This window comes from Streptomyces sp. NPDC048185 (assembly GCF_043202495.1).
Classification (GTDB): Bacteria; Actinomycetota; Actinomycetes; order Streptomycetales; family Streptomycetaceae; genus Streptomyces.
On record NZ_JBIDAN010000018.1, the window covers coordinates 1 to 55425 of the forward strand.

Below are 55425 nucleotides of genomic sequence, written 5' to 3' on the forward strand. Positions count from 1 at the left end.
GGGGGGGGGGGCGGGGTGGGGGGGGGGGGGGGGGGCGCCCCGGGGGGGGGGGGCCCGGGGCCCCCCCCCCCGGCCCCCCCCCGGGGGCGGGCCCCCCCCCGGGGGGGGGCCGCACCGCTCCGGCAGCACGCTCTATACGGGCCGCTGCAGCACCGTCAGGCTCCGGTCCACCAACGTCAGCCGGTCCCCGGCCTGCACCTTCGTCCCCGTCCTGGCCGGTACGCCCTCGGTGCGGGCGGTGTCGACCACCACCTCCCACTGCCGGCCGTGGTCGACGGGGACCACGAAGTCCAGCGTTTTCGGCGAGGCGTTGAACATCAGCAGGAACGAGTCGTCGGCGATGCGCTCCCCGCGCGCGCCCGGCTCGGAGATCGCGTTGCCGTTCAGGAACACCGTCAGGGCCGACGCCTGCGCCGAGTTCCAGTCCCGCTGGGTCATCTCCGTGCCCTCCGGGGTGAACCAGGCGATGTCCGAGAGGTCGTCGTGGGTGCCCTCCACGGGACGGCCGTGGAAGAAGCGCCGCCTGCGGAAGACCGGGTGGTCCCTGCGGAGCCACACCATCGCGCGGGTGAAGTCCAGCAGCCCGGTGTCCGCGTCCTCGCCCTCGGGCCAGGACACCCACGCCAGCTCGTTGTCCTGGCAGTAGGCGTTGTTGTTGCCCCGCTGGGTGCGGGCGAACTCGTCGCCGTGGCTGATCATCGGCACGCCCTGGGACAGCAGTAGCGTGGCGATGAAGTTCCGCATCTGCCGGGCCCGCAGTTCCCGCACCGCCGGGTCGTCGGTGTCGCCCTCGGCGCCGCAGTTCCAGGAGCGGTTGTGGCTCTCGCCGTCCCGGTTGTCCTCGCCGTTGGCCTCGTTGTGCTTGTCGTTGTAGGAGACCAGGTCGTGCAGGGTGAAGCCGTCGTGGCAGGTGACGAAGTTGATGGAGGCCAGCGGTCGGCGTCCGTCGTCCTGGTAGAGGTCGGAGGAACCGGTCAGCCGGGACGCGAACTCGGCCAGGGTGCGCTGCTCGCCGCGCCACAGGTCCCGCACCGTGTCCCGGTACTTGCCGTTCCACTCGGTCCACAGCGGCGGGAAGTTGCCCACCTGGTAGCCGCCCTCGCCCACGTCCCACGGCTCGGCGATCAGCTTCACCTGCGAGACCACCGGGTCCTGCTGAACCAGGTCGAAGAAGGACGACAGCCGGTCCACCTCGTGGAACTGCCGCGCCAGGGTGGCCGCGAGGTCGAAGCGGAACCCGTCGACGTGCATCTCGGTGACCCAGTACCGCAGCGAGTCCATGATCATCTGCAGGACGTGCGGGGACCGCATGAGCAGCGAGTTCCCGGTGCCCGTGGTGTCCATGTAGTACCGGGGATCGTCGGTCAGCCGGTAGTAGGAAGGGTTGTCGATGCCCTTGAAGGACAGTGTCGGACCCAGGTGGTTGCCCTCGGCCGTGTGGTTGTAGACCACGTCGAGGATGACCTCGATGCCGGCCTCGTGCAGCGCCTTCACCGCCGACTTGAACTCCAGCACCTGCTGGCCGCGGTCGCCCCAGGAGGCGTACGCGTTGTGCGGGGCGAAGAAGCCGATCGTGTTGTAGCCCCAGTAGTTGTTCAGGCCCATGTCGACCAGACGGTGGTCGTTCACGAACTGGTGCACCGGCATCAGCTCGAGGGCGGTCACCCCGAGCTCGGTCAGGTGCTCGATGACCGCCGGGTGCGCGAGGGCCGCGTAGGTGCCGCGCAGCTCCTCGGGGAGCCCCGGGTGGCGCATGGTGAGGCCCTTCACGTGGGCCTCGTAGATCACCGTGTGGTGGTACTCCGTCCGGGGACGGCGGTCGTCGCCCCAGTCGAAGTACGGGTTGACCACGACCGACGACATCGTGTGCGGCGCCGAGTCGAGGTCGTTGCGCCTGTCGGGCGCGTCGAAGTGGTAGCCGTACACCTCCTCGCCCCACTGGACCGACCCGCTGATCGCACGCGCGTACGGGTCGAGGAGCAGTTTCGCGGAGTTGCAGCGCAGCCCGCGCTCGGGCGCGTAGGGGCCGTGGACGCGGTAGCCGTACCGCTGCCCCGGCATCACGCCCGGCACGTACGCGTGCCGTACGAACGCGTCGCTCTCCCGAAGTTCCACCGCCGTCTCCGAGCCGTCGTCGTGCAGCAGACACAGCTCTACTCGGTCCGCGGCCTCCGTGAAGACCGCGAAGTTGGTGCCGGCGCCGTCGTACGTGGCACCGAGTGGATATGCCTCTCCAGGCCAGACCTGCATGGACACGACTCTTTCAGGTGTGCGGCGCCGGTGCGGACGCCTTGGCTCCGAGTCTCCCCGAAAGTGAGGCGACCACCTAGCACTCACGTGCCTCTTACCCACCGTGCGCCGATCCGTTCCCGGTGACTTCCCGGCAGTCCTGTTCGCGCCGTACGACGTCACCGCTATGAATCCGCTCACCCGCCCCGGGGCCGGGTCCCGGAACGGGCCGGTGTATCAGGGACGTTGGGAAAACCGGCGTGCCGATCCGGCTGCACCGCGCACCGCTCGCGGAGTACCCTTCCTTGATCGTTGGACGGGGTCTGACCGGGAGTGCTCCCAGGGAGCGGAAGGCGGTGCGCGGGTGGGCTCGGGAGGGCTGGAGCTGCCCCCTGGTGACGAGGGTCACGAGGGGAGCTCCACGGACGTCCCGCCCGGTGCGGTGTCCCTGGCGCGGCCGATGAACGCGGGTGCGATCGGTCCGGAACTGGACTGGGACGCCGACGCCTGGCACGAGGTGCGCACGCGCGCGCAGCGGGCCGGCCGGGCCTACATCTGGCTGAACCTCGTCGAGCAGCGGCTGCGCGCGGTCGTCGCCGCCGTCCTGCGGCCGGTCTACGAACCGGTCCACGGCGACGACTGGGTGGTCGCCGCCGCCGGACCCGCCGGGCAGGAGTGGGTGCAGCGCGCCGTCGCCGTCCGCGAGGTCAGCCGCCGCAAGGGCTACCTCCTCGACCCGGCCGACGACAACGTGCTGAGCTTCCTCACACTGCCGCAGCTCAGGGAGCTGATGGTCCAGCACTGGCCGTGCTTCGAGCCCTACGTCGACGAGCGCCGGGACGTGGAACTGGCCCTGGACGAGCTGGAGGTCACCCGCAACGTCGTCTCCCGCAACCGTGCGCTGTCCGAGGCCGTCCTGAATCAGGCCGAACGGGCCTCGGCGCGGCTGCTGGAGGTCCTCGGCGCGGGCAGCGACCTGCCGTCCGCGCGCCGGCTCCCGGTCGACGCGGTGGAGGACCTGGTCGGTGACCGGTACGCCGACGTGGTCGCCGTGCACCCGGACCGGGTCCGGCTGCTGCGCCAGTTCCCGGCGGAGGACATCTTCGGCCGGGCCCGCCGCGTGGACGCCCTCGGCATCGGCCTCAACCTGCTCGTGCAGAACTTCTCCGGCCGCCGGCTGCTGCGGCTGGCCGAGTCCGGCGGCCGGGTGCGGCTGCTGTTCCTCAATCCGGCCTCCAGCGCGATCAAACGGCGCGAGCGCGAACTGGGCATCAAGCGGGGTGAGCTGAGCCGTGCCGTCGAGACGAACATCCTGCACATGCGCCGGGTGCGTTCCCGGCTGCGGGACCCGGGGGCCTTCGAGATCCAGGTCTTCGACGAGACGCCCCGCTTCACCGCCTACCTCGTGGACGGGGACGGCGCCGACGGCATCGCGGTCGTGCAGTCCTACCTGCGCCGGACGCGGGGGATGGAGGCGCCGGTGCTCGTCCTGCGCAACGGGCGCAACGGCGGCAAGGTCGTGAAGTCGGACCAGGTCGAGGAAGCCGGACTCTTCCCCACGTACCGGGAGGAGTTCGAGCTGATGTGGGCGGATTCGCGCCCCGTGTCCTGAGCGCCGGCGCGGGCGTCGGCCCCGGGCAAGCGGAACGCGATCCTCTGATTGTCAGTGGCCCGTGCGAAGGTGGGGACCACTGGGGGAACGCACCACCGAGGAGGGGGACCGCCCATGGGCTGGCACCGCGAGCTGCTGATCGGCTTCGACCTGGAGACGACGGGCACCGATCCGCGCGAGGCGCGCATCGTCACCGGCGCCGTGATCGAGGTCAGGGGCGGTGAGCCGCTCGGCCGCCGGGAGTGGCTGGCCGACCCCGGCGTGGAGATCCCGGCGGACGCGGTCGCGGTGCACGGCATCAGCAATGACCGCGCGGCCGCCGACGGCCGCCCCGCCGACCAGGTCGCCGACGCCATCGCCTCGGTCCTCGCCGACCACTGGAAGGCGGGCGTCCCCGTCGTCGCGTACAACGCGGCCTTCGACCTCACCCTGCTCAGCGCCGAACTGCGGCGCCACGGCCTGCCGTCCCTGCGGGAGCGCCTGGGCGGCCTGGACCCCGCGCCCGTCATAGACCCGTACACCATCGACCGCTCCGTGGACCGCTACCGGCGCGGCAAGCGCAACCTGGAGGCGGTCTGCCGGGAGTACGGTGTCCCGCTCGACGCCGCCCACGACGCCTCGGCCGACGCCCTCGCCGCCGCCCGGCTGGCCTCCGCGATAGCCGGCCGCCACCCCAAGGTCGCCGCACTCGGCCCGGCGGAGCTGCACCACCGCCAGATCGAGTGGTACGCCGAGTGGGCGGCGGACTTCCAGAGCTTCCTGCGCCGCAAGGGCGACGCCACGGCCGTCGTCGACGGGAGGTGGCCGGTCCGCGAGCCGGCCGGCGAGCGGGTCTGACCCGGCCGGTCCGCCACGGCCGGGCCGCACCGGGCCCGCCGTCAGAAGGGGTACCAGCGCACCGTCGGGTCCTCGTCCCGCAGCGACGCCACCCGGCGTTCGAACTCGGCCAGCGCCTTCGGGTTGCTCGGCGCGTGCTGGGCCACCCAGGCACAGCTGGCCGTCTCGCGGGCCCCGCGCAGCACCGCGCAGCCGTCCCACTCGCGCACGTCCCAGCCGTAGGTCGCCGTGAAGGCGTCGTAGGCCTCGGCGGCCAGTCCGTACCGGTCCCGGCTGAGCGCCATCACCACCAGGTCGTGCTCGCGCAGGTCGGCGGAGACGGTCTCCAGGTCGACCAGGACCGGCCCGTCGGGACCGACGTGCACATTGCGGGGCAGCGCGTCGCCGTGGATCGGGCCGGGCGGCAGCTGGGGCGTGAGCGCGGCGGCGGCCGCCGCGAAGCCGTCGCGGCGCTCGCGCAGATACGCCGCGTCCGCCGGATCGATCACGTCGCCGGCGAGCCGCAGCCAGCGTTCCACACCGCCCAGCAGCTCACGCGGCGGCAGCTCGAAGGAGGGTGAGGGCAGCGCGTGGACGAGCCGCAGCAGTCCGGCCACGTCCCGCGGTTCGGTGGGCCGTACCGCGTCGGGCAGCCGGTGCCACACGGTCACGGGGTGGCCGTCGACGCTCAGCGCCTCCGGCCTGGCCGCCCGCACCGCGGGCACACCAGCCTCCTCCAGCCACACCGCGACGGCCAGTTCCCGGCTCGCCCGCCCGAGGAGTCCGGCGTCGCGGCCCACCTTCACCGCCAGGTCGCCGGCGGCGAAGACGGCGTTCTCCCCGAGGGCGAGCAGCCGCGCCTCCCCCGCCGGGCCGGGCAGCACCTCCGCCGCGGCCAGCACCTCCCGCGCTCGTGCCTCGTCCATCGTCCGCCCTCCGTGTCCGTCCTGGTCCCTCGTCACCGGCCCCGCCCGGGCAGGTCCGATGCGCCTGAGCCGGGTGCGGTCGCCGGGGACGGCCCGGCTCCGCGCCGGTGCCGGCACACGTCAGCCGTGTGCGTCCACCGTCGCGATCCCGCCATCCGTCGGCCAGTGTCGCATTCGCACAGGTGGGAGCGTGTGCGCGGTCCCTTGACGGGGCACAGCGCCTTCACGACCATGACCAGGCCCGTCCGAGCCGCGCGAAGGGGCTGACCACGTGACATCGGTGACCGAGGTGAGGAGACCGGCGCGCCGCGCGCCCGGCACGGACCGGCCACGGCCCGACCCCGGGCACGGCGCCTGGTTCCTGGTGCTCCCCGCGCTGATCCCCATCCTGGTGCTCAGCGTCGGACCGCTGCTCCACGGCGTCCTGCTGGCGTTCACCGACGCCCAGTCGGGCCGGACCGAGTCCACCCGGTGGATCGGCACCCTCAACTTCCAGGACCTGCTGCACGACACGCTGTTCTGGGAGTCGTTCCGCATCGGGCTGGTGTGGGCGGTCGGCGTGACCGTGCCGCAGTTCCTGCTCGCGCTCGGCCTCGCCCTGCTGCTCAACCAGAACCTGCGGCTGCGCTGGCTGGCCCGGGCCATGGCCATCATCCCCTGGGCGATGCCCGAGGTCGTCGTCGGCATCATGTGGCGGCTCGTCTACAACCCGGACGCCGGCATCCTCAACGAGACCCTGCGCGACCTCGGTCTCGGTGACGGCCGCGACTGGCTCAGCGGCCTCGGCACGGCGCTGCCCGCCGTGGTCGTCGTCGGCGTCTGGGCCGGGATGCCGCAGACCACGGTCGCCCTGCTGGCCGGCCTGCAGAACACCCCGCGCGAGCTGCACGAGGCGGCCGCGGTCGACGGCGCCGGTGCCTGGCGCCGCTTCCGCACGGTCACCTGGCCCGCCCTGAAGCCGGTCGCCCTCGCCATCACCGCGCTCAACCTCATCTGGAACTTCAACTCCTTCGCCCTCGTCTACGTGCTGACCAACGGCGGCCCCGGCGGCCGGACCAGGCTGCCGATGCTCTTCGCCTACGAGGAGGCCTTCCACTACGGTCAGTTCGGCTACGCGGCGGCGATGGGCTGCGTCATGGTCGCCGTGATCTCGGTCCTGCTGGCCGTCTTCCTCGTCGGCCGGCTCAGGGGAGGTGACGACGCGTGAGGACCTCGACCGGAGCCCGCGTGGGCCAGTACGCCGCGCTGCTCGCCTACCTCGTCTTCCTGGCCTTCCCGTTCCTCTGGCTGATCTCCGTCGCGTTCAAGTCCCCGCGCGAGCTGGGCAGTCTGCACCCGACCTGGATCCCCGAGAACCCCACCCTCGACAACTTCCGGCAGGCCTTCGACGAGCAGCCGCTGCTGCACGCCGCGCTCAACTCCCTGCTCGCCGCGCTCGGCGCCGCCGTGATCGCGGTGCTCGTCGCGACCCCCACGGCGTACGTCATGGCCCGGTACCGCGGCCGGCTCGCCAGGGCGGCCACCGGGTGGGTCGTGGTCAGCCAGGCCTTCCCCTTCGTCCTGCTGATCATCCCGCTCTTCCTGGTCCTGAAGAACCTCCGGCTGATCGACTCCGTGCCCGGGCTGGTGATGGTGTACGTCGTGTGGTCGCTGCCGTTCGCGCTGTGGATGCTCGCCGGATACGTCCGGGCCGTGCCGGCCGAGCTGGAGGAGGCCGCGGCGGTCGACGGAGCCGGGCGGCTGCGCACCCTCGTCTCGGTGACGGCGCCGCTGCTCGCACCGGGGATCGTGGCGACCGGGCTGTTCGCGTTCATCACCGCGTGGAACGAGTTCTTCTTCGCGCTGGTGCTGCTGAAGACACCGGAGAAACAGACCCTGCCGGTCGTGCTCACCCACTTCCTCGGCGCCGAGGGCGTCGCGGACCTCGGCCCGCTGGCGGCGGCGGCCTTCCTCGCGACGCTGCCCTCGCTGGTCGTCTTCGCGATCGTCCAGCGGCGGATCACGGGCGGCATGCTCGCCGGGGCGGTGAAGAGCTGATGCGCACCAGGACCACCACGCTCCTCATCGCGTTCGTCCTGCTGCTCACGGCCTGCACGGGCGCGGGCGGCGACGCCGACGACGGCCGGATCACCCTGCGCTTCCAGTCCCTGGCCTGGCAGGAGGAGTCCGTGCGGGCCAACAAGGAACTGGTCGAGGAGTGGAACGCGGCCCACCCGGACGTGCGGGTCCAGTACGTCCAGGGCAGCTGGGACAGCGTCCACGACCAGCTCCTCACCTCCTTCGAGGGCGGCGAGGCCCCGGACATCATCCACGACGCCTCCGACGACCTCGCGGACTTCGCCTACGGCGGCTACCTCGCCGACCTGACCGACCTGCTGCCCCAGCGGCTGAGGAACGACATCCCGCGGCACGCCTGGGACACGGCCACCTTCGGCGACGGCGTCTACGGCGTGCCGTTCCTCCAGGAACCCCGCGTCCTGATGGCCAACACGGCCCTGCTCGAGAAGTCCGGGGTCCGGATCCCGACCCCGGAACACCCCTGGACATGGCCCGAGTTCCGGCAGGTGACCGAGCGGCTGAGCGGTGCCGGCAGGTACGGCGTGGCCTGGCCGCTCAAGGAGCCCGTGTCCGCCACGCTCAACCTGTCGCTGTCCACCGGCGGCCGGCTGTTCCACCGCGACGCGGACGGCAAGGTCACCGTCCGGTTCGGTGAGGCCGACCAGGTGGTGCCGCGCACCATCCGCGACCAGGTCGGCCGTGACCACAGCGCCTCCGCCTCCACCCTGGGCAGCGGCGGCTCCGACACCCTGCCCGGCTTCTTCGCGGGCAGGTACGCGATGGTGCCGCTCGGCTTCTCCTACCGTCAGCAGATCGAGCAGCAGGCCCCCGAGGGCTTCGACTGGCAGGTCCTGCCCGCCCCGGCCGGGGCCGCGGGGCTCGCCCAGGGCGTCAGCCCGCAGACGCTGTCCGTCGCCGAGGACAGCCCGCACAAGAAGGAGGCCGCCGCGTTCGTCGACTTCCTCCTCCAGCCGGACAACATGGTCCGCCTCGCCCTCGGCGACTGGATGCTGCCCACCGGCACCCGGGCCCTGGAGGACCCCGCCCTGCACACCCCCGAGTACGGCTGGGCCACCGGCACCGCACTCGCCGCCCAACTGCGTCCGGCGCCCGCGCAGACCGTCCGCGGCTACGCCGAGTGGAAGGACAAGGTCGCCACCCCGGCGCTCCAGGAGTACTACAGCGGGGCGATCGGCATGGAGGAACTGCGCGAGCGGCTCGAGGAGGACGGCAACCTCGTACTCGCCCGCTACCAGCGCTGACGCCGCGCACCCGGAAACGTCTTGCACGAGACGTATCGTCTCGCATACGGTCGTGGCATGACCAGCCGCGCCCACATCGCCATGTTCTCCATCGCCGCGCACGGCCACGTGAACCCCAGCCTGGAGGTGATCCGCGAGCTCGTCGCCCGGGGGCACCGGGTGACCTACGCGATCCCGCCGCTTTTCGCGGACAAGGTGGCCGGGACGGGCGCCGAACCCAAACTGTGGAACAGCACGCTGCCCGGCCCCGACGCCGACCCGGAGGCGTGGGGGACCACCCTGCTCGACAACGTCGAACCGTTCCTGGACGACGCCGTCCAGGCGCTGCCCCAGCTCGCCGAGGCGTACGAGGGGGACGAGCCGGACCTCGTCCTGCACGACATCGCCTCCTACCCGGCCCGCGTCCTCGGCCACCGCTGGGGCGTGCCCGTCGTCTCCCTCTCCCCGTGCATGGTCGCCTGGGAGGGCTACGAGCAGGAGGTCGCGGAGCCGATGTGGGAGGAGCCGCGCAGGACCGAGCGCGGTCGGGCCTACTACGCCCGCTTCCGGGCCTGGCTGGAGGAGAACGGCATCACCCAGCACCCCGACCCGTTCACCGGCCGGCCGGACCGCTCCCTCGTGCTGATCCCCAAGGCGCTCCAGCCCAACGCCGACCGCGTCGACGAGACGACGTACACCTTCGTCGGCGCCTGTCAGGGCGACCGCAGCACGGAGGGGGAGTGGCGGCGCCCGGACGGTGCCGAGAAGGTCGTCCTCGTCTCCCTCGGGTCCGCCTTCACCAAGCAGCCCGGGTTCTACCGGGAGTGCGTCAGGGCCTTCGCCGGCCTGCCCGGCTGGCACGTGGTGCTCCAGATCGGCAGCCACGTCGACCCCGCCGAGCTGGGCGAGGTGCCGGACAACGTGGAAGTGCGGTCGTGGGTGCCGCAGCCGGCGGTCCTCCGGCAAGCCGACCTGTTCGTCACGCACGCGGGCGCGGGCGGCAGCCAGGAGGGCCTGGCGACCGCCACGCCGATGATCGCCGTACCGCAGGCCGCGGACCAGTTCGGCAACGCGGACATGCTCCAGGCGCTCGGCGTGGCCCGGCACCTGAGCGCCGAGGACGCCACCGCCGAGGCGCTGCGCACCGCCGCCCTCGCCCTGGTCGACGACCCGGAGGTGGCCGCGCGCCTGAAGGAGATCCAGGCGCAGATGGCCCAGGAGGGCGGCACCCGCCGGGCGGCCGACCTGATCGAGGCGGAACTCGCCGCCCGCCGGGCCTGAGGCGCGGGCCGGCCCGCGATCACCCGGCGGCCGCGCGCACCGCCCCCCGAGGCGTCACCGCTGCGTGTCGCCCGCCGGGTTCCAGGGCCAGGCGGCGAGTGTGGTGTGCATCAGCAGGGCGGCGGCCGAGAGCCGGCCCTCGGCGACCCGGTGCAGGGTGAGGGTGCGCCGGCAGGCGGGGTCGTCGATGCCGATCCAGGCGCAGGGCGCGCTGATGTCGGCGCCGCGGGCCATCGCGGGGATGAGGGTGAGGCCGATACCGGCGCTGACCAGGCCGACGAGGGCGGCCGGTTCGTCGCCCTCGCAGACGATCCTCGGGGTCAGGTCGTGACGGGCGAAGAGCCGGTCCAGCAGGCGGCGCTGCCAGTGGCCGGGGCGTGGGATCACGAACGGTGCCGCGCGCAGTTCCTCGACCCCGACCCGGGCGCGGGAGGCCAGTGGGTGACCGGGCGGTGCCGCCAGCCAGACCGGCTCGTCGTGCAGGCGGACGGCGGCCAGCCCGTCGGCCGGGATCGGCTGGGAGGCGACGCACAGGTCCACCTCACGGGCGTGCAGGGCACGGTGCATGTCCGCGGCCGGCATCTGACGGAGTTCGACATCGACGTCGGGATGGGCCTCCTTGAAGGCGGCCAGGGGGCCGGTGACGGTCAGGAAGGTCTCCGACGCCAGCCGTACCGTGCCGACGCCCTCACGGACCGCCTCGGCGACCGCCCGGCGCCCGGCCTCCAGCTCTCCGAGAGAGCGCTCGACGTGGTCCCGGAAGAGCCGCCCCGCTTCGTTGAGCCGCAGACGGCCGGCCCTGTCGAACAGGGGGGCACCGAGCTCGGCCTCCAGTCGCGCGACGGTGCGGCTCAGCGAGGGCTGGGCGACCCGCAGTTCCCCGGCCGCGCGGCTGAGGTGCTCGAGCCGCGCCACGACCAGGAACTGCTCGAGCGCGTGCAGATCCATGCCCTGTCCTCCTCCCATAGCCCCGACGGCATAGCACGATAGCAATATTGATCTTTGACGTGATGCTCCCGGTCACATGACCGTAGGGGTGTGACCATCACGGATGAACGACCATCGACGGACCGCCGCGTCAGCGGCGTTGCCGGCCTGCTGTTCCGCTCGGTGGTGACGGCGCACACCGTCGCCGCCTTCGGACAGCCGGTCTTCGCGGGCGTGTACCTCACCGGGGAGATCGAAGGCCTGGACTGGCACGCGCGCGGCGCCGACGTCGTGTTCTCGCTGGGGCTGCTGCAGTTCGCGGTCGGCGTCGCGGTCCGGGTGCGCACGCGCCGCGCGTGGCCGGCCGTGATCTCCCTGCTGATCGTGGCGGCCGAGACGGGCCAGTACCTGGCGGGGACGTCCGGTCTCCTGTGGGTGCACCTCCCCCTCGGCGTGACGACCATCGCCGCTCTGGCCCTGCTGGCCGCCGCGGTCTGGGTGCGGCCCCTGCCCCGCCGCACCGTGGGCGTCCGGCCCGGCGGCGCGGACGAGTTCCGGGGGGAGGAGAGCGGTGTCTGACCGGAAGCGGGTCCCCCGCCCGGGCGGCCGGGGTGCGGAGTGGCCCCGGCGCCGCGTGCTGGGGATCGGCGGCGCCCTGGGCCTCGTCACGGCGGGCGGTCTGGCACTGTCCGGCGCGACGGCCCACCGTCCCGCGAGCACCGGCAACGAGCTGCGGAGCGCCGTGCCGCTGCCCGAGCCCTACACCGTGCCACTGCCGATCCCGCCCGTCCTCGTGCCGGCCGGCACCTCCGGGGGCACCGACCGGTACGAGATCACCCAGCGCCGGGTCGCCGCGGAGATCCTCCCCGGAGTGCGGACGGAGCTGTGGACCTACGACGGAACCTTCCCCGGCCCCACCATCGAGTCCCGCCGCGGACGGCCGGTCACCGTCAGGCACCGCAACGAACTGCCGGTGCCGACCGTGGTGCACCTGCACGGTGGGCGGACCCCTGCGGCCTCCGAAGGCTACCCCACCGATCTCGTCCTCCCCCGGGACTGGCCCGACCCCCGGGCCCACCGGCACCACACCGGCGCACACGCCATGTCCGACCCCCGCGCGGTGATCACCCGGTCCGTGCGTGAGTACACCTTCCCGCTCGACCAGCGCGCGGCCATGCTCTGGTACCACGACCACCGCATGGACTTCACCGCCCCGGCGATCTGGCGCGGCCTGGCAGGCCTGCACATCGTGCGCGACGACATCGAGGACGCCCTCGACCTGCCGCGCGGCGAGCGTGAGGTGCCCCTGATGATCGCCGACCGGGCGTTCGCCTCCGACGGCTCGCTGGCCTACCCCTCCCTCGACCCCACGCTCCGCGACCGGCCCGGCGTGGACGCGTCCTTCGCCGCCGGCGTACTGGGTGACGTGATCCTCGTCAACGGAGCGCCCTGGCCGGTTCACGAAGTCGACGCCGTACGCCACCGGTTGCGGCTGCTCAACGCCTCCAACGCCCGCCACTACGAGCTGCAGGCCGTCACCGACGACGGGCGCGTCCTGGAGCTGGCGCAGATCGGCGCCGACCAGGGCCTGCTCGAGAGGCCCGTCACCCACACCGTCCTGCCGCTCGCCCCGGCCGAGCGCTACGACGTGGTGATCGACTTCGCGGGACTGCCGGCCGGCAGCCGGGTGCGGCTGGTCAACCGGCTCGGGTCCGGACGCAGCCGTGAGGTGATGGCCTTCCGGGTGGTGCGCCGCGCCCGGGACGACACCCGCGTTCCCGCGAGGCTCGCCGGCGACCTGCCCACCTGGCGGCGGTCCGAGGCCACCGCGGTCCGCGAGTTCGTCTTCCGTGCCGGGCGGACGCAGCACGGCCGCGGCTGGGTCATCGGCGGGAAAGCGTTCGACCCGTCGCGTACGGACGTCCGCACGCGGCTGGGAGCCGTCGAGGTGTGGCGCTTCGTCGCCGACGTCCACCACCCCGTCCACCTCCACCTCGTCGGCTTCCGGGTCCTGTCCCGCGGCGGACGCGGGCTCCTGCCGCACGACGCGGGACTCAAGGACACCCTCTCGCTGCGCCCGGCGGAATCGGCGGAGATCATCACCCGCTTCGACGGCTACCAGGGCCGGTACCTGTTCCACTGCCACAACGCGGAACACGAGGACATGGGGATGATGGCCAACCTCGAGGTGACCTGACTCCCCCTCACCGCCGTCCGTGCCGGTGACGGCGAAGGGCCCGTCGGTTCACCCGGAACCGACGGGCCCTCACCTGCGCACGGGCCGCTCAGACGCCGACCCGCTCGCCCTCGTCGTCCCGGGCCGGCGGCGCGACCGCCTCGGGAGCCTCGTCGTGGGTGAGGTCCGGCAGCCGGTGCAGCCACTTCGGCAGGTACCAGTTCCGCTCACCGAGCAGGGCCATCACGGCCGGCAGCAGCACGCCCCGGATGATCGTCGCGTCGATCAGCACCGCGGCTGCCAGGCCCACGCCCATCTGCTTCATCGACTGCATGGACAGGGTGCCGAAGATGGCGAACACGGCGACCATGATGACCGCGGCGCTGGTGACCACCCCGGCCGTGGTGACCACGCCGTGCTGGACCGCGTCCCTGGTCGTGCGCCCCCGCAGCCGCGCCTCACGGATCCGCGAGACCACGAACACGTGGTAGTCCATCGACAGGCCGAAGAGGATCACGAAGAGGAACAGCGGCAGCCAGGTGACGATGGCGCCGACCCCTTCCGCGCCGACCAGCGAGGCGCCCCAGCCGTGCTGGAAGACGGCGACGAGGATGCCGTACGCCGCGCCCACCGACAGCAGGTTCAGCACGATCGAGGTGATCGCGACCGTCAGGGAGCGGAACGACAGCAGCATCAGCAGGAAGGCGAAGACCACCACGAACGCGAAGACCGGCGCGACCGAGCCGACGAGCTGGTCGTTGAAGTCCTTGTTGCCGGCCACCTGACCGGTGATCGGGGCCTCGACGCCGTCGACCTTGCCGAGCGTCGCGGGCCGCACCTCGTCGCGCAGCTTGTCCAGGCTCTCGCCCGCCTGGTCCTGGTCGGAGCCGCCGACCAGCGGGACGTGGACCAGGGCGACGTTCTGCTCGTCGTGCATGGTGATGTCGACCGGGCCGCGCGAGGCGCCCGAACGGACCGCCTGCTCCCGGAAGTCGGCGAGCGCCGCCCGCACCTCGGGCGCGTTGATGTCGTCGGCCTTGACGACCACCTCGGCCGGATCGGAGCCGCCGGGGAAGGCCTCGTTGACCCGGTTGTACGTCTGCACGATGGGCAGCGAGTCGCCGAACTCCTGGTCCAGGGTGAGGTTCTGCGTCTTCATGCCGACGGCCGGAGCGGCGACGGCCAGCAGCGCGCCGACCGCCACGGCGGCGGAGAGGACCGGCTTGGCGAGCACGCGCCGCAGCACGGCCGTCCAGAACCGGCTGCCCTCCGCGGTGCCCCGGCGCTGACGCCGGCGCAGGAACGGGACGCGCCCCTTCTCCACCCGTTCGCCCAGCAGCGAAAGCAGCGCCGGCAGGACCGTCACCGAGCCGACCATGGCGACCGCGACGACCATCAGCGAGGCCAGGCCCATCGCCTCGAACTCGGCGATGCCGGTGAACAGCATGCCCGCCATCGCCACGCACACCGTGACGCCGGAGACGACGATCGCCCGGCCACTGGTGGCGGCGGCGATCCGCAGCGCGGTCTGCGCGTCCCGGCCCGCGGCACGCTCCTCGCGCTCACGGCGCAGATAGAACAGGCAGTAGTCGACGCCGACGGCCAGACCCACCAGCAGCATCACGGAGTTGGCGGTGTCGCTCATCGGCTGGAAGTGACTGACGAGGCCCATCAGACCCATCGTCGCCATGATCGCGGTGATCGCCAGTGCCACCGGCACCAGCGCGGCCACCAGCGCGCCGAACGCGACGAGGAGGATGCCGAGGGCCACCGGCACCGCGGAGTACTCGGCCTTCTGGAAGTCGTCGCCGAACGCGTCGTCGAACGTCTTCATCATGCTGGCGCCGCCGATCTCCTCGATCCGCAGCGACTCGTGGTCCTTCTGGACGCCCTCGACGGCCTTCAGCACCGGCTCGACCCGCTCGCCCGCGGTGTCCGCCTCACCGCGCATGTCGAACTGCACCAGCGCGCTGCGGCCGTCCTTCGAGATCGTCCTCGCCTCGTACGGGGAGGTTACGCCGGTGACCTCCCCGGTGCCCTCCACCGCCTGGACGACCGCGGTGACGGCGGCGCGGAACTCGGCGTCGGTGGCCGTCAGCTTCCCGTCCTTCGTCTGGATCAGGACGCTCTCACCGGCCGGTTCGTCGATCCCGGCGTCCTCGACGATCCGGGCGGCGGTGTGCGTCTCGCCCCCCATCTGGTCGCTGTCCTTGACGTCGACCCGGCCGGCCGCCGAGCCGAGCCCCATCGCCAGGACGACGAACAGTACCCAGATTCCGACGGCAGCCCATCGGTGCCGGGCGCTCCAGCCGCCGGCCCGGGCGGCGATGCCCCGCACCCGTGTGTCTCCGTTCCCCATGACGGGCTTGCCCCCTCGTCCTCGGTGGAGGCCCCCTGCCGCCACCTTCCGCTTCGAAGGTATGGCCCGGATAAGTCCGTCTCGTCGTGCTGACCGGTGACGTGGAACGGGGGCAGGCTCATCCCCTCGGACGTCCGGCCTCACCGCTGGGGAGGACGGCGGCCCCTTACATCTACCCGGGCCTCTCGGGGGCGGTGATCAGGGTGCGCCCGGCGGCCCGGATTCCGCCACGTTCCCTTCCGAAGGGTTGTTGAACGAGTCACAGGCGCGTGGAGTGGTTGAACCCGGCCCCCGGATCGGCGAGAGTGGCGCGCACGTCCGCCCGGCGGACGCGGCCGTCGCGCCCACCCCCACGGGGCGCGACGGCCGCTCTAGGGTGTGCGCATGACGACGACGTATGCGGCGCTGCTGCGCGGGATCAACGTGGGCGGCGCCAAGAAGGTCCCGATGGCCGAGCTGCGCACGCTCCTGGAGGGCCTCGGTCACGACGCCGTACGCACCCATCTGCAGAGCGGGCAGGCCGTCTTCACGTCCGGCCACGGCGACGAGGAGTCGCTGGCCGCCGAGTTGTCGGAGGCGATCGAGAAGCACTTCGGCTTCCCGGTGGACGTGATCGTGCGCGACCACGCCTATCTGCGGGCCGTCGCCGAGGCCTGCCCCTTCCCCGCCGCCGGCCTGGAGGCCCGACAGCTCCACGTCACCTACTTCTCGGCGCCGGTCGACGAGGAGCGCTTCGCGCCGGTCGACCGGGCCGCCTTCCTGCCCGAGGAGTTCCGGCTAGGCGACCGCGCCCTGTACCTGTACGCGCCGGACGGCCTGGGCCGCTCCAAGCTGGCCGAGGCGCTGTCGAAGCCCCGCGTGAACAAGGGCGTGATCGCCACCAGCCGCAACTGGAACACGGTCGTCAAACTGGTGGAACTGACCGCCCCCGGCCCCTGACTCCGTGTCCGCTGTCCGGCCCGGCCGGCCTCAGGCGCCGACCGCCACCAGCGCCGGCCGCGGCGCGCGCGCCGCGTCGTAGCGCTCCAGCAGCAGCCGCGCCACCTCGGGCGCCGCGCCCAGCACGTCCGCCAGCACGTCCGCCCCGGCAGCGCCCCGCGCGATGCGGTCCGGCAGGAAACCGGGTGCCAGCACGTACGGGGCGACGGCGACGCGTGCGCAGCCGGCCGCGCGCAGTTCACGGACCGCGTCCTCGGTGCGGGGAAGGGATGCGGAGGCGAACGCAGGCCGCACGGCGCACCAACCGGTGTGCCGCCACTCCCGCGCGATTTCTGCGATCACTGCGATCGCCTCCGGGTCGGAGGACCCCGCCGAGGCCAGCACGACCCCGGTCGAGGACTTGTCGGCGGGCGTGAGACCCGCCTCGTACAGGCGCCGCTCCAGCGCCGACAGCAGCAGCGGGGAAGGACCGAGCACCTCGGCCTGCCGGATCCGCAGCCGGGCCGGCGCGTCCGCGAGGACGGCCGGGATGTCGGCCTTGGCGTGGAAGGCGCGGGTCAGCAGCAGCGGCAGCGCCACCACGTCCCGCACCCCCTCCGTCGCCAGGGACTCCAGCACGCCCTGCACGGAGGGCACGTTGAAGTCCAGGAAGCCGGTCTCCACCCGCACGTCCGGGCGCTGCGCCCTCACCCGGCGGACCAGGGCGTGCACGGTCGCGGCGTGCCGCGGATCGCGGCTGCCGTGGGCGACGACCAGAAGGACGGGACGGGCGTGACAGACGGGGCGGACCGGACGGTGCATGGGGTGCCTCAGCTCCTCACCAGCAGACCGCGGCTGCGCAGCACCCACCGCTCCAGCGGGCTGAAGATCAGCAGGTCGATGGCGATGCCGACGATCAGGATCAGCAGGATGGCCTCGAAGACCATCGCCATGTCGCTGGCGTTGCGGCCGTTCTCCAGCAGCTGGCCGAGTCCCACCCCCAGGTCGGGGAAGGACGCGATGATCTCGGCGGCCATGAGCGAGCGCCAGGAGAAGGCCCAGCCCTGCTTCAGCCCCGCCACGTACCCGGGCAGCGCCGCCGGCAGCACGATGTGCCAGGTGCCCTTCAGCCCCGTCGCGCCCAGCGTGCGGCCCGCCCGCAGGAACAGCGGGGACACCTGGTCCACGCCGGACACCAGGCCGTTGGCGATGGACGGCACCGCGCCCAGCAGGATGACGGCGTACATCATCGTGTTGTTCAGGCCCAGCCAGATCACGGCCGGCGGCACCCACGCCACCGACGGCAGCGACTGGAGGCCGGACAGGATCGGGCCGATCGCCGCCCGCACGAACTTCACCCGCGCCACCAGCAGGCCCAGCGGGGTGCCGATCAGCAGCGCGAAGCAGAAGCCGAGCAGACCGCGCGAGACGCTGGTCCAGATGTAGCCGAGCAGCTCGCCCTGGAGCCACGCCTCGCGGACGACGTCCCACACGGCGGACGGGGCGGGCAGCTTGGTCGGGTCGTCGACGACGCCGAACGAGACCAGACCCTGCCAGACCGCCAGCACCAGGAGCACCGCGACCGCGGGCGGCAGGATCTTCTCGACGAAGGTCTGCCGGAACGGCTTGCGGCCCTGCTGCACCGTCTCCAGTGCGTCCAGGCCCGCCTCCAGACCGGCGAGGTCGCCGCCGTCCTTCGCCGGGCTGGTCGTGTCAGTGCTGGCCATGGCGGCGGATCTCCCCACGCAGTTCTTCGGTGATCTCGACGGACAGTTCCGCCACGGCGGTGTCCTCGATGCGGCGCGGGTGCGGGATGCCCACCGTCCACTCGCGGGCCACGCGCCCGGGACGGGAGGACAGCAGCACCACGCGCTCGGCGAGCCGCACGGCCTCCCGCACGTTGTGCGTGACGAACAGGACGGACAGCTTCGTCTCCCGCCAGATCCGGGTCAGCTCGTCGTGGAGCACGTCCCGGGTGATCGCGTCCAGCGCCGCGAACGGCTCGTCCATCAGCAGCAGCTTGCTCTCCTGGGCGAGAGCGCGCGCCATCGCGACGCGCTGGCGCATGCCGCCCGACAGCTCGTGGACCCGCTTGCCGTGCGCGCCCTTCAGCCGGACGAGTTCGAGCAGTTCCTCGGCCTTGTCGCGGCGCTCGTTCTTGGGCACGCCGCGCAGCTTCAGGGCGAGTTCGATGTTCTTGCCCGCGCTCAGCCACGGGAACAGGGCGTGCTCCTGGAACATCAGGGCCGGGCGCCCGTCCGTGGTGATGGCGCCGGCGCTGGGCCGGTCCAGGCCCGCCACCAGGTTCAGCAGTGTGGACTTGCCGCAGCCGGAGGCCCCCAGGAGGGTGACGAACTCGCCGGGCGCGACATCGAGTGTGATGTCGTCCAGCACGAGCTGCTGTCCGGCGGGGCCCGCGAACGACTTCGAGACGTGCTCGATCCGGGCGGCGTGCGTGGCCGCCTCGGTGCCGTCGGCGGCCTTGGCGAGGGTCGTGGCCATGGTCGTCACCTCCTGGGAATGGTCGGATCCGGGCTTACTTGACGCCGAGACCGGCGTCGTCGACCGCGGGCGCGCCCTTGGCCCCGAGGACCTTGTTGAGCGGCGTGAGGTCGTAGATGCCCTGAAGGTCGGGCTTCTTCAGCAGACCGGCCTTCACGGCGTGCTCGGCCTGGGCGTCGAGGGTGGCGGCCAGCGGGTCGTCGGTGACCTCGATCGACTTCCACGCCGGGTCCAGGACCTCGGCCGGCAGGGCCTTGCCCGTGTCCTTCTTCAGCTGCTCGTTGGCCGCGGCCTTCGCCTCGTCCGGGTTGGCCTTGATCCACTCGTTGGTGTCGACCGAGGCCTTCAGGACCGCCTCGACGGCCTTCGGGTGCTCCTTTAGGAACTTCTGCGACACGATGATGTTCGTGATCACGAACTTCTTGCCGGGCCACAGCGTCGACTCGTCGAGCAGCACCTTGCCGCCCGCGGCGACCAGCTTCGACGCGGTCGGCTCGGGTACCCAGGCGCCGTCCAGGGAACCGGCCTTGTAGGCGTCCGGGGTGACCTTGTTGTCGCTGCGGACGACCGTCACGTCGCCCTTGCCGCTCTGCGCGTCGACCTTCCAGCCCTGCTCGGCGATCCAGTTGAGGAACGCCACGTCCTGGGTGTTGCCGAGCTGCGGGGTCGCGATGCGCTTGCCCTTGACGTCCGCCAGCGACTTGATCTTGTCCGGGTCGACGACGAGCTTCACGCCGCCGGAGGCCGAACCGCCGATGATCCGCAGGTTCTTGCCGTTGGACTTCGTGTAGCCGTTGATCGCGGGGGAGGGGCCGATCCAGCCGATGTCGATGGAGCCGGAGTTCAGCGCCTCGATCTCGGAGGGACCCGCGTTGAAGGTCGCGTACTTGGCCTCGGTCGCCCCCAGCTCCTTCTGGAAGAAGCCCTTCTGGTTGCCCACGAGGGCGGTGGCGTGGGTGACGTTGCCGAAATAGCCGATGCGGACGGAGTCGAGACCGTCGATCTTCTCGGCACCCGCGGCGACCTTGGCGGTGTCGTCGTCCTTCGCCTCGGAGCCGTACCCGCAGGCGGCGAGGGTCAGGAGCGGCAGGGCGGCTATGACGGCGAGGGTGCGGCGCAGGGCGGTGTTGGCAGGCACGGGAGGCTTTCCTCTCGTTGGCCCGGCGGTCACGCCTGTCGGATCGTCCGAGGTGTCAGGTCGTGGCCGGGAGGTCGGCAGGTCTTCGGCTGTACGGGTGGGGGGTGTGGGCGCGCATGCGGTGCGCGTACGTCAGCGCGCACATCGCGCCACTCCGCCCTGCCCGCTGCCGAGAGCACCGCTGCCGACGCGGCCGCCCTCCTTCGCGAACGTGGACCAGAAGTCGGGGGAGTTCATGATCAGAAGTCCCAACCGTCCTCGTCGCCGGCGTCGTTGACCGGCTCCGGGGCGGCGAAGGACTCGCCGACCATCCCGGCGGTGAGGGTGGTGCCGTCGCTCGGGTCGATGAGGATGAACGAACCCGTGCGGCGGGAGTCCGCGTAGGAGTCGGCGGGCAGCGGTTCGGCGGTACGGATCTTCACCCGGCCGATGTCGTTGGCGACGAGCTGCCCGGGGTGCGGGTGCAGGGACAGGTCGTCCAGCGTGAGGCGAGCCGGGATGTCCTTGACGATCGCCTTGACGGTGCGGGTCCCGTGCTTGATCAGCACGCGGTGGCCCACGGTCAGCGGCGCGTCGGCGACGTGGCAGACGGTGGCCTCGACGTCCTGGCTGGTGGCCGGGGCGTCCTTGCTGGGCACGATCAGGTCGCCGCGGGAGACGTCGATGTCGTCCTCCAGCAGCAGCGTCACCGACTGCGGCGTCCAGGCCGCGTCGACCGGCTCGCCCAGCAGGTCGATGCCGGCCACCTTCGAGGTGCGGCCCGACGGCAGCACGGTGACCGGGTCGCCGATGCGGAACGTGCCGGCGGCGATCTGGCCCGCGTAACCCCGGTAGTCGGGGTGCTCGGCGGTCTGCGGACGGATCACGTACTGCACGGGCAGCCGGGCGTGGCAGTGCGCCAGGTCGTGGCTGACCGGGACGGTCTCCAGGTGCTCCAGGACGGTCGGGCCGCCGTACCAGTCCATGACCGCCGACGGCTCCACCACGTTGTCGCCCGCGAGCGCCGAGATCGGGATCGCGGTGACCTCGGGGACGCCCAGCTCGGTCGCGTACGCCGTGAACTCCTCGGCGATGGCGGCGAACACGGACTCCCGGTACTCGACCAGGTCCATCTTGTTGACGGCGAGCACGACGTGCGGCACCCGCAGCAGCGCGGCGATGGCGGCGTGCCGGCGGGTCTGCTCGACGACGCCGTTGCGGGCGTCGACCAGGATCACCGTCAGCTCGGCCGTGGAGGCGCCGGTGACCATGTTCCGGGTGTACTGCACGTGCCCGGGGGTGTCGGCCAGGATGAACCGGCGCCGGGGCGTGGCGAAGTAGCGGTAGGCCACGTCGATGGTGATGCCCTGCTCGCGCTCGGCCCGCAGGCCGTCGGTGAGCAGCGCGAGGTCCGGGGCCTCCTGGCCGCGGCTCGCCGAGGCGCGCTCCACGGCCTCCAGCTGGTCCACGAGGACCGACTTGGAGTCGTGCAGCAGGCGCCCGACCAGGGTGGACTTGCCGTCGTCGACGGACCCCGCGGTGGCGAACCGCAGCAGGGTGGTCTCCGACAGCTGCTCGACCGACAGCGGCTCGGTGGGCTCGGTGGTGCTGGTCATGTCTAGAAGTACCCCTCGCGCTTGCGGTCTTCCATCGCGGCCTCGGAGAGCTTGTCGTCGGCACGCGTCGCGCCGCGCTCGGTGAGCCGGGAGGCGGCGATCTCGGCGATCACCTTCTCGATGGTGTCGGCGTCGGAGTCGACCGCGCCGGTGCAGGACATGTCGCCGACGGTGCGGTAGCGGACCCGCCGCTTGACCACCGTCTCGTCGTCCTTCGGGCCGCCCCACTCGCCCGCGGTCAGCCACATGCCGGCGCGCGCGAAGACCTCGCGCTCGTGGGCGTAGTAGATCTCGGGCAGTTCGATGCCCTCGCGGGCGATGTACTGCCACACGTCCAGCTCGGTCCAGTTGGACAGCGGGAAGACGCGGACGTGCTCGCCGGGGGCGTGCCGGCCGTTGTACAGGTTCCACAGCTCGGGGCGCTGGCGGCGCGGGTCCCACTGGGAGAACTCGTCGCGCAGCGAGAACACCCGCTCCTTGGCGCGGGCCTTCTCCTCGTCGCGGCGCCCGCCGCCGAAGACGGCGTCGAACTTCTCCGCCTGGATCTTCTCGGTCAGCGGCAGCGTCTGCAGCGGGTTGCGCGTGCCGTCCGGGCGCTCCTTGAGCACCCCGCGGTCGATGTAGTCCTGCACGGAGGCGACGTGCAGGCGCAGCCCGTGCTTCTCCACCGTGCGGTCGCGGTAGTCCAGGACCTCGGGGAAGTTGTGCCCGGTGTCGACGTGCAGCAGGGAGAACGGCACGGCCGCGGGGGCGAACGCCTTCAGCGCCAGGTGCAGCATGAGGATGGAGTCCTTGCCGCCGGAGAACAGGATCACCGGCCGCTCGAACTCGCCCGCCACCTCGCGGAAGATGTGCACCGCCTCGGACTCGAGGGCGTCGAGGTGGGAGAGGGCGTACGGGCTGCTCGTGGAGCCCTCGCCCTCCTCGACCGTGGCCACGGTCGTCGTCATGCCAGTCCCCTTTCGCTGAGCAGGGCGTACACCGCCGCGGCGGACTCCTGGACGGTCTGGTCCTGCGACTCGATGCGCAGGTCGGGCGTGACGGGTTCCTCGTACGGGTCGTCGACCCCGGTGAGCCCCGTCAGCTCGCCCGCGGCCTGCTTGGCGTACAGGCCCTTCACGTCGCGTACGGAGCACACCTCGACCGGGGTGGCCACGTGCACCTCCACGTACGCCGTGCCGTGCGTCTCGTGACGCTTGCGCACCGCGTCCCGGCTGTCCGCGTACGGCGCGATCACCGGGACCAGCGCGGTGACGCCGTTGCGGGCGAGCAGTTCGGCGACGAAGCCGATGCGCTGCACGTTGGTGTGCCGGTCCTCGCGGCTGAAACCGAGGCCCGCCGAGAGGAACTCGCGGATCTCGTCGCCGTCGAGCACCTCGACGCGGTGGCCCTCCTCGCGCAGTCGGCCGGCCAGCTCGTGCGCGATGGTGGTCTTGCCGGCGCTCGGCAGACCCGTGAGCCAGACGGTGGCTCCGGTCGTCACGTGGTTCTCCTGAATCTCGGTGGTCGTCGTCATGTCAGCCGTGCAGTCCGCACTCGGTCTTGGAACGGCCCGCCCAGCGGCCGGCACGTGCGTCCTCGCCCTCCAGCACACGGCGGGTGCAGGGCGCACAGCCCACGGAGGCATAGCCGTCCATGAGCAGCGGGTTGGTGAGGACCCCGTGCTCGGCGACGTACGTTTGCACATCTTCCTGTGACCACCGTGCGATGGGGGAGATCTTCACCTTCCCGCGCTTCTCGTCCCAGCCGACCACGGGGGTGTTCGCGCGGGTCTCGGACTCGTCGCGGCGCAGGCCGGTCGCCCAGGCCTGGTAGCCCTTGAGGCCCTCCTCCAGCGGCTTCACCTTGCGCAGCGCGCAGCACAGGTCGGGGTCGCGGTCGTGCAGCCTGGGGCCGTACTCGGCGTCCTGCTCGGCGACCGTCTGCCGCGGGGTGAGCGTGATGACGTTCGCGTCCATCACGGCCTCCACCGCGTCCCGGGTGCCGATGGTCTCCGGGAAGTGGTAGCCGGTGTCGAGGAACACCACGTCCACGCCGGGCAGGGCGCGGGAGGCGAGGTGGGCGACGACCGCGTCCTCCATGGAGGAGGTCACGCAGAAGCGGTCGCCGAAGGTCTCCGCGGCCCACCGGAGGATCTCCAGGGCCGAGGCGTCCTCCAGCTCCCGGCCCGCGCGCTCGGCCAGCGCCTTCAGCTCGTCGGTAGTCCGCTCTTCCTGAGTGGCCGTCATATCGCTTCCCCTCCCGTGGAGTTGGGCTGAAGACCCCGGGCGATCAGCCCGAGGAACTTCAACTGGAATGCGCGGTTGCACCCCGCGCATTCCCAGGCGCCGTGACCCTCTTCGCTCGGGCGCAGGTCTTCGTCGCCGCAGTAGGGGCAGTAGAAGGGCGCGGCGCGTTCGCTCACGACAGCGCCTCCTCCGAGGCACGGGCCGCCCAGGTGGCGAAGCGCTCGCCGTCCTCCCGCTCGGCCTGGTAGCGCTTCAGCACGCGCTCCACGTAGTCCGGCAGCTCGGTCGCCGTCACCTTCAGGCCGCGCACCTTGCGGCCGAAGCCGGCCTCCAGGCCGAGCGCCCCGCCGAGGTGCACCTGGTAGCCCTCGACCTGCTCGCCCCGGTCGTTCAGGACCAGCTGGCCCTTGAGGCCGATGTCCGCCGTCTGGATGCGGGCGCAGGCGTTCGGGCAGCCGTTGAGGTTGATGCTGATGGGCTCGTCGAACTCCGGGAGGCGGCGCTCCAGTTCGTCGATGAGCGAGGCGCCGCGCGCCTTGGTCTCGACGATGGCGAGCTTGCAGAACTCGATGCCGGTGCACGCCATGGTGCCCCGCCGGAACGAGGAGGGCCTGGCGCTGAGGTCCAGTGTCTCCAGGGACTCGACCAGGGAGTCGACCTGTCCCTCCTCGACGTCGAGGATGATCATCTTCTGTTCGACGGTGGTGCGCACCCGGCCCGAGCCGTGCGCCTCCGCGAGGTCGGCGACCTTCGTCAGGGTGGTGCCGTCGACGCGGCCGACGCGCGGGGCGAAGCCGACGTAGAAGCGGCCGTCCTTCTGCCGGTGCACGCCGACGTGGTCGCGCCAGCGGCTCGCCGGCTCGGCGGGCGCCGGCCCGTCGGTCAGCTTGCGCTGCAGGTACTCCTCCTCCAGCACCTGGCGGAACTTCTCCGCGCCCCAGTCGGCGACCAGGAACTTCAGGCGGGCGCGGTTGCGCAGGCGCCGGTAGCCGTAGTCGCGGAAGATCGAGATGACGCCCTCGTAGACGTCCGGCACGTCCTCGACCGGCACCCAGGCGCCCAGGCGCACACCGAGCTTCGGGTTGGTGGACAGGCCGCCGCCGACCCACAGGTCGAAGCCCGGCCCGTGCTCGGGGTGGTTCACGCCGACGAACGCGACGTCGTTGATCTCGTGCACGACGTCCTGCACCGGCGAGCCGGAGATCGCGGTCTTGAACTTGCGCGGCAGGTTCGAGTACGCCGGGTTGTTCAGGACCCGGCGCTTCATCTCCTCCAGCGCGGGCGTGCCGTCGATGATCTCGTCCTCGGCGATGCCCGCGACCGGGGAGCCGATCATCACGCGGGGCGTGTCGCCGCAGGCGGTGACGGTGGACAGGCCGACGCCCTCCAGGCGGTTCCAGATCTCGGGCACGTCCTCGATCCGGATCCAGTGGTACTGGACGTTCTGCCGGTCGGTGATGTCGGCCGTGCCGCGCGCGAACTCCTGGGAGATCTCACCGATGACGCGCAGCTGCGCGGTGGTCAGCGCGCCGCCGTCGATGCGGACACGCAGCATGAAGTAGCTGTCGTCGAGCTCCTCCGGCTCCAGGATCGCGGTCTTGCCGCCGTCGATGCCCTGTCGGCGCTGGGTGTACAGACCCCACCAGCGCATGCGTCCACGCAGGTCGCCGGGGTCGATGGAGTCGAACCCCCGCTTGGAGTAGATCGTCTCAATGCGTGTCCGTACGTTGAGACCGTCGTCGTCCTTCTTGGTCTGCTCGTTGCCGTTGAGCGGGGTGAAATGACCCATAGCCCACTGACCCTCGCCACGGTGACGGCTCACCTTGCGGCGGGGAGTCGTGGCGGCAGGCTTCGGCGGGGTGGCGGCCATGGTTGACACGTCCTTCGACAGGCGGAATGCGGCTCTGACCTGCGCGCGCGGCGCATGGGCATACGTGCGCGTCGTTGCGCGGGAGGAGGCGAATGCGAGAAATCCGGGTGGTGCTGGAGGGGCTCTCAGCGCATCTGACAGATGGCGCTGGACATGCGGCCGAGGTCGACGTGCCGCCGACTCACCAAGGCAATTCCAGTTCCGGACATGACGGAAGCGTGGCACGGCGATCTGGACACAGTCCAGCTTCGTCCAAAATGCGGACGCCCCTGTCCCGTAGAGCGAGACAGGGGTGTCGTGGGTCACACAGGCCGAAAACGGACGCTTCGGAGCAGGTCAGGACGGGAAGGCCCCGGGCCAGGGACCCGGAGTCCGCACCTCCGCTTCTTCCTCCACCGTGGTGTCGAAGAGCCGGAAACCGCGGCGCTGGTAATTGTCCATCGCGAACTCGCCGTCCTTGCTGCACGTGTGCAGCCACACCCGCTTGGTCGCGGCCAGCCCCGGCCAGCGGTCCGCCAGGTCCCAGGCGCGGGCGGTCCCGTACGACAGCAGGTGCCCCCCGATGCGCCGGCCGCGGAAGGCCGGGATCAGGCCGAAATACTCGATCTCCACGACGCCGTCGTCCCCGGACGTCAGCTCCACGTACCCGGCGGGTGTGCCCCGGTCGTAGGCCACCCAGGTCTCCACGCCGGGGCGCTCGAGGTGCTCCCGCCACCGCGCGTAGGTCCAGCCCAGCCGGTCCGTCCAGCGGATGTCGCCGCCGACCGAGGCGTACAGGAAGCGGCTGAACTCGGGCGAGGGCACCTCGGAGCGGACGATCCGCACGTCCCCCTCCGGGGTGGCGGCCGGCAGCAGATCGGTCGGCGCGGTCTGCTCCAGGGACCAGGTGGTCACGGCGATGTTGGTCATGCCGGTCAGGGAACCATCCGGTCGCGAGATCTGTCGATCCCGGTTCCGCGCCCGAGCGGCCCTGGCCGGGCCCCCTCCGCCGCGGACCCGCCGGCGTCAGCCGAGCGCCTCGTCCACCGAGGTCAGCGGCACCGCGAAGAGCATGCCGCCCGACTGGGACCAGACCTCACCGGTCCCCGCCCAGTACGACAGGGGGCCCGGCGGCCCGCTCCAGCACTGGCGCGACCCGTCGGCACCGCACTCCGTGGCCCGCGCTCCCTCCGCGTCCTGCCGCCACAGCGTCCCGTGCCCCCGCTGCTCGCCGGCCGGCCGGTCCAGGTACCAGTCGGACCGCGCGGCGCCGGCCGGGCGGTGCGCCAGCACGCCACGGACCTCGGCCGCGCCGGTCTCGTACGCCTCCCGCGCGTCCACGTGCCCGGCGGAGTCGGTGGCCGCCGGCCCGGTGTGCGCCGGGCCCGCGTCGAGCGCGTAGCGCCACAGCCGGGTGGGCCGGTCGGCGCCGGCGGGGACGTACTCGCTCGCCACCAGGCCGGCGGGGACCGTACCCCGGTCCAGGGAGAGCGCGGCGGGCCGCGCGGCGTCCGGCGTGTCGGAGAGGCGGTAGGAGGCGACGGCGGGCATCACGTACCGGTGGCCGTGCGCCGCCCAGCCGCCGGGCACGCGGCCGACCGCGTCGGCGCCGGTGGTGGCGCGCTGGACGCGGTCCACGTCGTACACGTACAGCGCGTTGCGGTCCCCGGCGCCGGCGGTGACCAGCAGCTTGTCCTGATACCAGACCATGCCGGAGACGGGGGAGGCGAGCGCCCGGTAGTCGCGCCCGCCGTCCACCGGGACGGCGAGCAGGGCCGAGGCGTAGCCGGGCCGGCCGGGACCGTCGGCGTTCACGAACGAGACCCGGGCGAGCCCGCCCCCGGCCGTGCCGTCGTCGCGGCTCCAGGCGGACAGGACGACCCGGTGGGAGCCCCAGAGGCCGTCGTCGTCGGCGTCTCCCGAGGTGGTGACCGCCCCCGGCCGCCAGCCCCGCGTGTCCTCGGCGTCCCAGCAGTAGGCGCGCGTGGCCGTGGGGGAGACCGGCAGCGCCTCGCGCTCCCCGGCCGTGCAGTCGGCGGCGTCGCGCAGGGTGTGGTCGGCGGAGCCGAGGACGGCGTCGACGCCCACCGGCTCGCCCATCGCGGCCGAGAGCCGGTCGAGCCAGGGTTCGGGCACCCGGTGCTCCGTCAGCCGCAGCGCGTCGGTCACGGCGAGCGGCTTCAGCGCGCCCGGGTCCCCGGCGACCGTGGCCTGCGAGGCGCTGATCATCGTGGCGGCGCCGGTCAGCGCGAGAGCGGCCCCGGTCAGGGCCGCGCGCAACGCCCTGCCCCGACGGCGCCGGCGGTGTCTGCCGCGCTGCTTCATAGAACCTCCACGGGCCCCGATCCAACTGCGCCCGGCGTTCCGCGTGTTGACCGAGGAGCAGAGGGGCGGTCCGTGGAGGATGCTACGGCAGGCGGAGGGGCCCGCGGAGCCGGACGCTGCAAATATGCGGAAACGAACCACCTTTCGGGGGCCGTCCGGGGGCCGTCCGCCGCTCAGGGCGACGGCGCCCGGGCCGGTGCCGGCGCCCCGGCGGGGGCCTGTGCCCGGCGCTCCGTCACCGCCGGCGCCGTCGAGTCGGGCAGCAGGTCGCGGGGGTCGTCCGGGAGGACCACCTCGACCTCGGCGTCGTCGCGGAAGCGGTACGGCCGGTGTCGCAGATAGGCCCCGAGGTACCGCCTGATCCGGGACATCTCCGCCCGCACCGTCACCGTGCGCGCCGGGTCGCCGAAGACGTCCTCCGCCAGCCCCGCGGCGCTGCGGCCGGTGCGCCGGACGGCCAGCAGATACAGCAACTCGGCGTGCCGCGGGCTCAGTTCCCGCTCCCAGGGCCCAGCACCGTCCAGCACCCGGACCGACCAGCGGCGCCGCTGCGCGAGGTCGAGCACGATCCGGGGGGCGCCGTGCGGCACCGGTTCCGCGGCGACCCGCACCAGCCAGCCCTCCGCCAGCGGCTCGACGACACACGCCCCGAACGCCGGCAGCCACCTCGGACCCGTCGGCGGGGACCCGGGCAGCACCACCCGCTCCACGTACGGCATCCCCGTCACCGCGGCCGTCCAGCCGTCCCGGTCCACCACCAGCGCGCGCCCGTCGATCCGGGCCAGCACCGGCGCCGCCACCGCGCGCAGCCGCTCCAGCGACCGCATGTGCCGTTCGCGCAGCCGGGCCTCGGCGAGCTTGGCCACCGAGTCGACCCAGGCGAGCGTGGCCGGATGCATCGTCTCCAGCGGCCCGCTCACGTCGACCACGCCGAGCAGCCGGCCGCTGCGCGGGTCGGTGACGGGCGCCCCTGCGCAGGTCCAGGTCGCCTGGGACCGCACGAAGTGCTCGGAGGCGAAGACCTGCACCGGCCGCCCGGTGACCGCCGGCGTGCCGACGCCGTTGGTGCCGACGACGTCCTCCCGCCAGTCCGCGCCGAGTTCGAAGCCGAGCCCGTCGGCCTTCCGCAGCACCGGCGTGCTCCCCTCCCGCCACAGCACGCGGCCCTCGTCGTCGGCGACCACCATGATGTGGTGGGCGACGTCCGCGACCGACAGCAGCCCCTCCCGCAGCACCGGCAGCACGTGCCGCAGCGGCGAGGCCTCCCGGCGCCGCTGCACCTCCTCCCGGGGCAGCAGCCCCGACCGGAAGTCGTGGTCCGGGTCGACGCCGCTGCGCAGCATCCGCGCCCAGGACTGCTCGATCACCGGACGCGGCGCCGCCGGAGCGCGCCCGCCCGAGAGCCTGGCGGAGCGGACCTCGCTGAGCATCCGCGCCGCACGCGCCGTGTCGACGGCGGCGAACTGCGGCACGTCCATCGGCGAGAGCGCCACTGGTCCTCGTCCTTCCGGAAGCAGGGGCCGGGACGGACGCCCGAGCGGCCGGCCGGCGGCGAGCCCGTGATCGTCCCGGATGTTCGTCTCATACTGACCGCTTTCCCACGGCGGACGGGCACAGTCCGCACACAGTCGACAGCAAGTTGCAACCCCTTGCAACCCTGGTGGACGGCCGCGCCGGTGGCCGAAACTTGAGCCACGTCGTCCCGAGCGGCGTACGCGGCCTGAACAGGCCGGTGTGGCGGGGGTGGTGCCGTGTCGGCGCAGCACCACCCCCGTGCCGCCCGCGTCCGCGCGGCGGCGGCACCGCCCGGACCGGATCAGGCCACCGGACGGGCCCGCTCCACGACCGACGCCAGATCCAGGGTCGGCGGCAGCGTGCCGAAGGCCGCGCCCCCGTCGCCGCCCAGCCGCGAGGCGCAGAACGCGTCGGCGACCTCCGGCGGCGCGAACCGCACCAGCAGCGACCCCTGGAGCACCAGCGCCAGCCGCTCCACCAGCCGCCGTGCCCGCCCCTCGGCGGCCTCCAGATCGGCCAGCTCCGTCAGCAGGCCCCGGACCGCCGCGTCCAGGCGGTGATCGGCGCCCCGCGCGAGGCCCACCTCCGTCAGATACGCGTCCAGGGCCAGCGGCTCCCGCCCGAGCGCCCGCAGCACGTCCAGCGCCTGGACGTTTCCGGCGCCCTCCCAGATCGAGTTCAGCGGCGACTCGCGCACCAGCCGCGGCAGCCCGGACTCCTCGACGTACCCGTTGCCGCCCAGGCACTCGGCGGCCTCCACCGCCACCGGCGCACAGCGCTTGGTCACCCAGTACTTCGCCGCCGGCACCGCCAGCCTGAGCAGCGCCCGCTCCCGCTCGCCCCCGTCGTCGTACGCCGCCGCCAGTCGCAGCGCGAGCGTGGTGGCCGCCTCCGACTCGATCGCGAGGTCCGCCAGGACGTTGCGCATCAGCGGCTTGTCGATCAGCTTCCCGCCGAACGCCTCCCGGTGGGCCGCGTGGTGCACCGCCTGCGCGACGGCCTGCCGCATCAGCCCCGCCGAGCCCAGTACGCAGTCCAGGCGGGTCGCCGCCACCATGCCGATGATGGTGCGCACCCCGCGCCCCTCCTCGCCCACCCGGCGCGCCCAGGTCCCCGCGAACTCGACCTCGGCGGAGGCGTTGGACCGGTTGCCCAGCTTGTCCTTCAGCCGCTGGATCAGGAACACGTTGCGGGTGCCGTCCGCCAGCACGCGGGGCACCAGGAAGCAGGTCAGTCCGCCCGGGGCCTGCGCCAGCACCAGGAAGCCGTCGGACATGGGCGCCGAGCAGAACCACTTGTGCCCGGTCAGCTCGTACGTCCCGTCCTCGGCCAGCGGCCGCGCCGAGGTCGTGCCCGCGCGGACGTCGCTGCCGCCCTGCTTCTCCGTCATGCCCATCCCGAACAGCACGCCGGCCTTGAGGTGCGCCGGCCGCAGCTCACGGTCGTACACCTGCGCGGTCAGCCGCGGCTCCCACTCGGCGGCGAGGCCGGGGTCGGTCCGCAGGGCGGGCACCGCCGCGTGGGTCATGGACAGCGGACAGCCGTTGCCCGCCTCGGCCTGCGTCCACAGCAGGAAGCCGGCGGCCCGCCGCACATGCCCGCCCGGCCGGGTCCAGGCCGCGGTGAGGCCGGCCGAGACGCCCTTGCCCAGCAGCCGGTGCCAGGCCGGGTGGAAGTCGACCTCGTCGACGCGGTGGCCGTAGCGGTCGTGCGTGCGCAGGACCGGCGGGTTCTCGTTGGCCTGCGCGCCCCACTCCAGCACCTGGGCGGAGCCGCAGCTGCGCCCGAGACCCGACAGCTCGGCCAGCGCCTCCTCGCGCAGTTCCGGTGCCAGGTGCCGTTCGACCGCCGCCACGAGGGCCCGGTCGGTGGTGAAGACGTCGTAGCCGGCCAGCGGCGGGGGCTGGTTCGTCACGGTGTGGGTGCTGCCTGCCATGACGGCGAACCTACCGCGCCCGGCGCCGGGGCGGGCCGGCGTCGGCCTCCACGGCAGTCCGCGGATGAGTGCGGGGGCCCGCGGCGGATACCTTTAGGTCGTGCAGCCAGCAAGTGAATCTTCCGAACGGCCCTCGGGCCGGCTCCACCGTGCCCGGGTCCTCTACCGGAACGTCTCCAAACGCAGGACCGCCTGGCTGCTGCTCAAGGACACGGTCAACTCGTGCATGGAGTACCGCATCCTCGGCCTGGCCGCCGAGGCCGCGTTCTTCACCCTGCTGTCCGTGCCGCCGCTGCTGCTGAGCCTTCTCGGGCTGCTCGGCTACGTCGACTCCTGGATCGGCGCCGACACCACCGAGAGCCTGCGCGCCAACATCCTGGACGCCTCGCGCGCGGTGCTCTCCGAGAAGGGCGTCAAGCAGATCACCGAGCCGATCCTGGACGACGTGATGAAGGGCGGCCGGCCCGACGTCATCTCCATCGGTTTCCTGTTCGCCCTGTGGTCCGGCTCCCGCGCGGTCAACGTCTTCATCGACACCATCACCGTGATGTACGGCCTGGACGGTGTCCGGGGGATCGTCAAGACCCGTCTGATGGCGTTCCTGCTGTTCATCGTGGCCCTGCTGATCGGATCGATCGCGCTGCCGCTGATGGTGGCGGGACCGGACGCCGTGGTGCGGGTCGTGCCCTGGTCGACGACCGTCGTGCAGGTCCTGTACTGGCCGGTCGTGATCATCCTGTCCGTGGCCTTCCTGACCACGCTGTACCACGTGTCGGTGCCCGTGCGCTCCCCGTGGATCGAGGACGTGCCCGGCGCGCTGGTCGCCCTCGCCATGTGGGTGCTGGGCAGCTTCCTGCTGCGCATCTACCTCACCAGTACCGTCGAGGGCCCGACCATCTACGGCTCGCTCGCCGCGCCCGTGGCCGTGCTGCTGTGGATCGGTGTGTCCGCGTTCGCCGTGCTCGTCGGGGCCGCGGTCAACGCGGCCATCGACCGGGTCTGGCCGGCCGCCGCCACCGCCGCGGCCCGCGAGGCCAACGAGCGGCTGCGGCAGGCGCAGGTCGCCGAGTACGTGGCCCGGGCAGCCGCGAGCGGCGAGGCGGACCCCGACATGCCGTCCGAGTTCCCGGAGCGCTGGTCCCGGTTCCTGCCTCCCGAGGACGTCACGGCCCGCCTGCGCAGCCATCCGAAGCACACGCATCACCGGGACCAGGACAAACCGGAGGCCTCCTGACCCGGGCCGCCCCGGGCATCGCCCGCGGGCGGCTCGCCGCCGTGGGCGTGCGTCCACGGCGTGCCGTCCGGCGGCGGGGAGGCACCCCGGGCTGTCCCGTCGGCCGGCCGCGCGACACCTGCGGCGCCCGCGGGCGCGAGCGTGCCCCGGGCCGGCCGCGGCACCGCGCTCGCCCTGTCCACCGCCTGCGGGCGGGAGGACCGCGTCGGTCCGCGTGAATGCCGGAACCCGGCGGCGTAGCCTGGCCGGCGTGTACGCGGAACGTGCCTCCCGGCTGCCCGGCGCGGTGGTGTGGATCAGCACGCCGACCGGGACCGGTCCGGGGCGTGTCCTGCCCGACGGCTGCATGGACCTGCTCTGGCACGACGGCCGGCTGCTGGTCGCGGGCCCCGACACCCGCGCGTACGTCACCGACGGCGTGCCGGGCCGCTGGGCGGGCGTCCGCTTCCGCCCCGGCACCGCCCCGGCCCTCCTCGGCGTCCCCGCGCGAGAACTGCGCGACCGGCGCGTCGACCTGGCCGACCTCTGGCCCGCCGCCGAGGCGCGGCGCCTGACCGCGCGGGTGAACGCGGCCCCCGACCCGGCGCGGGGCCTGGAGGAGGCGGCGCTGTCCCGGGCGGCCGGCACGGAGCCCCCCGACCCGCTGCTGCGCCGGATCGTGGCCGCCCTCGACGCGGGCCGCCCGGTCGCCGCCACCGCCGACGAACTCGGCGTCGGCGCCCGCCGGCTGCACCGCCGCTCGCTGGCCGCCTTCGGCTACGGTCCCAAGACGCTGGCCCGCGTGCTGAGGCTGCAACGCGCCCTCGCCCTGGCCCGGGGCGGCACGTCCCTCGCGGAGACGGCCGTCCGGGCCGGGTACGCGGACCAGGCGCACCTGGCGCGGGACGTGCGGGAGCTGGCGGGCGTGCCCCTGGGGGAGCTACTGGGCGGCCGCGGGTAGCGCGGCGAACAGGTCGACGCCGTTGCCGTCCGGGTCGTGCACGACGGCGTACCGCTGCCCCCAGAAGGCGTCCCAGGGCCCCAGCTCACCGTGGTACCCGGCGCCGGTCAGCTCCTCGTACAGCGCGTCCACCTCCCCCGGCGCGTCGCACAGCAGCGCGAGCGAGGCCCGCCCGGCGCCCGCCGGGGGCTGCCACCCGGTGCGGAAGGAGCGGACGGTCTCCTCGGTGTCGAGCAGCAGCCGGAGTCCGCCCGGCAGTCCGGCCTCGACGTGCGGCTGCTTCTCGGCCCCCTCGGGGAAGGCGAGACCGAGCCGGCGGTAGAAGGTCACGGAGGCGGCCATGTCAGAGACGACCAGGCCGATGGCGTCGAATCGTGCGGTCATGACGCCACCGTAGGCAGGACGCCGGGGGGCCGTCTTGAAGGAATCGGACACCCCGGCCCCCGGACCGGACAGCTCAGAAAGGCCTCAAGTCCCTTGATCGGCACAGCATGCCGCGACCACCCTTGAGCCATGCTCGGACGCGGAAGACATGAATTCGACGTGCTGGTCCTGCGGGACTCGGAGGACATCGCCGCCGGCCTGCGCGAGGCGCTCGCCGAGGCGCCCCCGGAGCAACGGCCCGGGCTGGAGCACGCGCTCGCCCTGGTGGAGCGCGCGGCCGCCGTCCCCGACGCCGCCCTGCGCGCCCGCTGGGTCCACCAGCGCCTCGCCGCCGCCGGGTACGAGGGCCCGGCCGACTCCGTGCGGGCCGTCAAGGTCCTGCGCGAGGCGGCACCCGGCCTCAGCCTGCTGTCGGCCGTCAAGCTGTCCAAGGACGCGGCGGCGCACCGTCCTTGACCCGGACGCCGGGGGGGGAAGGGGGGCGTGCCGCGGCGACCGGACACGCAACCCCTGGGGAACACCTGTGCGGCAGGATGGGCGCATGAATCGTCGCGTGCGCGTCCTGCCGCTGTTGCTGCTGCCCCCGCTGCTGCTCACCGCCTGCGGCACGCAGAGGGCGGCCGACGACCCGGTCGCCGCCGCGGCGTCCGCCGAGACCGCCTCCGCCCCGTCCGCGGAGCTCGAGAACCGGGCGCAGGCGCTCGGCATCGCACCCGAGCTGGTCTACGTCACCGGATCCCCCGGTCTCACCCTGGCCCAGCAGTCCGTCGGCGTGCTCGGCGACGACGGCTTCTCCGCCACCTACCTGACCGGCTCGGGGGCCCTGGTCCGCCTCTCCGTCGATCGGGGCTCGATGACCGAGAACACCTGCCCGGGCCTGCCGGTCGGCGACAGCACCGGCGGACGGGCCACGTGCGAGCGCGACGCGGACGCCTGGTACCGCACCGGCGGCGGACAGCACGAGTACGCCCTGCCGGAGAACGGGCACGTGGTCCGGCTGTCCGCCGACGCGGAGGCCGTACCGCGCGAGGTCCTGCGCGAGGCCGCCGAGTCCGTCCACCGGCCGGACGCCGCCGAGGCCGCGGACACCCTGCCCTCGCCCCGGCCCGCCGCCACCGCCCCCGTGGAACGCGGAGACCTGCCGCCGGTGGGCGACGGGGCACCCGACAACAGCGTGGGGCTGGGCGGCTGAACCGGAGCCGGAAAAAAATTCCGGCGGTGATGTCGAGAACCCGCGTCCGGCTCCGTCCCCGGGGTGCACGCGGCCACAATGGGCCGCACAGCACCGAGGAGAGTCACCATGGCCAAGTACCTGCTGCTCAAGCACTACCGAGGCGCCCCGTCTCCCGTCAACGACGTCCCCATGGACCGGTGGACGCCCCAGGAGATCTCCGACCACATCCAGTACATGAACGACTTCGCGGCCCGGCTCGAGAAGACCGGCGAGTTCGTCGACGGGCAGGCCCTCGCCCCCGAGGGAACATGGGTCCGCTACGACGGCGAGGGGCGCCCCCCGGTCACCGACGGCCCGTTCGCCGAGACCAAGGACCTCATCGCCGGGTGGATGGTGATCGACGTCGACAGCCACGAGCGCGCCGTCGAGCTGGCCGGGGAACTGTCGGCAGCCCCCGGCGCCGGTGGCAGGCCGATCCACGAGTGGCTCGAACTGCGCCCCTTCCTGGTGGCGCCGCCCACCGTCCCGGAATGCCCCCACGGGTGAACGAGGCCCTGCTCCGGAGCCTCACGCCGAGCGTCCTCGGCATCCTCGTCCGCCGCGGAGCCGACTTCGCGGCGGCCGAGGACGCCGTGCAGGACGCGCTGCTCGAGGCGGTCCGCGTCTGGCCGGCCGACCCACCGAGGGACGCGAAGGGCTGGCTGGTCACCGTGGCCTGGCGCCGGTTCCTCGACGCGACCCGTTCGGACGCGGCCCGCCGCCGGCGCGAGGACCTGCTCGACGAGGAGCCGGCTCCGGGCCCCGCGCCCGCGGTGGACGACACGCTCCAGCTCTACTTCCTGTGCGCCCATCCGTCGCTGACGCCGGCGTCCGCGGTCGCGCTCACCCTGCGCGCCGTGGGCGGGCTGACCACCCGCCAGATCGCCCGGGCCTACCTGGTGCCCGAGGCGACCATGGCGCAGCGCATCAGCCGGGCCAAGCGCACCGTCTCCGGGGTGCGGTTCGACCGGCCCGGCGACGTCGCCACCGTGCTGCGCGTCCTCTACCTGGTCTTCAACGAGGGCTACTCCGGCGACGTGGACCTCGCCGCCGAGGCCATCCGGCTCACCCGGCAGCTCGCCGCCTCGATCGACCACCCCGAGGTGGCGGGACTGCTCGCCCTCATGCTGCTCCACCACGCCCGGCGCGCCACCCGGACCGCGCCCGACGGCAGCCTGGTGCCGCTGGCGGAGCAGGACCGGTCCCGGTGGGACACCGCGGCCATCGCCGAGGGTGTCGGGATCCTCCAGGCGGCCCTCGCCCGCGACCGCCTCGGCGAGTTCCAGGCGCAGGCCGCCGTCGCGGCGCTCCACGCCGACGCGCCCACCGCCGAGGAGACCGACTGGGTGCAGATCGTCGAGTGGTACGACGAGCTCGTGCGGCTGACGGACAGCCCGGTCGTCCGGCTCAACCGCGCCGTGGCCGTCGGTGAGGCCGACGGGCCGCGCGCCGGCCTGGCGGCGCTCGCCGAGCTCGACGGCTCGCTGCCCCGCCACACCGCGGCGGCCGCGTACCTCCACGAGCGCGACGGCGACCCGGTGACGGCCGCCCGCCTGTACGCCGAGGCGGCCCGTCACGCCCCCAGCGTCGCCGAGCGCGACTACCTGATCCGCCAGGCCGCCCGGATCAACACCGGCCGGTGACGTCAGGAAGCCCTCCGGTCACACACAGTGATGCCCGGGGCCCTCGGCGGGCAAGGGCGTCCCCGTGACGGGATCATGGAAGCAGGGCCGGAATACGTCCGGACGGTACGACGCTCCCATGTGAGCGGTGCGCAGTGCGGCGTTACGACGGTGCGGGGGCGCGGCGGAGGACTGGTGAGCGTATGACGGCAGGCCGGACGGACCCCGTGGTCAGCACGCCCTACGGGGCGGTACGCGGCAGACACGAGCACGGGATCGCCGTGTTCCGGGGCGTCCCGTACGCGGCGCCCCCCTTCGGGCCCCGCCGGTTCCGGCCGCCCGTGCCGCCCGAGCCCTGGGACGGAGTGCGCGACGCGGGCGCGTTCGGCCCGACCGCGCCGAAACCGCCGTACTCCGAGGCGTTCGCCCAGTACCTGTCCGACCCGGCGGTCCCCGGCGACGACTGCCTCAACCTCAACGTCTGGACGCCGGAACCGGGGCCCGGGGCCCGCCTGCCCGTCCTGGTGTGGCTGCACGGCGGCGCCCTGACCAGGGGGTCCTCCGCCGTCCCCGTCTACGACGGCCGCACCTTCGCCCGCGACGGCGTGGTCTGCGTCTCGGTCAACTACCGCCTGGGCGTCGAGGGCTACGGACTGTTCCCGGACGCCCCCGCCAATGCCGGACTGCGCGACCAGATCGCCGCCCTGGAGTGGGTGCGGCGGTCGATCGCGGCCTTCGGCGGCGACCCCGACCGGGTGACCGTCGCCGGTCAGTCGGCCGGGGCGATCAGCATCGGAGCCCTCCTGGCCGCACCGCAGGCCCGCGGACTGATGCGGCGCGCGGTGCTGCAGAGCGGCGCACCGGAGGCGTCCGACCGCGACAAGGTCCGCCGGATGGTGCGCCGCATCGCCGCCCGCCTGAAGATCCCGGCGACCGCGGAGGCCTTCGCCGCCGCCGACCGCGAGCACCTGCTGCGCGCCCAGGCCGAGGTGGGCAGGTTCAGCAGCCCCGTGCTCGGCGGCCCCGCCTTCGGCATCGTCGTCGACGGCGACGTGGTGCCGGGCGACCCCCTGGAGGCGCTCGTCGACGGCGGGGCGGCACGGGACGTCGACCTGATGATGGGCTGGACCCGTGACGAGTACCGGCTCTGGCTGGTCCCCGGCGGCCTCCTCGAACGCGTCGACCGGCTCGGCGCCGTCGCCCTGGCGGGCGCGCGGGCCCGCTGCCACTGCGGCAACGAGGTGGTACGCGGCTACCGCGCCCTGCGCCCCGGGGCCGGCGTCGCCGAGACCGTCGGCCAGCTCGTCACCGACCACCTGCTGCGCATCCCGCTGCACCGGGTGGCCGACGCGCGGCCGGACTCCTCCCACGTCTACGAGTTCGCCTGGCCGTCCAACCTGCCGGACCTCGGCGCCTGCCACGCCCTGGAGCTGGGCTTCGTCTTCGACTCCGGGGACGGGCCGGACGCGCGCAGGCTCGCGGGCGAGGGGGCCCCGCAGGAACTGGCCGACGCGATGCACGGGGCGTGGGCCCGCTTCGCCGCGTCCGGCGACCCGGGCTGGCCGGCCTGGGACGCCACGCACCCCGTGCGGGTCTTCGGCGACGGCGCCCCGTACACGGCGCACGGCCCGTACGACGCCGAGTTCGGTCTGTGGCAGGCCGACGTCAGCCCGCGCGGGACGCGGCCCAGGCGGCTGGTGCGGCGGTGAGGTGACCGGCCGGTGACGCCGCGTCAGGCGGCGGCCAGCGTCGCCGCGACCGACGAGATCTCCCGCGGTCCCACCCGGCAGCACCCGCCGATCAGACGGGCCCCGGCGTCCCGCCAGTCCCGCACCTGCGCCGGGGTGAAGGTGGAGCGGCCGGTCCAGCCGCGGGCGCCGGCGTCCCAGGACTCGCCGCTGTTGGGATAGACGACGACGGGCTTGCCCGTGACCCGCGCGGCCGTCGCGATCGCACCCGCCGCGTCCCGCGGGGCGCAGCAGTTCACACCGACCGCGACCACCTCGTCCGCCTCCGCCACCAGGGCGAAGGCCTCCTCCAGAGGCTGCCCGGCGCGGGTGCGGTCGCCCGTGACGGTGTACGACAGCCAGGCCGGCACGCCCAGTCCGCGCACCGCCCGCAGCAGTGCCGCGGCCTCGTCGGCGTCGGGGACGGTCTCCAGCGCGAGCACGTCCGGCCGGGCGGCGGCCAGTACCTCCAGGCGGGGCCGGTGGAAGCGCTCCAGCTCCGCGATGCCGAGGCCGTACCGCCCCCGGTACTCGGAGCCGTCCGCGAGCATCGCCCCGTAGGGACCGGCCGACGCCGCCACCCACAGGCGCCGGTCCGCCCGCGCGCGGCGGGCCGCCTCCCGCGCCAGCTCCACACTCGACGCGATGAGTTCCGCGGCGCGCTGCCGGCCGGCACCGCGCCGGGCGAACCCCTCGAAGGTGGCCTGGTAGCTCGCGGTGATCGCCACGTCCGCGCCCGCCCGGAAGTAGGCGAGGTGCGCCGCGGTGATCGCCTCGGGGTCCTCGGCGAGCAGCCGCGCCGACCACAGGCCGTCGCCCAGGTCGTGACCCGCCGACTCCAGCTGGTTGGACATGCCGCCGTCGAGCACGAGGGGGCGGCCCGGGAGGAGGGCGTCGGCGAAGTCGCTGGTCATGGCACGAGGTTAGCCGGGCCCCGGATGCCCGCCGGGGGCTTGTCCCCCGTGCGAGCTACGGCCAGGTGTCCACCGTGAGGTGACGATCTCCGGCCGCCGGATCCGTAGCGTCCCTTGCAGTCCGCGGCGCCCGGCCGCCGGCCCGACGAAGGGGGTCCCGTGAGGTTTGTCTGGCAGTTCCTGGCCGTCCTGGCGATGTACGCCGTCACCGGCAACGCCGTCAACGCGGTGAAGGAGAACGACGCGCTCACCCTGGTCCTCGGCGTGACCGCGGCGGCGCTGGCGGTACTGGTGTACGCATGGGTGGTCCGGCGGACCGAGCGCCGGCCCGCCGCGGACGTGGCCCGGGAGGGTGCCGCCTCGCGCACCTGCTGGGGCGTCCTGATCGGCGTCGGGATGTTCGTCGCCGTCGTCTCGAACCTCTACACCGCCGGGTACTACGAGATCGACGGCCTCGGCTCGGTGACGGGCGCGCTGGGGCTGGCCGGCTTCATGGCGGGAGCCGCCGCGACGGAGGAAGTGGTGTACCGCGGTGTCCTGTTCCGCATCGTCGAGGAACGCGTCGGCACCTACCTCGCGCTGGCGCTGACCGGCCTGGTGTTCGGACTCTCGCACCTCTTCAACGAGCACGCGACCCTGTGGGGCGCCCTCGCCATCGCCGTCGAGGCCGGCTTCATGCTCGCCGCCGCCTACGCCGCCACCCGCAATCTCTGGCTGACGATCGGCGTGCACTTCGGCTGGAACTTCGCCGCGGCCGGCATCTTCAGCACCGAGGTCTCCGGCAACGGGGCCAACGAGGGACTGCTGGACACCTCGACCTCGGGCCCGGAACTGCTCACCGGCGGCGAGTTCGGTCCCGAGGGCAGCGTGTACGCGGTGGGCTTCGGGGCGCTGCTGACGGTCGTGTTCCTGTGGCTGGCCCACCGGCGCGGGAACGTCGTGCGGTTCGGTTCCCGGCGTGCCGTGGGTGCCGGTGCCGCCGCTAAGCTGCCCCGGTGATCGATCGTCGACGGGTTCAGGAGTCGTGGCACCGGCTCGACGTCACGGTCCGGGACCTTCCGCTCGGCCTGCTGCTCCTCGCCGCCTCGGTCATGCCCGTGTTCCGGGGCGACGGCACGGAGATCGGGGACCTGCCGACCCGGTCCGCCGACGCGCTCGCCGGCGTGGCGGCCGTCCTGCAGTGCCTTCCGCTGGCGGTGCGCCGGCGGTGGCCGCTCGTCTGCCTCACCCTGGTGTCGCTCGGTTTCGCCGTCGACCAGCTGCGCGGCTACCACCTCGTCGCGGGCACCGCGCTGCCCGTCGCGCTGCTGAGCGCCGGGTCCTGGACGGAGCGGTACCGGCGCGCCACCCTGATCACCGCCTCGGTGGCGTACACGGCGCTGGCGGTCGCGCTCCACCGGATCGGCCCGGGCCAGCCGGCGGCCGAGTTCGCGACGTTCTACCTGGCGCTGGCCCTCGCGTGGGGCATCGGCGCGTGGATGCGGTCCGCCCGGGCCGCGGAGGCAGAACGCCGCGGCCGCGTCGCCGAGGACGCCCGCAGCGCCGAACGCACCCGGATCGCCCGCGAGCTCCACGACGTCGTGACCCACCACGTCACGGCGATGGTCGTGCAGTCCGAGGCGGCCCGGTACCTGACCGCGGCGCCCGAGCGTCTGGACCAGGCCCTGGCCGCCGTCAGCGACACCGGACGGCGCGCCATCACCGATCTGCGGCACCTGCTGGACCTGCTCGACCCCGACCACGGAACGGGGCAGGGAGGCGAGGACAGGACGCCGCCCGTCGGGCGGCTGCTCACGCTCGTCGAGCAGACGCGACGGTCCGGGCAGCCGGTGGAGTTCACCGAGGAGGGCACGCCGCCGGCCTCGACGGGCAGCGCCGACCTCGTGGCCTACCGGGTCGTGCAGGAAGCCCTGACCAACGCCCTCAAGCACGACCGCGGCAGCCGGACCTCGGTCCTGGTGCGCCACGGCGAAAGGGAGATCACCGTGGAGGTCGGCACGGACGGTTCCGGGTCGCGGGACGCTTCCCCCGGCGGCAGCGGGCGTGGCCTGGAGGGCCTGCGCGAACGGGTCGGCGTCCTGGGCGGTGAGTTCAGCGCGGGCCGCCGCACGGACGGTGGCTTCCTGGTCCGGGCGCGGATACCCGCGGGGAGCCCGGCGTGAGCGCGCCCGTCCGGGTCCTGGTCTGCGACGACCAGGCGCTGATCCGCACCGGACTGGCGACGATCATCGGCGCCCAGCCCGACCTGGAGGTGGCGGGCGAGTGCGGGGACGGACGGACCGCGGTGGAACTGGCCGGCCGGCTGCGCCCGGACGTCGTGGTGATGGACGTGCGCATGCCGGTCCTCGACGGCATCGAGGCCACCCGGCTGCTGGCCGGCGCGGGGGTGGAGCACCCGGTGAAGGTGCTCGTCGTGACGACGTTCAACCTGGACGAGTACGTCTACGAGGCGCTTCGGGCCGGAGCGAGCGGGTTCCTGCTCAAGGACGCGCCGCCGGACCGGCTGCTGCACGGCATCCGGACCGTGGCCATGGGCGCGGCCCTGCTGGATCCCGAGGTGACGCGACGGCTCGTCGGCCGGTACGCCGCCCGGATCCGGCCCGTCGCGGGCCGCGCCCAGGACATTCCGCTCACCCCCCGCGAACTGGAGGTCCTCCGCCTCATCGCGGACGGCCTGTCCAACAGCGAGATCGCCTCGGCCCTCGTGATCAGCCACGAGACCGTCAAGACCTTCGTGTCCCGCATCCTCACCAAGCTCGGCCTGCGCGACCGGGTCCAGGCCGTCGTCTACGCCTACCGGCACGGCCTGGTCACCTGAGCCCCGGCCCCGCGCCGGCGGCTCAGCCCTGGAGGCGGCGGCGCATCTGGGACAGGCGGCGGTCGTAGCGGAAGTGGTACCAGACCATCCACGTCATGAAGACGACCGCGACCGCGAGCATCCAGCCGCCCCGGACCATCGCCCCAGCGGCGAGCCACAGGGCCGCGGTGCCGAAGAAGAGCACGGCGAGGAAGGGGAGCGCCCACCAGCGGTGGCGCCGCAGCCGCCGCTGGCGCGAGTCGACCAGCGCCGCCATCGCCCGCCGCCGCGCGGGCTCCTCGGGAGCCGGCGCGCCCTTGAGTATCTGCCGCTCCATGGCGGGTACGTCGTCCGGTTCGGTACCGGTGGCACGGGCGTCGCGGCTGCGGCGCCGGCGTACCAGCCACACGACGTAACAACTCGTCAGCGCGGCGCCCAGGAGGGCCGGCAGCCATCCCGAGAACCCGTTCAGGGCCATGCGGGTCACGAGCCCGACGACCAGGACCATCAGGCCCATCACCCATAACTTGTCCCGGCGGCGCCGCTCGGGGCGGCCGTCGTGTCGCTCGATGCTTGCCATGTCCACCTTCCGGCCGGTCCGAAGAAGCCGATGACTTCGGGATGACGGTCCGGGTACCCGCCCGGACGGTCAGGACACTTCGGCGGGGACCGAACCAACGGACCCGTAGCGTCGGGGACATGAGCGAGACGAACACCGCCACCGCGACCACCGTGCCCGCCGACGCCGTCACCGGCATGGTCGGCCATGTCCTCGCCCTGGCCGCGACCTGGACCGGCTGGGACGGGGAACCCGCCCGCGTCGACGGCCGGGTCTACACCCCGCACAAGGCCGTCCGGCGCGTCACCGACCACCTGATCGACCATCTCGCCGAACTGGAGGCGCGGTTGGCGGGTCAGCGCCCCCAGCCGGACCACTGGCACGCCTCCGCGATCACGACGGACGCCGACCGCGCGCCGTTCACCGAGGAGGACCTCGAAGAGGCCCGCAGCCGCCTCACCCGGCTCGCCCGGATCTGGGCCGACCGGCTCGGTGCACTCACCGACGAACAGCTCGACCACTCGCCGGGCGAGGGCTGGAGCTTCCGCGAACTCGCCGTGCACGTGGCGGAGTCCGCGTACTACGCCGACGCCGTGGGGGACCTGTCGTGACCGCGTTCGCCGACCTGCACCGCGAGGGCGATCCCCTGCTGCTGCCGTGCGCCTGGGACCATGCCTCCGCACTCCTCCTCGCCGGTCAGGGCTTCGCGGCGATCGGCACGACCAGTCTCGGCGTGGCGGCGGCGGGCGGGCTGCCCGACGGGGCCTCGGCGACCCGCGAGGAGACGCTCCGGCTGGCCCTCGCCCTGGGGTCGGGGCCGTTCCTCCTCTCCGTGGACGTGGAGGGCGGCTTCAGCGACGATCCCGAGGAGGTCGCGGAGTTCGCACGGCAGCTGGCGGCCGTCGGTGCCGTCGGCATCAACCTGGAGGACGGCCTCGGCCCCGTCGGCCGGCACGCCGCGAAGATCGCCGCGGTGCGGGCGGCGGCCCCCGGCCTCTTCGTCAACGCCCGTACGGACACGTACTGGCTCGGCGACGGCGAGGGGACGTTGCGGCGCCTCGACGCCTACCGGGAGGCGGGCGCCCACGGAGTCTTCGTGCCGGGTGTGAGCGACCCGGGCACGATCGCCGCCCTGGTCCGGCACCTCGACGTCCCCCTCAACGTCCTCTACACCCCCGCGGGCCCGGGCCTGCCCCACCTCACCGACCTCGGCGTACGCCGGGTGAGTCTGGGCTCGCTGCTGTACCGGCGTGCGCTGGGCGCGGCCCTGGAGGCCGCGGCCGGCATCCGGTCCGGGCGGGCTCCCGACGGAAGGGTGCCGAGCTACGACGACGTGCAAAAGCTGGGTAGTTGACCCCCTGAAGCGTCGCTCTGTGTGAAGCTGTCCCCATGGATCACCCGCGTGATGAAGTCAGGGCCAGGCTGCAGACCGACCGCCCGCACTCCGCCCGTGTCTGGAACTACTTGCTGGGCGGCAAGGACAACTATCCCGTCGACAGCCAGGTCGGCGACGTCATCCTGTCGACCTTCCCGGAGTTCGCGGCCGTCGCGCGCCTGCAACGGAAGTTCCTGGCGCGCGCCGTGCGCTTCCTGGCCGGGGAGGCCGGCATCCGCCAGTTCCTCGACATCGGCACCGGGCTGCCCACCGCGGACAACACGCACGAGCTGGCCCAGCGCATCGCGCCGGAGAGCCGCATCGTCTACGTCGACAACGACCCCCTCGTCCTGACGCACGCCGAGGCGCTGCTCACCAGCACCGACGAGGGGGCCTGCGCCTACATCGACGCCGACGTGCGCGACCCCGACCGGATCCTCGCCGAGGCCGCCAAGACCCTGGACTTCGACCGGCCGGTCGCCCTGACGATGCTGGGCATCATGGGGCAGGTCGCCGACGAGGACCGGCCCGCGGAGCTGGTCGCCCGGCTGGTGGAGGCGCTGCCGCCGGGCAGCTACCTCGCCCTGAGCGACGGCACGAACAGCAACGCCGCCCTGAACACGGCCGTCGAGACCTACAACGCGCAGTCGGCCAACACCTACCACCTGCGGTCCCCGCAGGAGATCGCCGCCTGCTTCGCCGGGCTCGAACTCGTCGAACCCGGTGTGGTGGCGTCCGCCGCCTGGCGTCCCGACGGCACCTCGTCCCCGGAGCACACGGCCGAGGTCGCCGTCTGCGGGGTCGCGCGCAAGGCCTGAGCCCGCGCGCGGGGCCCGGGCGGACGGCGGGCGGCGCCGGTCAGTCGCCGGCCGGCCAGTGTTCCAGCGCGACGTGCAGCGCGTCGACGGCCCTGTCCCACGACGCCTGCACGTCCCGCGGGGCACCGAAGGCCCCGGCTGCCTCCAGGGCGCAGTAACCGTGGAAGGTGCTGCGCAACAGGCGTACGGCATCGGTGAGGTCGGGCTCGGCGAGGCCGTACGCGCGCAGCATCCCGTAGGTGATCTCCGCCGTGCGGCGCAGCGCCGGGGAGTCGGCGGCGAGGGACCGGTCGACGCGGATCTGCGTCGCCGCGTACCGGCCGGGACGGCTCAGCGCGTACGCCCGGTAGGCGCCCGCGAAGGCGGCCAGCGCCTCCTTGCCGGCCCGCCCGGCGACCGCCGCCGCGATCTCCTCGATCAGCTCGCCGCCCGCCAGCAGCGCCATCCGCACGCGCAGGTCGTGCAGGCCGCGGACGTGCGTGTACAGGCTCGCGTCCTTCACCCCGAGGCGCCGGGCCAGCGCGGAGACGGTGACGCTCTCGAACCCCGCCTCGTCGGCCAGGTCGGCGGCGGCCGCGACGACACGCTCGGTCGTGAGGCCGGCTCGGGGCATGGGTCCACCTCTCCGGCGGGTGTGCTCGCATCACGGAATGTCCAGCCCGCATCCTAGGACAGGCGCAGGCCCGCGCCCCGGGCCGGCCGACCGCACGCCGACGCCCGCAGGGCCCGGTGCGCCGGTAGCGGTGCGGAGGCGCGACGGCTGTGGCAGATTGACCGCCATGGACCCGTCGACGATGAGCACCGAGCAGCGCAACGAGCTCAACCGCCAGGTCGCCGAGCAGTTCCGCGCACAGCGCGGCAGCGGGAAGATCGGCGAGATGATGCATGCCGACCGGATGCTCCTGCTCACCCACACCGGGGCCCGCAGCGGCACGCGGCGCACCACCCCGATGGGCTTCTGGCGCCTCGACGGCGGCCGCGTGGTCGTCGTCGCCTCCAACATGGGGGCGCCCCGGAACCCGGACTGGTTCCACAACATCGTGGCCCACCCCGACGTCACCGTCGAGCTCGGCCCGGACGCCTACCCGGCCGTCGCCACCGTCCTGGACACCTCCGAGCGCGACCGGCTGTGGCCGCTGCTGCTCGAACAGGCGCCGTTCTTCGCCCAGCACCGGGAGCAGGCCGGCCGCGACATCCCGCTGGTGGAGCTCCGCCGCACGACGGACTGACCGCCCGCCTCAGCCGGCCAGCACCCCGCGCACGAAACCGTTGGTGAACTTGCCCTCCGGATCCAGCGACTTCACCAGCGCCGCGAAGTCGCCGAGCCGCGGACAGCGCTCGCGCAGCACCGCCGCCGGAGTCGTGAACACCTTCCCCCAGTGGGGACGCGCGTCGAAGGCGTCCAGCGCCTCCTCCACCCGCCGCACCACCGGAAGCACCGCCGCGGTGTCCTCGACCCAGGTGAAGTGCACCGCCACCGTGTCCCGTCCGTACGCCGGGCTCAGCCACTGCTCGTCGGCGGCGACCGTGCGCACCTCGCAGGTCTGCAGCACCGGTGCCACGGTCTCCCGTACCGCGTCCAGCGCGCGCAGCGCGTCGAGGGCGTGCTCGCGCGGCATCAGGTACTCCGACTGCAGCTCGGCGCCGCTGCTGGGCACGAAGTCGGCACGGAAGTGCGGCAGCCGCTCGTGCCACGGCCCCGGCACCCCGAACTGCTCGGTGCAGTTGACCGCGGGCATGCCCGGCACGGGGTGCATCTTCGCGGTGGCCGGGGCGGCGTACGGGAAGTCCGGCAGCGGCCGGTCGGTGCGCCGCTTGAGCCACACCTGGCGGAAGCCCGGCTGCCGCCAGTCGGTGAACAGGCTCACGCTGTGGGCCGCCGACATCACCGTCTCGAACGTGGCCGTGTCCAGTCCGGCCAGCGGCAGCTCGGTGAAGACGTGCTGCTCGACCTCGTAGGCCGGCTCCAGGTCGAGGGTGAGGGCGGTCACGACACCGAGCGCGCCGAGCGAGGTGACCGCGCCGCCGAACCGCTCCTCGCCCCGCGCGACGGTCACCGTCGTACCGTCGGCCGTGACCAGCTCCACCTCGCGCACGACGGAGGCGAGCGGACCGTTGGCCACCCCGGAACCGTGCGTGCCGGTCGCCACCGACCCGGCGACCGAGATGTGCGGCAGCGACGCCATGTTCGGCAGCGCCAGTCCCCGGGCGTGCACCAGCCGGGCCAGCTCCGCGTACCGGACGCCGCCGCCCACCCGCACCGTACGGGCCGCCGTGTCCACGTCCACCTCGGGCGGCAGCGAGGCCAGCGACAGCAGAACGCCCTCGGGGCCCGGCTCGGCGATCTCGTTGAAGGAGTGCCCGCTGCCCAGCACCCGCACCCTGGAGCTGTCCGCCACCAGCGCCCGCAGCGCGTCCGCCGAGTGCGGCCGGAGCAGCTCCTTGGCCGTGTAGGTGATGTTGCCGGCCCAGTTGGTCACGGTGTCGGTCATCCGTCGCCCTCCCCTGAGGAAATCCGCGCGCCCCGCAGTCCCGGGGTCCCGCACCTGGAACCTACCTCCCCGGAGCTCCCGGCCGCCGGGCCGCCGGCCCGCCACGCGCGCCGGAGGGGGACCCGGCACGGGCGATGCGGGAGCGGGGGCATACCGTGAGGAGTCGTACGTCCGAACCGGGAGGAGACACTTCGATGGACAGCCGCACCGCGCTGGTCGAGGATCTGATGGAGCGGTTCCCGCACGTGCCGCGCGAGGCCGTCTTCAAGGAGGACCTCCTGCGGGGCGGCGTGGCCTTCGACCCCTCAGCGCTGAGCGACAACGAGGACGGCGAGGTCAAACCGAAGTCGTACTTCATCTTCTCCTTCGACCACGGCACCCTGCCCGAACTGGGCGAGGCCGCGCTGCGCCGCCCGCCCGAGGAGATCATCCTCACCGGCGGCCCCTACGACCTGCGCCGCACCGTCGTCTCGGTCCGGGTGAACCCGTCGTCGCCCTACCGCGTCGCCGCCGACGAGCACAACCAGCTCGGCCTCTACCTGGACGGCAAGCGCATCTCCGACGTCGGCGTGCCGCCGATGCCCGAGTACTACCGGCACAAGCTCTCCAACGGGAAGTCGGTCATGGAGGTGGCCCCGACCATCCAGTGGGGCTACCTGATCTACCTGACCGCGTTCCGCGTCTGCCAGTACTTCGGCGCCAAGGAGGAGTGCCAGTACTGCGACATCAACCACAACTGGCGCCAGCACAAGGCGGCCGGGCGGCCGTACACGGGCGTGAAGGACGTCGACGAGGTCCTCGAGGCGCTGGAGATCATCGACAAGTACGACACCGCCAAGATCTCCACCGCCTACACGCTCACCGGCGGCGCCATCACCTCGAAGGTCCAGGGGCTGGACGAGGCCGACTTCTACGGGCGCTACGCCAAGGCCATCGAGGAGCACTTCCCCGGCCGCTGGATCGGCAAGGTCGTCGCCCAGGCCCTGCCCAAGCCGGACGTCCAGCGCTTCAAGGACTACGGCGTGCAGATCTACCACCCCAACTTCGAGGTGTGGGACGAGTACCTGTTCAAGATGTACTGCCCCGGCAAGGAGCGCTACGTCGGCCGCGACGAGTGGCACAGGCGCATCCTGGACTCCACCGAAGTCTTCGGTGCCCGCAACGTCATCCCCAACTTCGTCGCCGGCGTCGAGATGGCCGAGCCCTTCGGCTTCAAGACGGTCGACGAGGCGATCGCGTCCACCACCGAGGGCCTGCGCTTCTTCATGTCGCACGGCATCACGCCGCGCTTCACCACCTGGTGCCCCGAGCCCACCACCCCGCTCGGCAAGGCCAACCCGCAGGGCGCACCGCTGGAGTACCACATCAGGCTGCTCCAGGCCTACCGGCAGACGATGGAGGACTTCGGCCTGTCCTCGCCCCCCGGCTACGGCCCGCCCGGCGCCGGCAACGCGGTCTTCTCCGTCAGCTCCTTCATGGACAGCCTGCCGGCGGACGAGCCCGTCCAGGCGTGAGCCGACGGTTCCGCGCGTGCCGCGGGCGGTGGGCACGGCGCCCGTGAGGTGTGCCGCAGACCGGCGCAGCTCCGCGCCGCCGACGCCGCCCGCGGGCGCCGGACCGCTGTGGCCGGCCGGCGCGGCGGCGCTGCCGCTGCCCGTGGAGGGTGCCGGAAAAACCCGTTGACGGGTCACGGTGCCGACCGGCTACTGTGACGGCACGTCGCGCGGAGACCGCCGCGGGGCGAAGGAAGCAGACGTGAGGAGGTGTCGACCGATGGCTGTCATTGCGACGGGCGCTGCCCGCATCCCGCACACCATCACGTCCACCTCCGTGGCCGCCGGCTGACCTCACCTCTTCTCCGTCGCGCATCGCGCGGCAGCCGGGGCCGCCCTGTGAAGGGTCACCCTTGACTTCCCTCTCCGCTTCCTCCGCCCACTCCGCCCTGACCCCCTACGGCTGGGACGAGGACTGGGCCGACGCGTTCACCCCCTACGACGCCGAGGGCCTGCTGCCCGGCCGCGTGGTCCGGGTCGACCGCGGTCAGTGCGACGTCGTCACCGCCGACGGCGTGCTGCGCGCCGACACCGCCTTCGTCACCCCGCACGACCCGCTGCGCGTCGTCTGCACCGGTGACTGGGTCGCCGTCGAACCGGGCGGCAACCCCCGCTACGTACGCACGTATCTGCCGCGCCGTACCGCCTTCGTGCGCTCCACCTCCTCCAAGCGGTCCGAGGGACAGATCCTCGCCGCCAACGTCGACCACGCCATCGTCGCCGTCTCACTGGCCGCAGAGCTCGACCTGGCCCGGATCGAACGCTTCCTCGCGCTCGCCTGGGAGTCCGGCGCACAGCCCGTGGTCGTCCTCACCAAGGCCGACCTGGTGACCGACCCGGTGACCCTGGCGTACCTCGTCCAGGACGTGGAGACGGCCGCGCCCGGCGTGCCGGTGCTGTCCGTCAGCGCCGCGCACGGCGAGGGACTCGACGTCCTCGCCGCCGTCGTCTCCGGCGGCACGGCGGTGCTGCTCGGACAGTCCGGCGCGGGCAAGTCCACCCTCGCCAACGCGCTGCTCGGCGAGGACGTCATGGGCGTCCAGGCCATCCGGGACGTCGACGGCAAGGGCCGCCACACCACCACCACCCGCAACCTGCTCGCCCTGCCCGGCGGGGGAGTGCTGATCGACACGCCCGGGCTGCGGGGCGTGGGGCTGTGGGACGCGGGCAACGGCGTCGGACAGGTCTTCGCCGAGATCGAGGAGCTGGCGCGACGGTGCCGGTTCCACGACTGCGCCCACGAGAGCGAGCCGGGCTGCGCCGTCCTCGCCGCCATCGACGGCGGCGAGCTGCCCGAGCGGCGGCTGGAGAGCTACCGCAAGCTCATGCGGGAGAACCAGCGCATCGTCGCCAAGACCGACGCCCGGCTGCGCGCCGAGATCCGCAAGGAGTGGAAGCGCCGGGGCGCCGTCGGGAAGGCGGCGATGGAGGCCAAGCGGGGCCGGATGCGGTAGCCGCCCCCACACCCCGGCACGATGTCCGATTTCCGCCAGCCCGGACCTCCGGGCCGGCGGAGACTGGACTGCGTGACCGAGAAGCCTATGCACACCGCCGAGCACGAGGACAGCAGGTACGAGGCCGTCCGCAGCCGGGACGCCCGGTTCGACGGGGCGTTCTTCTTCGCCGTGGAGACCACCGGCATCTACTGCCGGCCCAGCTGCCCGGCGGTCACGCCCAAACGGCGCAACGTCCGCTTCTTCGCCACGGCCGCCGCCGCGCAGGGGTCCGGTTTCCGGGCCTGCCGGCGGTGCCGCCCGGACGCCGTACCGGGCTCGGCCGACTGGAACGTGCGCGCCGACGTCGTCGGCCGGGCCATGCGGCTCATCGGCGACGGCGTCGTCGACCGCGAGGGCGTCACCGGACTCGCCGGCCGGCTCGGCTACAGCGCCCGCCAGGTGCAGCGCCAGCTCACCGCCGAGCTCGGCGCCGGCCCGGTGGCCCTCGCCCGCGCCCAGCGGGCGCACACCGCACGCGTCCTGCTCCAGACCACCGGCCTGCCGGTCACCGAGATCGCGTTCGCGTCCGGCTTCGCCAGCGTCCGGCAGTTCAACGAGACGATCAAGGCCGTGTACGCGGCCACCCCCAGCGACGTCCGCGCCGCCGCCCCGGCCCGCGACCGGGCCTCCCGCCGTGCGGCCACCCCGTCCGCCGGCATCCCCCTGCGGCTCGCCCACCGCGGCCCCTACCTGGCCGGACCCGTGTTCGACCTGCTCCAGCGGGAGGCGGTCGCGGGCGTCGAGGAGGTGAGCGGACCGCCCGGCCGCCGCGTCTACCGGCGCACCCTGCGCCTGCCCTACGGCACCGGGATCGTCGCCGTCGAGGAACGGCCGGGCCGGCCGGGGACCGGCAGCGGCGGCTGGCTCGACGCCCGCCTGCACCTCACCGACCTGCGCGACCTGACCACCTCCGTGCAACGGCTGCGGCGCCTGTTCGACCTCGACGCCGACCCGTACGCCGTCGACGAGCGGCTCGGCGCCGACCCCGTGCTCGCCCCGCTGGTCGCCGCCCGCCCCGGGCTGCGCTCACCGGGCGCCGCCGACCCCGACGAGTTCGCCGTACGCGCCCTCGTGGGGCGGGCGGAGGCCGAACGGCTGGTCCGCGGGTACGGCAAGGCACTCGACGCGCCCTGCGGCAGCCTGACCCACGTCTTCCCCGAACCGGCCGTCCTCGCCGGCGCCGAACCGCACGGCACCCCGGGCGCCCTCGCCGCCGCCCTCGCCGACGGTGCCGTACGCCTGGACCCGGGCGCCGACCGGGACGACGCCGAGCGGGCGCTGCTCGCCCTGCCCGGCCTGGACGCCCGTACGGCCGCCGCCATCCGCACCCGTGCCCTCGGCGACCCCGACGTCGCCCCGCCCGGGCCCGCCGTGCCCGACACCTGGCGCCCCTGGCGCTCGTACGCCGTGAACCACCTGCGCGCAGCAGGAGAGTGGGAGCAGCACCGATGACCACCACGACCACCACCTCCGTGACGTACTGGAGCGAGCTCGACAGCCCCGTCGGCACGCTGCTCCTCACCGCCGGCCAGGACGGGGCGCTCACCTCCCTGTCCGTGCCGGGGCAGAAGGGCGGCCGCGTCGTCCAGGACGGCTGGCGGCACGACGCCGGGCCCTTCCGGGAGGCCGAGGCGCAGCTCGCCGCCTACTTCGTCGGGGAACTGTCGGAGTTCCGGCTGCCGCTGCGCGCCGAGGGCACCGCCTTCCGGGAGCGCGTGTGGGCGGCCCTGGACGCCGTCCCCTACGGCGCGACCACGACGTACGGCGAGATCGCCGCGCGCATCGGTGCCTCCCGCCCCGCGGTACGCGCCGTCGGCGGCGCGATCGGCGCCAACCCGCTGCTGATCCTGCGCCCCTGCCACCGCGTGATCGGCTCCGACGGCTCCCTGACCGGCTACGCGGGCGGCCTGGAACGCAAGACACGGCTGCTGACCCTGGAGGGCGTGCGGCTCTAGCCGGCCAGCACCGCCCCGAGCCACGCCCCGGTCACCAGCAGGCAGGCGAACAGCTCCGTCAGCATGCTCGCGCCGCCCGAGCGCATCGCGGTCCGCAGGGCCGCCACCGCCTCGCCGTGCCGGCCGAGGCGCAGCCGTTCGGCCAGGTAGATGCCGCCCATGAAGCCCGGGACCGCCCCGACCACCGGGACCAGCACGAAGCCGAGGAACGCCCCGGCGCCCGCGTACGCCGCCGTGCGGTGGGTGATCGCGTCCGAGCGCGGCGACCGGGGCGGCAGCGTCCAGCGCACGGCCCGGGACACGAGCAGCACGGCCGTCGAACCCACCAGGACGAACCACGAGACGGGCTGCGGATCCTTCAGCGACCACCACAGGACCCCGGCCCACACCAGCCAGGACCCCGGCATGCCGGGCAGCAGCACGCCGCACAGCCCGAGCAGGACGACCAGGCCGGACAGCAGGAGGTCCCACGCTCCCATCTGTCCAGGGTGCATGAGGTCCGCACGGTCCGCAGAACTCCGCGGAGGCCCCGCCCCACCCGTCCGTCAGCCGGTCCGGGACACCCAGCCCCGCTCGTACGTGTGCCAGCCCAGCTGCAGCCTGGTCGTCACCCCGGTCAGCTCCATCAGCCGCTTGACCCGGCGCTGCACCGTCCGCAGACCCAGGTCCAGCTGCTTGGCGACGCTCGCGTCCGTCAGGCCGGCCAGCAGCAGGGAGAGTATCTCCAGATCGGTGCCGTCGGGCCCGTCCGGCCCCTGCTCGGTCACCCCCGACGCGCCGAGCCGCAGCGGCAGCGCCTCCCGCCACACCGCGTCGAACAGGCCCGACAGCAGCTCCAGCAGCCCGCTGGCGTGCACGACCAGCGCGGCCGGTTCCGCGGAGTGCGCGGTGAGCGGGACCAGGGCGAGCGACCGGTCGGCGATCACCAGCTTGGTCGGTACCCGGTCCACCACCCGCACCTGCTCGTCGCGGCCCAGCGCGGCGGTCAGCTCGGTGATGCCGGTCGGCAGGTCCAGCACCGACCGCTCGACCACCACCCGGTAGCGGACCCCGCGCTCGGCGGCCTGCTCCTCCGCGTCGTTCTCCATGCCGGTGACGGCGACCGGCTTGCCGGTCACCAGCGCGCACACCTCCTCGGCGGCGCCGAGCTGGAGCTGCAGGAAGCGGCGTGCCACCGCCGCGGCGCCGATCACGACCTCCACCAGGTCGTGCACCGCCGGTTCGCCCGCCGCCGCCCGGTACTCCTCGGCCAGCAGCGCCGCCGCCAGCTCCGCCTTCTCCAGCTCGTGCCGCTGCTGGGTGAGCAGCGCGCCGAGCGCGACGCCCGGCGGGGCGGCGACCCAGCGGCCGGGCCGGGCCGACGACTGGGCCGCCAGCCCGTTCTGTTCGAGCCGCCGCAGCGCGCGCTCCGTGTCCTGTTCGCCGAGTGCCAGCCTCCGCGCCAGATCGGGCACGTCGGCCGCTCCCACGGACACCAGCGCCCGGTAGGCCGACTCCTGCGTGTCCTCCAGCCCCAGCACTCCCAGCATCAGGCGCCGCCCCTCCCCGAAGTTCACCAATGTCCGCGGTGTCGCGCGTGGCGGAAACCGGCCACGGCACAAACCCGCCTCGCAACATCATCGCCGTACCGTCGGTCACTCTGCCAAGGTGGCGTCGCCGGGCGGTCCTCCCGTGGGGGGTGGGGCCGCCCGGCCACCCCACTCGCCACACCGTTCGACACCGTCACTCGAACACGCCGTCCACGTGCCCGTGGCCCGGCGGAATTTCCGGATGCCCCGTTTTCATCCGGCCCGCGCGGTGGACAATCAGGAACATGAGCCAGCAGGGGGGAAGGCCCACCGGTCCCGAGGACGACTGGTGGGGGCAGCTGTACGACGACTCCACCGGCGACACCGGCCCGACGGCCGCGCCCGATTCCCTGGACGACCGGTTCGCCTCGGCGGCGGGCACGGTGGGCGGCCCGGACGACGCCCCGGCCGACAGGCCCCCGCCCGACGAGCGGCCCCCCTGGTGGGCGGCACCCGAGCCGCCGGCCCTCCCGGAACAGCGCGGCCACCGCGGACAGCGGGTCGTCCCCGGCCCCCGTCCCGGCGACGATGCCCGGCCGGGCGACGACGCGTGGCGACCGGACGCCGCGGACGGGGACGGGACCCCGCCCCGCCCCGCCGACACGCCGCAGGACCCGCCCGGGGCGCCGTTGCCGCGTGCGTCCTGGGAGCCGCCGTCCGGTGGGCCGGGCGGGCCGGTGACCTTCCCGCCCGGCGGGACCCGGCGGACCGACGGGGCCGGAGAGCGGGCCCGCACGGAACCGCCCGCCCGGCCCATACCCCCCGACCCGGCCCCACCCACGCCCCCGCCCCCGCCCTCCGGCTCAGCGCCGCCGTCCGCGTCCTCCGGCTCCGTGCCGGCGCCCCCGCCTTCCGGCTCTGCTTCGCCGTCCGCGTCCTCCGGCTCCGTGCCGGCGCCCCCGCCTTCCGGCTCAGCTCCGCCGTCCGGGTCCTCCGGCTCAGCTTCGCCGCCTCCGCCTTCCGGCTCAGCTTCGCCGCCGCCTCCGCCTTCCGGCTCAGCTTCGCCGCCGTCGCCGCTCTCCGGCTCCGCGCCGCCGCCCCCGCCCCCGGCTGTCGCCTCCGCTCTGCCGCCGCCTCCACCGTCGTTCCTCCCCTCGCCGCAGCCGCAGGAGCCACCCCAGCCACGGCCGCAGGCGCCGGTGCCGGA

Annotated in this window: 54 protein-coding genes (1 of these 54 only partly in view); 28 read left to right on the top strand and 26 right to left on the bottom strand. The window is 73.5% G+C overall.

Going from position 1 to position 55425, the window contains the following annotated elements; all coding sequences use genetic code 11:
* Positions 1–132: 132 nt before the first annotated feature.
* Positions 133–2250, bottom strand: a complete 2118-nt coding sequence (gene glgX, locus ACGF3H_RS34990) for a glycogen debranching protein GlgX (protein ID WP_362496042.1) — start codon at positions 2248–2250, stop codon at positions 133–135.
* Between the two features lie 343 nt (positions 2251–2593).
* Between glgX and ACGF3H_RS34995 the strand changes: the two genes are divergently transcribed.
* Together ACGF3H_RS34995 and ACGF3H_RS35000 are read left to right on the top strand one after the other, a co-directional pair.
* On the top strand, positions 2594–3841 hold the full coding sequence (locus ACGF3H_RS34995) for an SAV2148 family HEPN domain-containing protein (protein ID WP_362496040.1): 1248 nt from the start codon (positions 2594–2596) through the stop codon (positions 3839–3841).
* 114 nt (positions 3842–3955) lie between these two features.
* On the top strand, positions 3956–4678 hold the full coding sequence (locus tag ACGF3H_RS35000) for a 3'-5' exonuclease (RefSeq protein WP_362496037.1): 723 nt from the start codon (positions 3956–3958) through the stop codon (positions 4676–4678).
* 41 nt (positions 4679–4719) lie between these two features.
* On the opposite strand, the gene ACGF3H_RS35005 is transcribed toward ACGF3H_RS35000, so the two are convergent.
* Positions 4720–5583, bottom strand: a complete 864-nt coding sequence (locus ACGF3H_RS35005) for an aminoglycoside phosphotransferase family protein (protein ID WP_362496034.1) — start codon at positions 5581–5583, stop codon at positions 4720–4722.
* A gap of 271 nt (positions 5584–5854) precedes the next feature.
* Between ACGF3H_RS35005 and ACGF3H_RS35010 the strand changes: the two genes are divergently transcribed.
* From ACGF3H_RS35010 to ACGF3H_RS35025, 4 genes are read left to right on the top strand one after another with little or no spacing between them, the layout of a single operon-like run.
* Entirely contained in the window at positions 5855–6790 is a 936-nt protein-coding gene (locus ACGF3H_RS35010) for a sugar ABC transporter permease (RefSeq protein WP_362496032.1), read from the top strand.
* A complete protein-coding gene (locus ACGF3H_RS35015) occupies positions 6787–7620 on the top strand; it encodes a carbohydrate ABC transporter permease (protein WP_362496030.1) in 834 nt (277 codons plus the stop codon). The genes ACGF3H_RS35010 and ACGF3H_RS35015 overlap by 4 nt, the downstream gene beginning before the upstream one ends.
* Positions 7620–8903, top strand: a complete 1284-nt coding sequence (locus tag ACGF3H_RS35020) for an extracellular solute-binding protein (RefSeq protein WP_362496028.1) — start codon at positions 7620–7622, stop codon at positions 8901–8903. The genes ACGF3H_RS35015 and ACGF3H_RS35020 overlap by 1 nt, the downstream gene beginning before the upstream one ends.
* 57 nt (positions 8904–8960) lie before the next feature.
* Positions 8961–10163, top strand: a complete 1203-nt coding sequence (locus ACGF3H_RS35025; protein ID WP_362496026.1) for a glycosyltransferase — start codon at positions 8961–8963, stop codon at positions 10161–10163.
* Between the two features lie 54 nt (positions 10164–10217).
* Here ACGF3H_RS35025 and ACGF3H_RS35030 read toward each other — a convergent pair whose 3' ends face one another.
* On the bottom strand, positions 10218–11111 hold the full coding sequence (locus ACGF3H_RS35030; protein ID WP_362496023.1) for a LysR substrate-binding domain-containing protein: 894 nt from the start codon (positions 11109–11111) through the stop codon (positions 10218–10220).
* A gap of 90 nt (positions 11112–11201) precedes the next feature.
* Between ACGF3H_RS35030 and ACGF3H_RS35035 the strand changes: the two genes are divergently transcribed.
* Complete coding sequence (locus tag ACGF3H_RS35035; protein ID WP_362496021.1) at positions 11202–11669, top strand: hypothetical protein; 468 nt, start codon at positions 11202–11204, stop codon at positions 11667–11669.
* Entirely contained in the window at positions 11662–13287 is a 1626-nt protein-coding gene (locus tag ACGF3H_RS35040) for a multicopper oxidase family protein (RefSeq protein ID WP_362496019.1), read from the top strand. Before ACGF3H_RS35035 ends, ACGF3H_RS35040 begins: the two co-directional genes overlap by 8 nt.
* 88 nt (positions 13288–13375) lie before the next feature.
* On the opposite strand, the gene ACGF3H_RS35045 is transcribed toward ACGF3H_RS35040, so the two are convergent.
* The gene (locus ACGF3H_RS35045) at positions 13376–15625 is read right to left on the bottom strand and encodes an MMPL family transporter (protein WP_362496017.1); all 2250 of its coding nucleotides are present in this window, start codon (positions 15623–15625) and stop codon (positions 13376–13378) included.
* A gap of 384 nt (positions 15626–16009) precedes the next feature.
* Here ACGF3H_RS35045 and ACGF3H_RS35050 point away from each other — a divergent pair, with 384 nt between their 5' ends.
* Positions 16010–16564: a DUF1697 domain-containing protein gene (locus ACGF3H_RS35050; RefSeq protein ID WP_362496015.1), complete on the top strand. Its 555-nt coding sequence runs from the start codon at positions 16010–16012 to the stop codon at positions 16562–16564.
* A gap of 30 nt (positions 16565–16594) precedes the next feature.
* Here the strand turns inward: ACGF3H_RS35050 and ACGF3H_RS35055 are convergent, their stop codons facing one another.
* The 15 genes from ACGF3H_RS35055 to ACGF3H_RS35125 form a co-directional block, all read right to left on the bottom strand.
* The gene (locus tag ACGF3H_RS35055) at positions 16595–17365 is read right to left on the bottom strand and encodes a sirohydrochlorin chelatase (RefSeq protein WP_362496013.1); all 771 of its coding nucleotides are present in this window, start codon (positions 17363–17365) and stop codon (positions 16595–16597) included.
* An 8-nt stretch (positions 17366–17373) separates the two neighbouring features.
* Entirely contained in the window at positions 17374–18270 is an 897-nt protein-coding gene (locus ACGF3H_RS35060; protein WP_362496010.1) for an ABC transporter permease, read from the bottom strand.
* Positions 18257–19045 carry an ABC transporter ATP-binding protein gene (locus ACGF3H_RS35065; RefSeq protein WP_362496007.1) on the bottom strand — a complete coding sequence of 263 codons (789 nt, stop codon included), beginning with the start codon at positions 19043–19045 and terminating at the stop codon, positions 18257–18259. Before ACGF3H_RS35065 ends, ACGF3H_RS35060 begins: the two co-directional genes overlap by 14 nt.
* Positions 19046–19079: 34 nt before the next feature.
* Positions 19080–20183: an aliphatic sulfonate ABC transporter substrate-binding protein gene (locus tag ACGF3H_RS35070; protein WP_362496004.1), complete on the bottom strand. Its 1104-nt coding sequence runs from the start codon at positions 20181–20183 to the stop codon at positions 19080–19082.
* 239 nt (positions 20184–20422) lie between these two features.
* A complete protein-coding gene (locus ACGF3H_RS35075; protein WP_362496002.1) occupies positions 20423–21778 on the bottom strand; it encodes a GTP-binding protein in 1356 nt (451 codons plus the stop codon).
* Positions 21779–21780: 2 nt separating this feature from the next.
* Positions 21781–22728, bottom strand: coding sequence for a sulfate adenylyltransferase subunit CysD (gene cysD, locus ACGF3H_RS35080; RefSeq protein ID WP_362495999.1), 948 nt, complete (start codon positions 22726–22728; stop codon positions 21781–21783).
* Positions 22725–23294: an adenylyl-sulfate kinase gene (cysC, locus tag ACGF3H_RS35085; RefSeq protein ID WP_362495997.1), complete on the bottom strand. Its 570-nt coding sequence runs from the start codon at positions 23292–23294 to the stop codon at positions 22725–22727. Before cysC ends, cysD begins: the two co-directional genes overlap by 4 nt.
* A 1-nt stretch (position 23295) precedes the next feature.
* A complete protein-coding gene (locus ACGF3H_RS35090; protein WP_362495995.1) occupies positions 23296–24006 on the bottom strand; it encodes a phosphoadenylyl-sulfate reductase in 711 nt (236 codons plus the stop codon).
* Entirely contained in the window at positions 24003–24182 is a 180-nt protein-coding gene (locus tag ACGF3H_RS35095; protein ID WP_362495993.1) for a hypothetical protein, read from the bottom strand. The genes ACGF3H_RS35090 and ACGF3H_RS35095 overlap by 4 nt, the downstream gene beginning before the upstream one ends.
* Positions 24179–25876 (bottom strand): sulfite reductase SirA, encoded by a 1698-nt coding sequence (gene sirA / locus ACGF3H_RS35100; RefSeq protein WP_362495990.1) that lies wholly within the window; start codon positions 25874–25876, stop codon positions 24179–24181. Before sirA ends, ACGF3H_RS35095 begins: the two co-directional genes overlap by 4 nt.
* A 125-nt stretch (positions 25877–26001) precedes the next feature.
* On the bottom strand, positions 26002–26085 hold the full coding sequence (locus ACGF3H_RS35105) for a putative leader peptide (RefSeq protein ID WP_362496051.1): 84 nt from the start codon (positions 26083–26085) through the stop codon (positions 26002–26004).
* A gap of 127 nt (positions 26086–26212) precedes the next feature.
* Positions 26213–26785 carry a GNAT family N-acetyltransferase gene (locus ACGF3H_RS35110; protein WP_362495987.1) on the bottom strand — a complete coding sequence of 191 codons (573 nt, stop codon included), beginning with the start codon at positions 26783–26785 and terminating at the stop codon, positions 26213–26215.
* A gap of 96 nt (positions 26786–26881) precedes the next feature.
* Positions 26882–28180, bottom strand: a complete 1299-nt coding sequence (locus ACGF3H_RS35115) for a hypothetical protein (RefSeq protein ID WP_362495985.1) — start codon at positions 28178–28180, stop codon at positions 26882–26884.
* 173 nt (positions 28181–28353) lie between these two features.
* The gene (locus tag ACGF3H_RS35120) at positions 28354–29673 is read right to left on the bottom strand and encodes a GAF domain-containing protein (protein ID WP_362495983.1); all 1320 of its coding nucleotides are present in this window, start codon (positions 29671–29673) and stop codon (positions 28354–28356) included.
* 323 nt (positions 29674–29996) lie between these two features.
* Positions 29997–31631, bottom strand: coding sequence for an acyl-CoA dehydrogenase family protein (locus ACGF3H_RS35125; protein ID WP_362495981.1), 1635 nt, complete (start codon positions 31629–31631; stop codon positions 29997–29999).
* Between the two features lie 100 nt (positions 31632–31731).
* Here ACGF3H_RS35125 and ACGF3H_RS35130 point away from each other — a divergent pair, with 100 nt between their 5' ends.
* The gene (locus ACGF3H_RS35130) at positions 31732–32865 is read left to right on the top strand and encodes a YihY/virulence factor BrkB family protein (RefSeq protein WP_362495978.1); all 1134 of its coding nucleotides are present in this window, start codon (positions 31732–31734) and stop codon (positions 32863–32865) included.
* 250 nt (positions 32866–33115) lie between these two features.
* The gene (locus ACGF3H_RS35135) at positions 33116–33805 is read left to right on the top strand and encodes a helix-turn-helix transcriptional regulator (RefSeq protein WP_362495976.1); all 690 of its coding nucleotides are present in this window, start codon (positions 33116–33118) and stop codon (positions 33803–33805) included.
* Here the strand turns inward: ACGF3H_RS35135 and ACGF3H_RS35140 are convergent.
* The gene (locus ACGF3H_RS35140) at positions 33785–34189 is read right to left on the bottom strand and encodes a VOC family protein (RefSeq protein ID WP_362495973.1); all 405 of its coding nucleotides are present in this window, start codon (positions 34187–34189) and stop codon (positions 33785–33787) included. The two genes, ACGF3H_RS35135 and ACGF3H_RS35140, sit on opposite strands and share 21 nt — an antisense overlap.
* A 129-nt stretch (positions 34190–34318) precedes the next feature.
* Between ACGF3H_RS35140 and ACGF3H_RS35145 the strand changes: the two genes are divergently transcribed.
* The 5 genes from ACGF3H_RS35145 (at position 34319) to ACGF3H_RS35165 (ending at position 38733) form a co-directional block, all read left to right on the top strand.
* The gene (locus tag ACGF3H_RS35145; protein ID WP_362495971.1) at positions 34319–34645 is read left to right on the top strand and encodes a hypothetical protein; all 327 of its coding nucleotides are present in this window, start codon (positions 34319–34321) and stop codon (positions 34643–34645) included.
* An 85-nt stretch (positions 34646–34730) separates the two neighbouring features.
* A complete protein-coding gene (locus ACGF3H_RS35150; protein WP_362495968.1) occupies positions 34731–35381 on the top strand; it encodes a hypothetical protein in 651 nt (216 codons plus the stop codon).
* Positions 35382–35489: 108 nt separating this feature from the next.
* A complete protein-coding gene (locus ACGF3H_RS35155) occupies positions 35490–35909 on the top strand; it encodes a YciI family protein (RefSeq protein ID WP_362495966.1) in 420 nt (139 codons plus the stop codon).
* A complete protein-coding gene (locus tag ACGF3H_RS35160; RefSeq protein ID WP_362495964.1) occupies positions 35894–37045 on the top strand; it encodes a DUF6596 domain-containing protein in 1152 nt (383 codons plus the stop codon). Before ACGF3H_RS35155 ends, ACGF3H_RS35160 begins: the two co-directional genes overlap by 16 nt.
* A 182-nt stretch (positions 37046–37227) precedes the next feature.
* Positions 37228–38733 carry a carboxylesterase family protein gene (locus ACGF3H_RS35165; protein WP_362495961.1) on the top strand — a complete coding sequence of 502 codons (1506 nt, stop codon included), beginning with the start codon at positions 37228–37230 and terminating at the stop codon, positions 38731–38733.
* A 23-nt stretch (positions 38734–38756) separates the two neighbouring features.
* On the opposite strand, the gene mmuM is transcribed toward ACGF3H_RS35165, so the two are convergent.
* Entirely contained in the window at positions 38757–39665 is a 909-nt protein-coding gene (gene mmuM, locus ACGF3H_RS35170; protein ID WP_362495959.1) for a homocysteine S-methyltransferase, read from the bottom strand.
* Positions 39666–39824: 159 nt separating this feature from the next.
* Between mmuM and ACGF3H_RS35175 the strand changes: the two genes are divergently transcribed.
* Genes ACGF3H_RS35175 through ACGF3H_RS35185 form a run of 3 tightly spaced genes read left to right on the top strand, consistent with a single transcriptional unit; the run spans position 39825 to position 42483 of the window.
* A complete protein-coding gene (locus ACGF3H_RS35175) occupies positions 39825–40664 on the top strand; it encodes a CPBP family intramembrane glutamic endopeptidase (RefSeq protein WP_362495957.1) in 840 nt (279 codons plus the stop codon).
* Entirely contained in the window at positions 40661–41827 is a 1167-nt protein-coding gene (locus ACGF3H_RS35180) for a histidine kinase (RefSeq protein ID WP_362495955.1), read from the top strand. Before ACGF3H_RS35175 ends, ACGF3H_RS35180 begins: the two co-directional genes overlap by 4 nt.
* Entirely contained in the window at positions 41824–42483 is a 660-nt protein-coding gene (locus ACGF3H_RS35185; protein ID WP_362495952.1) for a response regulator transcription factor, read from the top strand. Before ACGF3H_RS35180 ends, ACGF3H_RS35185 begins: the two co-directional genes overlap by 4 nt.
* 22 nt (positions 42484–42505) lie before the next feature.
* On the opposite strand, the gene ACGF3H_RS35190 is transcribed toward ACGF3H_RS35185, so the two are convergent.
* Entirely contained in the window at positions 42506–43042 is a 537-nt protein-coding gene (locus tag ACGF3H_RS35190) for a hypothetical protein (RefSeq protein WP_362495949.1), read from the bottom strand.
* A 119-nt stretch (positions 43043–43161) separates the two neighbouring features.
* Between ACGF3H_RS35190 and ACGF3H_RS35195 the strand changes: the two genes are divergently transcribed.
* Genes ACGF3H_RS35195 through ACGF3H_RS35205 form a run of 3 tightly spaced genes read left to right on the top strand, consistent with a single transcriptional unit; the run spans position 43162 to position 45214 of the window.
* The gene (locus tag ACGF3H_RS35195) at positions 43162–43632 is read left to right on the top strand and encodes a hypothetical protein (protein WP_362495947.1); all 471 of its coding nucleotides are present in this window, start codon (positions 43162–43164) and stop codon (positions 43630–43632) included.
* Positions 43629–44375: an isocitrate lyase/phosphoenolpyruvate mutase family protein gene (locus ACGF3H_RS35200; protein WP_362495944.1), complete on the top strand. Its 747-nt coding sequence runs from the start codon at positions 43629–43631 to the stop codon at positions 44373–44375. Before ACGF3H_RS35195 ends, ACGF3H_RS35200 begins: the two co-directional genes overlap by 4 nt.
* 35 nt (positions 44376–44410) lie before the next feature.
* Positions 44411–45214 (top strand): SAM-dependent methyltransferase, encoded by an 804-nt coding sequence (locus ACGF3H_RS35205; RefSeq protein ID WP_362495941.1) that lies wholly within the window; start codon positions 44411–44413, stop codon positions 45212–45214.
* Between the two features lie 40 nt (positions 45215–45254).
* Here the strand turns inward: ACGF3H_RS35205 and ACGF3H_RS35210 are convergent, their stop codons facing one another.
* Positions 45255–45827 carry a TetR-like C-terminal domain-containing protein gene (locus ACGF3H_RS35210; RefSeq protein WP_362495940.1) on the bottom strand — a complete coding sequence of 191 codons (573 nt, stop codon included), beginning with the start codon at positions 45825–45827 and terminating at the stop codon, positions 45255–45257.
* Positions 45828–45993: 166 nt separating this feature from the next.
* Here ACGF3H_RS35210 and ACGF3H_RS35215 point away from each other — a divergent pair, with 166 nt between their 5' ends.
* A complete protein-coding gene (locus tag ACGF3H_RS35215; RefSeq protein WP_362495937.1) occupies positions 45994–46443 on the top strand; it encodes a nitroreductase/quinone reductase family protein in 450 nt (149 codons plus the stop codon).
* Between the two features lie 9 nt (positions 46444–46452).
* Here the strand turns inward: ACGF3H_RS35215 and ACGF3H_RS35220 are convergent, their stop codons facing one another.
* On the bottom strand, positions 46453–47706 hold the full coding sequence (locus tag ACGF3H_RS35220; protein WP_362495934.1) for an FAD-binding protein: 1254 nt from the start codon (positions 47704–47706) through the stop codon (positions 46453–46455).
* 194 nt (positions 47707–47900) lie between these two features.
* On the opposite strand from ACGF3H_RS35220, the gene ACGF3H_RS35225 reads away from it, so the two are divergent.
* From ACGF3H_RS35225 to ACGF3H_RS35240, 4 genes are all read left to right on the top strand, one after another.
* Positions 47901–49220, top strand: coding sequence for a radical SAM protein (locus ACGF3H_RS35225; RefSeq protein WP_362495931.1), 1320 nt, complete (start codon positions 47901–47903; stop codon positions 49218–49220).
* Positions 49221–49612: 392 nt separating this feature from the next.
* Positions 49613–50713 carry a ribosome small subunit-dependent GTPase A gene (rsgA, locus tag ACGF3H_RS35230; RefSeq protein ID WP_362495928.1) on the top strand — a complete coding sequence of 367 codons (1101 nt, stop codon included), beginning with the start codon at positions 49613–49615 and terminating at the stop codon, positions 50711–50713.
* An 87-nt stretch (positions 50714–50800) separates the two neighbouring features.
* Complete coding sequence (locus ACGF3H_RS35235; RefSeq protein ID WP_362496048.1) at positions 50801–52207, top strand: AlkA N-terminal domain-containing protein; 1407 nt, start codon at positions 50801–50803, stop codon at positions 52205–52207.
* Entirely contained in the window at positions 52204–52710 is a 507-nt protein-coding gene (locus tag ACGF3H_RS35240; protein ID WP_362495926.1) for a methylated-DNA--[protein]-cysteine S-methyltransferase, read from the top strand. The genes ACGF3H_RS35235 and ACGF3H_RS35240 overlap by 4 nt, the downstream gene beginning before the upstream one ends.
* On the opposite strand, the gene ACGF3H_RS35245 is transcribed toward ACGF3H_RS35240, so the two are convergent.
* On the bottom strand, positions 52707–53189 hold the full coding sequence (locus tag ACGF3H_RS35245) for a DUF456 domain-containing protein (RefSeq protein ID WP_362495923.1): 483 nt from the start codon (positions 53187–53189) through the stop codon (positions 52707–52709). The genes ACGF3H_RS35240 and ACGF3H_RS35245 overlap by 4 nt on opposite strands.
* A 66-nt stretch (positions 53190–53255) precedes the next feature.
* A complete protein-coding gene (locus ACGF3H_RS35250) occupies positions 53256–54239 on the bottom strand; it encodes a helix-turn-helix domain-containing protein (RefSeq protein WP_362495921.1) in 984 nt (327 codons plus the stop codon).
* A 284-nt stretch (positions 54240–54523) separates the two neighbouring features.
* Here ACGF3H_RS35250 and ACGF3H_RS35255 point away from each other — a divergent pair, with 284 nt between their 5' ends.
* Positions 54524–55425 carry the start of a protein phosphatase 2C domain-containing protein gene (locus tag ACGF3H_RS35255; protein WP_393816575.1) on the top strand. It continues 1006 nt past the right edge of the window, so 902 of the gene's 1908 nt are visible here — the first part of the coding sequence; the start codon lies at positions 54524–54526; its stop codon lies beyond the right edge, outside the window.

Coding starts and splice junctions, on each gene's coding strand:
- glgX (WP_362496042.1), bottom strand. CDS start 2,250: ATGCAGGTCTGGCCTGGAGAGGCATATCCACTCGGTGCCACGTACGAC.
- ACGF3H_RS35000 (WP_362496037.1), top strand. CDS start 3,956: ATGGGCTGGCACCGCGAGCTGCTGATCGGCTTCGACCTGGAGACGACG.
- ACGF3H_RS35005 (WP_362496034.1), bottom strand. CDS start 5,583: ATGGACGAGGCACGAGCGCGGGAGGTGCTGGCCGCGGCGGAGGTGCTG.
- ACGF3H_RS35020 (WP_362496028.1), top strand. CDS start 7,620: ATGCGCACCAGGACCACCACGCTCCTCATCGCGTTCGTCCTGCTGCTC.
- ACGF3H_RS35025 (WP_362496026.1), top strand. CDS start 8,961: ATGACCAGCCGCGCCCACATCGCCATGTTCTCCATCGCCGCGCACGGC.
- ACGF3H_RS35030 (WP_362496023.1), bottom strand. CDS start 11,111: ATGGATCTGCACGCGCTCGAGCAGTTCCTGGTCGTGGCGCGGCTCGAG.
- ACGF3H_RS35045 (WP_362496017.1), bottom strand. CDS start 15,625: ATGGGGAACGGAGACACACGGGTGCGGGGCATCGCCGCCCGGGCCGGC.
- ACGF3H_RS35050 (WP_362496015.1), top strand. CDS start 16,010: ATGACGACGACGTATGCGGCGCTGCTGCGCGGGATCAACGTGGGCGGC.
- ACGF3H_RS35055 (WP_362496013.1), bottom strand. CDS start 17,365: ATGCACCGTCCGGTCCGCCCCGTCTGTCACGCCCGTCCCGTCCTTCTG.
- ACGF3H_RS35060 (WP_362496010.1), bottom strand. CDS start 18,270: ATGGCCAGCACTGACACGACCAGCCCGGCGAAGGACGGCGGCGACCTC.
- ACGF3H_RS35065 (WP_362496007.1), bottom strand. CDS start 19,045: ATGGCCACGACCCTCGCCAAGGCCGCCGACGGCACCGAGGCGGCCACG.
- ACGF3H_RS35075 (WP_362496002.1), bottom strand. CDS start 21,778: ATGACCAGCACCACCGAGCCCACCGAGCCGCTGTCGGTCGAGCAGCTG.
- cysD (WP_362495999.1), bottom strand. CDS start 22,728: ATGACGACGACCGTGGCCACGGTCGAGGAGGGCGAGGGCTCCACGAGC.
- cysC (WP_362495997.1), bottom strand. CDS start 23,294: ATGACGACGACCACCGAGATTCAGGAGAACCACGTGACGACCGGAGCC.
- ACGF3H_RS35090 (WP_362495995.1), bottom strand. CDS start 24,006: ATGACGGCCACTCAGGAAGAGCGGACTACCGACGAGCTGAAGGCGCTG.
- sirA (WP_362495990.1), bottom strand. CDS start 25,876: ATGGCCGCCACCCCGCCGAAGCCTGCCGCCACGACTCCCCGCCGCAAG.
- ACGF3H_RS35105 (WP_362496051.1), bottom strand. CDS start 26,085: ATGTCCGGAACTGGAATTGCCTTGGTGAGTCGGCGGCACGTCGACCTC.
- ACGF3H_RS35110 (WP_362495987.1), bottom strand. CDS start 26,785: ATGACCAACATCGCCGTGACCACCTGGTCCCTGGAGCAGACCGCGCCG.
- ACGF3H_RS35115 (WP_362495985.1), bottom strand. CDS start 28,180: ATGAAGCAGCGCGGCAGACACCGCCGGCGCCGTCGGGGCAGGGCGTTG.
- ACGF3H_RS35125 (WP_362495981.1), bottom strand. CDS start 31,631: ATGGCAGGCAGCACCCACACCGTGACGAACCAGCCCCCGCCGCTGGCC.
- ACGF3H_RS35140 (WP_362495973.1), bottom strand. CDS start 34,189: ATGACCGCACGATTCGACGCCATCGGCCTGGTCGTCTCTGACATGGCC.
- ACGF3H_RS35145 (WP_362495971.1), top strand. CDS start 34,319: ATGCTCGGACGCGGAAGACATGAATTCGACGTGCTGGTCCTGCGGGAC.
- ACGF3H_RS35150 (WP_362495968.1), top strand. CDS start 34,731: ATGAATCGTCGCGTGCGCGTCCTGCCGCTGTTGCTGCTGCCCCCGCTG.
- ACGF3H_RS35155 (WP_362495966.1), top strand. CDS start 35,490: ATGGCCAAGTACCTGCTGCTCAAGCACTACCGAGGCGCCCCGTCTCCC.
- ACGF3H_RS35160 (WP_362495964.1), top strand. CDS start 35,894: ATGCCCCCACGGGTGAACGAGGCCCTGCTCCGGAGCCTCACGCCGAGC.
- ACGF3H_RS35165 (WP_362495961.1), top strand. CDS start 37,228: ATGACGGCAGGCCGGACGGACCCCGTGGTCAGCACGCCCTACGGGGCG.
- mmuM (WP_362495959.1), bottom strand. CDS start 39,665: ATGACCAGCGACTTCGCCGACGCCCTCCTCCCGGGCCGCCCCCTCGTG.
- ACGF3H_RS35190 (WP_362495949.1), bottom strand. CDS start 43,042: ATGGCAAGCATCGAGCGACACGACGGCCGCCCCGAGCGGCGCCGCCGG.
- ACGF3H_RS35195 (WP_362495947.1), top strand. CDS start 43,162: ATGAGCGAGACGAACACCGCCACCGCGACCACCGTGCCCGCCGACGCC.
- ACGF3H_RS35205 (WP_362495941.1), top strand. CDS start 44,411: ATGGATCACCCGCGTGATGAAGTCAGGGCCAGGCTGCAGACCGACCGC.
- ACGF3H_RS35210 (WP_362495940.1), bottom strand. CDS start 45,827: ATGCCCCGAGCCGGCCTCACGACCGAGCGTGTCGTCGCGGCCGCCGCC.
- ACGF3H_RS35215 (WP_362495937.1), top strand. CDS start 45,994: ATGGACCCGTCGACGATGAGCACCGAGCAGCGCAACGAGCTCAACCGC.
- ACGF3H_RS35220 (WP_362495934.1), bottom strand. CDS start 47,706: ATGACCGACACCGTGACCAACTGGGCCGGCAACATCACCTACACGGCC.
- ACGF3H_RS35225 (WP_362495931.1), top strand. CDS start 47,901: ATGGACAGCCGCACCGCGCTGGTCGAGGATCTGATGGAGCGGTTCCCG.
- ACGF3H_RS35235 (WP_362496048.1), top strand. CDS start 50,801: ATGCACACCGCCGAGCACGAGGACAGCAGGTACGAGGCCGTCCGCAGC.
- ACGF3H_RS35240 (WP_362495926.1), top strand. CDS start 52,204: ATGACCACCACGACCACCACCTCCGTGACGTACTGGAGCGAGCTCGAC.
- ACGF3H_RS35245 (WP_362495923.1), bottom strand. CDS start 53,189: ATGGGAGCGTGGGACCTCCTGCTGTCCGGCCTGGTCGTCCTGCTCGGG.
- ACGF3H_RS35250 (WP_362495921.1), bottom strand. CDS start 54,239: ATGCTGGGAGTGCTGGGGCTGGAGGACACGCAGGAGTCGGCCTACCGG.